The sequence below is a fragment of the Psychrobacter sp. H26 genome, from assembly GCF_059073035.1.
On sequence record NZ_JCACRW010000001.1, the window covers coordinates 1,614,802 to 1,672,472 of the forward strand.

General features: G+C 43.5%; 53 protein-coding genes (1 of these 53 running past the window's edge). 24 read left to right on the forward strand and 29 right to left on the reverse strand.

All coding sequences use genetic code 11. From position 1 onward, the window contains the following. Positions 1-1,206 carry the 3' portion of a tRNA pseudouridine(13) synthase TruD gene (truD, locus tag AC5JPT_RS06635; RefSeq protein WP_493857550.1) on the forward strand. 51 nt of this gene lie to the left of the window's left edge, so only the last 1,206 of its 1,257 coding nucleotides appear in the window; its start codon lies off the left edge, out of view; it ends in the stop codon at positions 1,204-1,206. Between the two features lie 99 nt (positions 1,207-1,305). Here truD and AC5JPT_RS06640 read toward each other — a convergent pair whose 3' ends face one another. Together AC5JPT_RS06640 and AC5JPT_RS06645 are read right to left on the reverse strand one after the other, a co-directional pair. Beyond that, entirely contained in the window at positions 1,306-2,763 is a 1,458-nt protein-coding gene (locus tag AC5JPT_RS06640) for a GGDEF domain-containing protein (protein ID WP_493857551.1), read from the reverse strand. A 290-nt stretch (positions 2,764-3,053) separates the two neighbouring features. Beyond that, a complete protein-coding gene (locus AC5JPT_RS06645; protein WP_493857552.1) occupies positions 3,054-3,935 on the reverse strand; it encodes a PHP domain-containing protein in 882 nt (293 codons plus the stop codon). A 381-nt stretch (positions 3,936-4,316) separates the two neighbouring features. Here AC5JPT_RS06645 and ispZ point away from each other — a divergent pair, with 381 nt between their 5' ends. The 6 genes from ispZ (at position 4,317) to AC5JPT_RS06675 (ending at position 9,219) form a co-directional block, all read left to right on the forward strand. Further along, entirely contained in the window at positions 4,317-4,868 is a 552-nt protein-coding gene (gene ispZ, locus AC5JPT_RS06650; protein ID WP_319051461.1) for a septation protein IspZ, read from the forward strand. A 120-nt stretch (positions 4,869-4,988) separates the two neighbouring features. Further along, complete coding sequence (locus AC5JPT_RS06655) at positions 4,989-5,306, forward strand: YciI family protein (protein WP_493844390.1); 318 nt, start codon at positions 4,989-4,991, stop codon at positions 5,304-5,306. Beyond that, entirely contained in the window at positions 5,303-5,740 is a 438-nt protein-coding gene (locus AC5JPT_RS06660) for an SH3 domain-containing protein (protein ID WP_493857553.1), read from the forward strand. Before AC5JPT_RS06655 ends, AC5JPT_RS06660 begins: the two co-directional genes overlap by 4 nt. A 153-nt stretch (positions 5,741-5,893) precedes the next feature. Further along, the gene (gene mnmC1, locus AC5JPT_RS06665; RefSeq protein ID WP_493857554.1) at positions 5,894-7,960 is read left to right on the forward strand and encodes an FAD-dependent 5-carboxymethylaminomethyl-2-thiouridine(34) oxidoreductase MnmC1; all 2,067 of its coding nucleotides are present in this window, start codon (positions 5,894-5,896) and stop codon (positions 7,958-7,960) included. Between the two features lie 103 nt (positions 7,961-8,063). After that, entirely contained in the window at positions 8,064-8,498 is a 435-nt protein-coding gene (locus AC5JPT_RS06670) for a secondary thiamine-phosphate synthase enzyme YjbQ (RefSeq protein WP_443525808.1), read from the forward strand. A gap of 79 nt (positions 8,499-8,577) precedes the next feature. Beyond that, positions 8,578-9,219 carry a hypothetical protein gene (locus tag AC5JPT_RS06675; RefSeq protein ID WP_493857555.1) on the forward strand — a complete coding sequence of 214 codons (642 nt, stop codon included), beginning with the start codon at positions 8,578-8,580 and terminating at the stop codon, positions 9,217-9,219. A gap of 244 nt (positions 9,220-9,463) precedes the next feature. Here the strand turns inward: AC5JPT_RS06675 and AC5JPT_RS06680 are convergent, their stop codons facing one another. From AC5JPT_RS06680 to ffh, 6 genes are all read right to left on the reverse strand, one after another. Next, positions 9,464-10,123 (reverse strand): DUF4112 domain-containing protein, encoded by a 660-nt coding sequence (locus tag AC5JPT_RS06680; RefSeq protein ID WP_493857556.1) that lies wholly within the window; start codon positions 10,121-10,123, stop codon positions 9,464-9,466. Continuing rightward, positions 10,116-11,033: a 4-hydroxybenzoate octaprenyltransferase gene (gene ubiA / locus AC5JPT_RS06685; protein WP_493858442.1), complete on the reverse strand. Its 918-nt coding sequence runs from the start codon at positions 11,031-11,033 to the stop codon at positions 10,116-10,118. Before ubiA ends, AC5JPT_RS06680 begins: the two co-directional genes overlap by 8 nt. 289 nt (positions 11,034-11,322) lie before the next feature. Continuing rightward, positions 11,323-12,222 carry a class I SAM-dependent methyltransferase gene (locus AC5JPT_RS06690; protein ID WP_493857557.1) on the reverse strand — a complete coding sequence of 300 codons (900 nt, stop codon included), beginning with the start codon at positions 12,220-12,222 and terminating at the stop codon, positions 11,323-11,325. A gap of 58 nt (positions 12,223-12,280) precedes the next feature. Beyond that, on the reverse strand, positions 12,281-13,123 hold the full coding sequence (locus AC5JPT_RS06695; protein WP_493857558.1) for an undecaprenyl-diphosphate phosphatase: 843 nt from the start codon (positions 13,121-13,123) through the stop codon (positions 12,281-12,283). Positions 13,124-13,238: 115 nt separating this feature from the next. Then, positions 13,239-13,940: a tRNA (adenosine(37)-N6)-threonylcarbamoyltransferase complex dimerization subunit type 1 TsaB gene (gene tsaB / locus AC5JPT_RS06700; RefSeq protein WP_493858443.1), complete on the reverse strand. Its 702-nt coding sequence runs from the start codon at positions 13,938-13,940 to the stop codon at positions 13,239-13,241. 300 nt (positions 13,941-14,240) lie between these two features. Continuing rightward, positions 14,241-15,785, reverse strand: coding sequence for a signal recognition particle protein (gene ffh / locus AC5JPT_RS06705; protein ID WP_493857559.1), 1,545 nt, complete (start codon positions 15,783-15,785; stop codon positions 14,241-14,243). Between the two features lie 516 nt (positions 15,786-16,301). Between ffh and AC5JPT_RS06710 the strand changes: the two genes are divergently transcribed. After that, positions 16,302-17,093: a cytochrome C assembly family protein gene (locus AC5JPT_RS06710; RefSeq protein ID WP_493857560.1), complete on the forward strand. Its 792-nt coding sequence runs from the start codon at positions 16,302-16,304 to the stop codon at positions 17,091-17,093. 86 nt (positions 17,094-17,179) lie between these two features. Here the strand turns inward: AC5JPT_RS06710 and purU are convergent, their stop codons facing one another. Together purU and AC5JPT_RS06720 are read right to left on the reverse strand one after the other, a co-directional pair. Further along, positions 17,180-18,109 (reverse strand): formyltetrahydrofolate deformylase, encoded by a 930-nt coding sequence (gene purU / locus AC5JPT_RS06715; RefSeq protein ID WP_493857561.1) that lies wholly within the window; start codon positions 18,107-18,109, stop codon positions 17,180-17,182. A 201-nt stretch (positions 18,110-18,310) separates the two neighbouring features. Continuing rightward, complete coding sequence (locus AC5JPT_RS06720) at positions 18,311-20,422, reverse strand: Ig-like domain-containing protein (RefSeq protein WP_493857562.1); 2,112 nt, start codon at positions 20,420-20,422, stop codon at positions 18,311-18,313. A 483-nt stretch (positions 20,423-20,905) separates the two neighbouring features. Here AC5JPT_RS06720 and rpmB point away from each other — a divergent pair, with 483 nt between their 5' ends. Together rpmB and rpmG are read left to right on the forward strand one after the other, a co-directional pair. Further along, a complete protein-coding gene (rpmB, locus tag AC5JPT_RS06725) occupies positions 20,906-21,142 on the forward strand; it encodes a 50S ribosomal protein L28 (RefSeq protein WP_057761372.1) in 237 nt (78 codons plus the stop codon). Between the two features lie 126 nt (positions 21,143-21,268). After that, positions 21,269-21,424, forward strand: a complete 156-nt coding sequence (gene rpmG, locus AC5JPT_RS06730; RefSeq protein WP_010201403.1) for a 50S ribosomal protein L33 — start codon at positions 21,269-21,271, stop codon at positions 21,422-21,424. A gap of 136 nt (positions 21,425-21,560) precedes the next feature. Here rpmG and AC5JPT_RS06735 read toward each other — a convergent pair whose 3' ends face one another. The 11 genes from AC5JPT_RS06735 to ispH all read right to left on the reverse strand — a co-directional run bounded on the left by AC5JPT_RS06735 (position 21,561) and on the right by ispH (position 31,725). Further along, the gene (locus AC5JPT_RS06735; RefSeq protein ID WP_443525793.1) at positions 21,561-21,872 is read right to left on the reverse strand and encodes a hypothetical protein; all 312 of its coding nucleotides are present in this window, start codon (positions 21,870-21,872) and stop codon (positions 21,561-21,563) included. Positions 21,873-22,122: 250 nt separating this feature from the next. Further along, positions 22,123-22,434: a hypothetical protein gene (locus tag AC5JPT_RS06740; protein WP_493857563.1), complete on the reverse strand. Its 312-nt coding sequence runs from the start codon at positions 22,432-22,434 to the stop codon at positions 22,123-22,125. A gap of 113 nt (positions 22,435-22,547) precedes the next feature. Then, entirely contained in the window at positions 22,548-22,925 is a 378-nt protein-coding gene (locus tag AC5JPT_RS06745) for a hypothetical protein (protein WP_493857564.1), read from the reverse strand. A gap of 63 nt (positions 22,926-22,988) precedes the next feature. Beyond that, positions 22,989-23,681, reverse strand: a complete 693-nt coding sequence (gene rpe / locus AC5JPT_RS06750; RefSeq protein WP_493857565.1) for a ribulose-phosphate 3-epimerase — start codon at positions 23,679-23,681, stop codon at positions 22,989-22,991. A gap of 101 nt (positions 23,682-23,782) precedes the next feature. Next, the gene (locus AC5JPT_RS06755; RefSeq protein ID WP_442967663.1) at positions 23,783-24,064 is read right to left on the reverse strand and encodes a TIGR03643 family protein; all 282 of its coding nucleotides are present in this window, start codon (positions 24,062-24,064) and stop codon (positions 23,783-23,785) included. A gap of 223 nt (positions 24,065-24,287) precedes the next feature. After that, the gene (gene fghA, locus AC5JPT_RS06760) at positions 24,288-25,178 is read right to left on the reverse strand and encodes an S-formylglutathione hydrolase (RefSeq protein ID WP_493857566.1); all 891 of its coding nucleotides are present in this window, start codon (positions 25,176-25,178) and stop codon (positions 24,288-24,290) included. Between the two features lie 139 nt (positions 25,179-25,317). Continuing rightward, positions 25,318-26,772: a C13 family peptidase gene (locus AC5JPT_RS06765; RefSeq protein WP_493857567.1), complete on the reverse strand. Its 1,455-nt coding sequence runs from the start codon at positions 26,770-26,772 to the stop codon at positions 25,318-25,320. Between the two features lie 335 nt (positions 26,773-27,107). After that, complete coding sequence (htpG, locus tag AC5JPT_RS06770) at positions 27,108-29,081, reverse strand: molecular chaperone HtpG (protein ID WP_493857568.1); 1,974 nt, start codon at positions 29,079-29,081, stop codon at positions 27,108-27,110. A gap of 531 nt (positions 29,082-29,612) precedes the next feature. After that, a complete protein-coding gene (locus AC5JPT_RS06775; protein ID WP_493857569.1) occupies positions 29,613-30,428 on the reverse strand; it encodes a thioesterase family protein in 816 nt (271 codons plus the stop codon). A 35-nt stretch (positions 30,429-30,463) separates the two neighbouring features. Continuing rightward, positions 30,464-30,712: a hypothetical protein gene (locus AC5JPT_RS06780; protein ID WP_493857570.1), complete on the reverse strand. Its 249-nt coding sequence runs from the start codon at positions 30,710-30,712 to the stop codon at positions 30,464-30,466. Positions 30,713-30,768: 56 nt separating this feature from the next. Continuing rightward, complete coding sequence (gene ispH / locus AC5JPT_RS06785; protein ID WP_493857571.1) at positions 30,769-31,725, reverse strand: 4-hydroxy-3-methylbut-2-enyl diphosphate reductase; 957 nt, start codon at positions 31,723-31,725, stop codon at positions 30,769-30,771. 375 nt (positions 31,726-32,100) lie between these two features. Here ispH and gmk point away from each other — a divergent pair, with 375 nt between their 5' ends. The 8 genes from gmk (at position 32,101) to AC5JPT_RS06825 (ending at position 43,147) form a co-directional block, all read left to right on the forward strand. Further along, positions 32,101-32,727, forward strand: a complete 627-nt coding sequence (gene gmk, locus AC5JPT_RS06790) for a guanylate kinase (RefSeq protein WP_443525778.1) — start codon at positions 32,101-32,103, stop codon at positions 32,725-32,727. Between the two features lie 173 nt (positions 32,728-32,900). Beyond that, entirely contained in the window at positions 32,901-33,161 is a 261-nt protein-coding gene (gene rpoZ / locus AC5JPT_RS06795) for a DNA-directed RNA polymerase subunit omega (RefSeq protein WP_319051436.1), read from the forward strand. Between the two features lie 318 nt (positions 33,162-33,479). Then, positions 33,480-35,678 (forward strand): RelA/SpoT family protein, encoded by a 2,199-nt coding sequence (locus AC5JPT_RS06800; RefSeq protein ID WP_493857572.1) that lies wholly within the window; start codon positions 33,480-33,482, stop codon positions 35,676-35,678. 151 nt (positions 35,679-35,829) lie between these two features. Further along, positions 35,830-36,210 (forward strand): RidA family protein, encoded by a 381-nt coding sequence (locus tag AC5JPT_RS06805; protein WP_493857573.1) that lies wholly within the window; start codon positions 35,830-35,832, stop codon positions 36,208-36,210. A 159-nt stretch (positions 36,211-36,369) separates the two neighbouring features. Further along, entirely contained in the window at positions 36,370-38,658 is a 2,289-nt protein-coding gene (locus AC5JPT_RS06810; protein WP_493857574.1) for a primosomal protein N', read from the forward strand. Positions 38,659-38,892: 234 nt separating this feature from the next. Continuing rightward, the gene (locus AC5JPT_RS06815; RefSeq protein WP_493857575.1) at positions 38,893-40,062 is read left to right on the forward strand and encodes a cation diffusion facilitator family transporter; all 1,170 of its coding nucleotides are present in this window, start codon (positions 38,893-38,895) and stop codon (positions 40,060-40,062) included. A gap of 413 nt (positions 40,063-40,475) precedes the next feature. Further along, positions 40,476-41,180, forward strand: coding sequence for a hypothetical protein (locus AC5JPT_RS06820; protein WP_319051431.1), 705 nt, complete (start codon positions 40,476-40,478; stop codon positions 41,178-41,180). Between the two features lie 83 nt (positions 41,181-41,263). Continuing rightward, a complete protein-coding gene (locus AC5JPT_RS06825) occupies positions 41,264-43,147 on the forward strand; it encodes a monovalent cation:proton antiporter-2 (CPA2) family protein (RefSeq protein WP_443525768.1) in 1,884 nt (627 codons plus the stop codon). Between the two features lie 16 nt (positions 43,148-43,163). Here AC5JPT_RS06825 and AC5JPT_RS06830 read toward each other — a convergent pair whose 3' ends face one another. Beyond that, the gene (locus AC5JPT_RS06830) at positions 43,164-44,093 is read right to left on the reverse strand and encodes a pilin (protein WP_493857576.1); all 930 of its coding nucleotides are present in this window, start codon (positions 44,091-44,093) and stop codon (positions 43,164-43,166) included. 195 nt (positions 44,094-44,288) lie between these two features. Between AC5JPT_RS06830 and trmB the strand changes: the two genes are divergently transcribed. From trmB to AC5JPT_RS06845, 3 genes are all read left to right on the forward strand, one after another. Continuing rightward, on the forward strand, positions 44,289-45,128 hold the full coding sequence (trmB, locus tag AC5JPT_RS06835) for a tRNA (guanosine(46)-N7)-methyltransferase TrmB (RefSeq protein WP_493857577.1): 840 nt from the start codon (positions 44,289-44,291) through the stop codon (positions 45,126-45,128). 1,042 nt (positions 45,129-46,170) lie between these two features. Continuing rightward, entirely contained in the window at positions 46,171-47,214 is a 1,044-nt protein-coding gene (gene recA, locus AC5JPT_RS06840; RefSeq protein WP_443525762.1) for a recombinase RecA, read from the forward strand. Between the two features lie 46 nt (positions 47,215-47,260). After that, entirely contained in the window at positions 47,261-48,346 is a 1,086-nt protein-coding gene (locus AC5JPT_RS06845) for a regulatory protein RecX (protein WP_493857578.1), read from the forward strand. A 149-nt stretch (positions 48,347-48,495) separates the two neighbouring features. Here the strand turns inward: AC5JPT_RS06845 and AC5JPT_RS06850 are convergent, their stop codons facing one another. The 6 genes from AC5JPT_RS06850 to AC5JPT_RS06875 form a co-directional block, all read right to left on the reverse strand. Then, complete coding sequence (locus AC5JPT_RS06850; protein ID WP_493857579.1) at positions 48,496-49,209, reverse strand: YidB family protein; 714 nt, start codon at positions 49,207-49,209, stop codon at positions 48,496-48,498. 246 nt (positions 49,210-49,455) lie between these two features. Further along, positions 49,456-49,905: a hypothetical protein gene (locus AC5JPT_RS06855; protein ID WP_493857580.1), complete on the reverse strand. Its 450-nt coding sequence runs from the start codon at positions 49,903-49,905 to the stop codon at positions 49,456-49,458. A 52-nt stretch (positions 49,906-49,957) separates the two neighbouring features. Beyond that, complete coding sequence (locus tag AC5JPT_RS06860) at positions 49,958-50,239, reverse strand: FAD assembly factor SdhE (RefSeq protein ID WP_443525756.1); 282 nt, start codon at positions 50,237-50,239, stop codon at positions 49,958-49,960. A gap of 133 nt (positions 50,240-50,372) precedes the next feature. Further along, on the reverse strand, positions 50,373-51,266 hold the full coding sequence (gene folP, locus AC5JPT_RS06865) for a dihydropteroate synthase (protein ID WP_493857581.1): 894 nt from the start codon (positions 51,264-51,266) through the stop codon (positions 50,373-50,375). A 166-nt stretch (positions 51,267-51,432) separates the two neighbouring features. Continuing rightward, positions 51,433-53,328: an ATP-dependent zinc metalloprotease FtsH gene (gene ftsH, locus AC5JPT_RS06870; protein ID WP_443525752.1), complete on the reverse strand. Its 1,896-nt coding sequence runs from the start codon at positions 53,326-53,328 to the stop codon at positions 51,433-51,435. Positions 53,329-53,746: 418 nt separating this feature from the next. Further along, positions 53,747-54,379 (reverse strand): RlmE family RNA methyltransferase, encoded by a 633-nt coding sequence (locus AC5JPT_RS06875; RefSeq protein ID WP_493857582.1) that lies wholly within the window; start codon positions 54,377-54,379, stop codon positions 53,747-53,749. Positions 54,380-54,719: 340 nt separating this feature from the next. Between AC5JPT_RS06875 and AC5JPT_RS06880 the strand changes: the two genes are divergently transcribed. Both AC5JPT_RS06880 and AC5JPT_RS06885 read left to right on the forward strand, forming a co-directional pair. Further along, a complete protein-coding gene (locus AC5JPT_RS06880; protein ID WP_319051418.1) occupies positions 54,720-55,031 on the forward strand; it encodes a YhbY family RNA-binding protein in 312 nt (103 codons plus the stop codon). A gap of 209 nt (positions 55,032-55,240) precedes the next feature. Next, positions 55,241-55,957 (forward strand): DOMON domain-containing protein, encoded by a 717-nt coding sequence (locus AC5JPT_RS06885; protein ID WP_493857583.1) that lies wholly within the window; start codon positions 55,241-55,243, stop codon positions 55,955-55,957. Positions 55,958-56,091: 134 nt separating this feature from the next. Here the strand turns inward: AC5JPT_RS06885 and AC5JPT_RS06890 are convergent, their stop codons facing one another. After that, complete coding sequence (locus AC5JPT_RS06890; protein ID WP_319051416.1) at positions 56,092-56,820, reverse strand: CHAP domain-containing protein; 729 nt, start codon at positions 56,818-56,820, stop codon at positions 56,092-56,094. Positions 56,821-57,061: 241 nt separating this feature from the next. Here AC5JPT_RS06890 and AC5JPT_RS06895 point away from each other — a divergent pair, with 241 nt between their 5' ends. Beyond that, positions 57,062-57,577 carry a hypothetical protein gene (locus AC5JPT_RS06895; RefSeq protein WP_493857584.1) on the forward strand — a complete coding sequence of 172 codons (516 nt, stop codon included), beginning with the start codon at positions 57,062-57,064 and terminating at the stop codon, positions 57,575-57,577. Positions 57,578-57,671 lie beyond the last annotated feature (94 nt).

Sequence of the window (57,671 nt, forward strand, 5' to 3'; positions counted from 1 at the left end):
ACTCAATCTGCTACAGTTAGCGATTCAATCGACCGTTTGGATCTCACGCTTATCGATATTGCAGCGATTACTGACACTGCGAGACTGCCGCAGCCTAATCGCCCGCCGATACAACAAGCCACTTATAAAGCAAGTCCTGCAGATTTTGTGGTCAATGAGATACTGCCGCTAGAGTTTACGGGTGAAGGCGAACACTTGTGGCTGCATGTAGAGAAGTCAGGTATGAACACCGCATATCTGGCAAAACTACTATCAGAGTGGGCAGACATCCCTCTGCGCGATGTGGGTTACTCAGGACTGAAAGACCGTCATGCGTTGACGACCCAGTGGTTTAGTCTGCGCATACCCAAAAAACAATTACCGCCTACCGAGTTTGCACCGATAGACGTTGGCGAGCACGAATCCGTCACTATCCTTGCTCAGCACTGGCATAACAAAAAGCTTAACCGCGGTACCCACCGTGCCAACCACTTTATTATTACCTTACGTGATGTTCAATTCGCAACGTCTAATGAGGTCGATACAGTAGCGCCTGAGCAAGTACAGTCTGCTAAGCAGCGTGTCGAGCAGTATTTGCAGTGCATCAATGACAGCGGTGTGCCCAATTACTTTGGTCCGCAGCGTTTTGGTTGGCAAGGCAATAACATCAAAGAAGCATTGTCTCTGTTTGCCCGCCCACCGCGCGAGCATCGTCCGCAACCAAAAAAGAGTAAGCGTAAGCGTGCGCCGAGAGAACAAAACACTATGGAGCTATCTGCAGCACGCAGCTTGATATTTAATGAGATACTGGCAGCGCGCGTACGTGATGAGAGCTGGAATAAAGGGCTAGCAGGTGAAGTGTTTAATCTGGACGGTTCAGGGTCTATATTTACCAGTGAGACCTTGGATGAGACGCTGCGTGCACGCCTTGATAGTGGCGATATACATCCCACTGCTGCCATGTGGGGCACCGACAATGATAAAGTCAGTAGTAGTGCCGCTGAGCAAGAAAAGAAAGTAATTCAGCACAGCGCATTACTCAAACAGCTAGCAACGGGATTAGAGCAGCGTGATATAAAAGCACAACGACGCGCGCTGAGACTACCTATTGAGCAGCTAAAATGGCAGTGGTCTGATGATCAGACGCTGGTATTGAATTTCACATTGACCACAGGTAGCTTTGCGACAAGTGTATTAGCAAGCGTGGTACAGCAGCTTGAGTCATGATTGACTGATGTGTAGCAAAATTTATCTGGCGGCTATTTACGTAGCCGCTATTTTTGTATAGTTGCTTTTTTATAGTAGCTACTAGCCATAACGTAACGACTAGCGTTTTCTATAGAGCGTGTGCGTCCCGCCAGTTGTGTCGTTGAGCATTTCATTGGCGCTGACGACTTGGTTGCGACCACGATGCTTGGCTTCATATAGGGCTTTATCCGCAGCACTGATAAGCCGCTGACAGATGTCGCTTGGCAGTTTTTGCATGGATGCCATATTTTCAGCTCGTTGGGTCGCAATTGGTTTGATGAGTGGCACTGTCTCTGTTTGAGGCAATATTCTTTTTTGCAAAATGGATTTGTATGTTTTGGCGATACACGCCCTTTCTTCATGAGTCAAGGTATACAGACCAAAGCTTGCCGTTACATTGAATTCAAACATATTATTGAGACTAATCGCCTTGTCAGCGATGCTCAATCGCAACTGCTCAGCAATCACCATAGCGTTATCATGCTGTGTGTTTGGTAGTACAATCAAGAACTCTTCACCACCATATCGGCTAATGATTGCTTCATCCGATAACGACTGGGATAGCGTCTGAGATACTTCAATCAAAACCTGATCGCCCACATCATGACCATAGTTGTCATTGATCCGTTTGAACCAATCCAAATCTAACAGCATGACGCTCAAATCTTGATGTTCTTGTACCGTTGCCAAGGTATACTTCATCTTTTTTAGGCCGTAGCGGCGGTTTTTTAGCTGGGTAAGTCCGTCTTGATTGGCATGTTGCAAGGTTTCTTGTCGGCTATCATCTAACACCAATAGCAAAGCCCGAAACATATATACAATAAAAATTGCTTTGGGTAGCGCCAGATACAAATGCGTTGAACGCCAGAAGAAAGCTGATGAGCGCTGCACCTCACTGATGCTTTCCCACTCTAATATATTGTTTTCAAAAGCCGAAGCAGCGATGGCATTTTCAATCGCCATGAGCTCGTTGTAAGTCAGGTAGTTATGTGTATCTATCAGAGGATGGATAACTGTCAACTGGCGCAAATTGGGTAAACTAATACCAAAGTAAGGTACGATAATAGCCATTAGCATTAGGCTTATTTGTAGCCAAAACATCCGCCAGGCATAGCGACGCTTTATCAGCATCATCCCTAGCATCGCACCGCCGACCACTGAGACACCCGCAAACAAGCTACTGTAGCCTATGACGACAATGACGGTGGCAATATAGAAGGTATAGATCAAAACCAAGGCAATCTGCCACTCATCCAGAGCGTCGTTTTTATTCTCCGTATGGGGCAGATATTTGTACATGCACAAAAAAAACAAGCCTGTCAAACTGATGCCAAACCACAACGGATACAGATAATGTATATTGACATAGCTCTCAACGGCGTCTTGTTGCAACCAAACCAACAAACACCACAGCCAATGTAGTGACACTTCCATGACAATAAATAGCGCCAACAATGACGTTCGATCCACCGCTTGCCACTCAAAAATCATTTGAGAGAGCTTTTTGTATCCAAGATGAGAGATCGATACAGCCATAAATGGGCTACCACAGAAAAATTAAACGCCTTGAATTTATAGGCGTTGAGACCAAACTAAAAGTTGTAATATCCTTGATAAATTCTATAACCAACGCTTCAAGTGTTACAAGTTCTGTCTGCATTATCAATCTGTTTTATGCATTTATTTATCAATAATTGTTTTATGGTTGTAATAATGCCTAATTATAAGTATTGAGTTTTGCCAGCTGCTTAATCAGTCACCTAAATAGCCAGCACCAGTATCTGACATTGTTCTAACAAGACGATAAAAATAGAATATTTTTTGGATCAAGACAGCGTTTTAAATGACTCCCAAACGCCTTGCTGATCTGTATTTAATACAGGCACATCTCCCAAGCGTCGCCATGGCATATTGCTGCCATGAAAGTCACTACCGATTGAGGTGACAAGATTATGCTCAGCAATGCTACGATCAACCATTCTACGCGTACTTACCGGCTCACTGGTCGCTGGTAGCTCACAGGCATCACCGCCAAGCTGTGCAAACTCCTGTATAAGCTTACGGACTCGTGTGGCTGATAACTGATAACGCGTGGGGTGGGCAAGTACTGCTTTACCCCCACAAGCATGGATCAGATCAATACCATGCTGCATCGTCAATGCCTCGATTGCCACATAGGCAGGCTTGTTATCTGCCAAATACTTATCAAAGGCTTTTTGGACGGTTTTTACCTCGCCTCGCTCAAATAGCACTTGCCCAATATGAGCCCGTCCAACAGCTTGCGGATTACCACCTACCTTATTGAGAATCGCTTGCCATAGCTCATCGAAGTCAATATCCAACAGCTCGCTGAGCTTTTCGGCAATACGCTGACCACGTGTCGCCCGACTGTCTTGTAATTGCTGCAAAGTTGCGTGCATTTTGTCGCGATCAGCGAAATCCAGCCCAAGCACATGAATGATCTTATTAGTGGATTTGTTTTTACCGTAGCCGCCGCTCAGCGTATGTTCACAGCTGATTTCAACCCCATTGATCAGTTGCATATCATGGGCAGTAGCAGCGGCTCTTGCTTCGTCAATTCCTGCCAGCGTGTCATGGTCAGTTAATGCCAGAATATTGACACCCGCGGCGTGAGCGCGACTGACCACTTCAGTTGGCGCATAAGTACCATCCGAGCAGGTACTGTGGCAATGTAAATCGTATTTCATAAGTTGAGCCTTAATTTTTCTGAGTACTATGATTTGTTTGAGTGCTATGTTTTTTTGAATGCTATAAAGTTCAAGGTAAGTTCAATAGCAAACGTCAATGCTGCTATCACTAATTATTATTGTTACAAATAACGCCTCGGACAGCTGCTAAACGTGAGAGTTATCATTGCCGTATTTAATCGTTATGTCTAACTTATGACGTTATATTTGCCCAGTCGCTTATTTCCTAGCTGCAAGTACTAATCACAAGTCACTAGCCACCATAAGAAAGGGGTACTCGATAGGTTGCTTATATCGCAGTATTATCGTGCTGATTGCTTTTTTTTGGTGCGGTAGACGTGTAAACTACCCCATACGTTTTTGTTGGACACCATCTTTGCTATGAAAGCATTATTAGACTTTATCCCCTTGATTGCCTTTTTTATCGCTGCTCGTTACAGTGGTATTCTGGCGGCGGCAGGGGCTTTGCTCATCGCCACTATCATCGTTTATGCCATTCACTTTATTCGCCAAAAAGGCAAATTTGATAAGCAGCAATGGGTCGTCCTATTATTAACGATTTTATTTTGCGGTGGTACGTTGCTGCTGCGTGACGACATCTATCTGCGTTGGAAGTCGCCCATTATCAACGGTATCTTTGCGTTAACGCTATTTGTTAGTGCTGCTATTAATAAGCCCTTGATGCAGCTTGCAATGAAAGAGGTATTTACCCTGACACTCAGCGGTTGGAAAAAGCTGACCGTCGCTTGGGCATTGTTTTTTGCGCTTATGGCTGTATTACATTATATCACAGCGTTCACAATGTCAGATGAAGCGTGGATTAACTTCAAAACTTATGGCTGGATTCCAATCATGCTGGTGTTCGTCGTGGCTCAGTTTGCTGTACTGAAAAAACACCTAAACCCTGCATTGACGGATAAAGCCACCAAATAACACAGGTTGTCTTATGATGACAATCAAGCTACCGCTAAATATCAATAGTAAAAGACCTTTAGCGTTGTAAAATGTCTTTTGCATTAATTATCATGCTCTATTACTCACTAAGGAAGTCTCATGTCTTTATTTGTCATTATTGGTCATGATGTGGCCAACAGCAGCGCGCAACGTCTGATTACTCGCACAGAGCATATTGAGCGGTTGCAGGCTTTGAGTCGTGAAGACCGACTGGTTATTGCAGGTCCAACGCCTATTGAACATGGAAAAAACGACATGTCAGGCAGCCTTATTATTGCTAATTTTGACTCTATCGAAGCGGCGCAGGCATGGGCAAATGATGAGCCCTACTTACGTGATGGCGTATATAGCCATGTGGATATCAAACCTTTTATCCAAGCATTGCCAGCGCCAACTGACAAAGTAGCTGCATCGTGAGTCGAAGAGTCCCTTATTTGAACAATCGATTCTCAAAAAACAGCGTGGCCAGCCTATTGCTATTGGCAGCTGCCTCAGCGCATGCCGCGCCAATAGTGACTGAAACTAATGTCACGGAACTAGGAGCGACGCCGATGACAACCCAACCTGCAGCGGGCACTGGCGTAACCAAAAACTCTGCGCTAGATATCAATGATACGTTGGCTGCACAACTGCAACCGTCCTCGAAAGCACTGTCAGCTGCCAATCAAGAGTTACTCAGCCGTAACGCGCAATTGCAGCGTCAAGTGAACGACTTACAGACCCAAGCGAACGTCTTAGTGTACGAGAGTAAAGGTCAGCTGTTTTTGTATGGTGCGTTTACGGTATTGATCAGCTTGTTGGTCGGTATTTTTATCTCGTGGTTGGTATTTGTGCGCCGTGAGCGCTGGTAGGCTAGTTGCTGCTGATAAGCTAGTTGCTATACGTGACTTTCATGACTTTAGCTTTTAATTATCTTTTTCTGCTACGCCATACTGTACTTTGAGATATCAGCTCTATCACCAATAATACCCTGACTATATAACCACTGCAGCTAAGAACCTCCCATGTCTATCGCTAACCACCAAAATGCTAAGTCCTCAAACGTTATCACGCCTGCCAAGATTGATTGGCAGATGGATGATACTGGCAATATGGTACCGGTATCTGGTGAGTTTGGGGATGTGTATTTTTCGCATGCGGATGGTCTAGCAGAGACACGTCATGTGTTTTTGGCACATAATCAGTTGTCAGAGCGTTTGACCCGCCTTGCACCAAAACAATGCTTTACGATTGCGGAATTGGGATTTGGTACTGGGCTAAACTTACTGGCAACTTGGCAGTTATGGCGACAGCTGCGCGATACTCATTCACACCTAGCAGATGCGCGTCTCCACTTTATTACCACTGAAAAATTCCCTATACCACATGCAGATCTGACTCATATACTTGCTTTGTGGCGTCAGCGTGCCCCTGAGCTCTCAAGATTTATTGAACCGCTTTTGGCAGCATACCCGCCACTTATTGCAGGTTGTCACCGCTTAAATTTTTCTTATGATAATTTAACTGTCGATATGTGGTTTGGGGATGCCGCGGATAGCCTTAACAAGCTGGCAGTCAGTCATCAGTATTCGTCTGTGCCTCATATCGATGCTTGGTTTTTGGATGGCTTTGCGCCTTCTTGCAATAGCACCTTGTGGGCTGACAGTATCTTTACACAGATGCAGCGTCTATCAGGCCCGCGCACTACTGCCGCCACTTATAGCTGTGCCGGCATCGTCAAACGCGGACTGAAAGAACACGGTTTTTACATCAAAAAAGTAAAAGGCTTTGGACGAAAACGTGAGATGCTCACGGCTGTGATGATAGATGCAGACGGTTTTGATGCTAGTCATGACAATGTTAATGTTGATCAAGATATTGATCGTGACGATAAATATCAAAAAACGACCCGCACTATATTCGATCACACCGTCGTCATTGGGGCTGGTGTCTCAGGGCTACTCACGGCTTGGTCTCTTGCCAATCGCGGCATTACTGTCACCTTATTAGATAGATCAGCACCTCTGGCAGGGGCATCAGGCAGTCCGCGCGCATTACTTGCGCCCAAAATGACACCGATTCATCACGTCGATGAACACCTGCACACTATCGGTTATCTGTATAGCAATAGACTCTATCGAGACTTCAACCAGAAAGCCTCGCAGATTGATACAGCGCCAGTACTGGAACCAACTGGTGCACTCGATTTATTGATAAAGTCTAATGTCGGTACCGAGCAGATTGCAGACTATCCTAATGAGATGGCAACTACCCTACCCGCTAAACAGGCGCAGGATCTTACTACGCTAAAAAATCAGAACTTATTAGATAATCTATATTTGCCTGAATCTGGGTTGGTCAACCCGCAAGCGTTAAAGAACATCATACTGACGCATCCACTCATCCGCTTTCAGCAGTTAGAAGTGAATAAAATTACCGAAACTGAGCAGCAAGTTCGTATCGAAGGCATTGATAAAAATCATGACACTATCACTGCTGATAATATCGTCATTTGCGCGGCGTTTGAGAGTCATCAATTGGATGAGCGGATATTTGATTGCCGTAAGATTCGTGGGCAACTGTCTTGGTTTATACCTACCGTAGAGCAAGTAGCAAACCTGCCCAAAATACCGCTGAAATATAGCGGTTACTGTGCGCTATTTAACGCACAATTAGGCGATGGTGAGCTGAACACTGTCATCGCTGGCGAGCCCTATCTATTACTAGGTGCAAGCTTTATACGTAACGATACGAATACTGAGGTAAGAGATGAAGAGCATCAGATTAGCCGAGACAAGCTGATCACTGCTATTCCCGAGATGGCGTCTATTGTCCCAGTAGATACTAGTAAGTGGCAAGGACGTGCTGGTATTCGCACTCAGACGCCTGACTATCATCCAATCGTAGGGCAGCTGGCAGACAGTCAGCGAATTTGGACCATGAGCGCGATGGGCGCAAAAGGCTATGCATTAGCACCTATATGCGCTGAAGCATTAGCAGATATGATGCTAGGATCATTTGTACCGCTATCTGAGGCGATGCTCGCACGCCTATCTCCCAATCGTACACGCTTACAAACACCGCTCGTTTGAGGTAACCTAACATAATATCTACTTAAAGACCGTACTATTCACGGTTCATACTGTCTTGTGGTATCTTTACTCAACGTTGGTTCAAACACTGAGACACTATCCTATGAGCTATCACCAAACGACCATCACGCTACCCGCCTATGCCCGTGGCATTCATATCATCACGCCTATTATCGAAGATGCAATTACTCAGCTGATACCTCGCACTGCCAAGGTAGGGCTGGTTCATTTATTTCTACCGCACACATCAGCCAGTCTCACTATCAATGAAAATGCTGATCCAGATGTCAGATTAGACACTGAAGAGTGGCTCAATAAAATTGCACCGGAGAATCAGCCACAGTATCGTCACACCTTGGAGGGCTCTGATGATCTACCAGCTCATCTCAAAAGCATGATGCTGGGCGTTAGTTTGACCATCCCGCTCATCGACGGTAGGTTAGGACTGGGTATGTGGCAAGGGATCTATCTATGTGAGCATAGGAACATGACTGGATATGGCGGACAGCGCAAGCTGGTTATTACCATCAATACGTAATAATATACGGTGAGTAGATAGCAGGTTAATGCTTGCATATTACCTCATTGACATCGCGCGCTAACGGATAAACCCGACTATGATAGCTTTTATATTAAGACCTCTAGGCTTTGCAAACGCTAAACCCAACTACTTTAAGACCACTGCTGTTGTTTTGAGTGTACTGCTATTGACTGCCTGCCAAGAAACGCCAGAACCTGATACATCAAATGAGCCTGCGGCTGAGACATCAACACAAACCACGCCTGTCACGACAAATATCAATGTAGATGAATCTGACGATAACAACGTGAACAAACCCCAAGACCAAGTACAGACTGACACTGATTCAGAGCGCGATATGAGTTTGGCTGAACTAGAACAAAACCTAGAAGGCACCGCCCCTGCTACGAACAGTGCTGCTGCACCTAATCCAGAGCAAGCCATTAAAGGCGCACAAATCACCGATGTCCGTTATAAAAATGACGCGGGCGATAGCTTATCGGTCGTCTTTGAGACCTCAGCTGCAGGACTACTCAACGCGATTGTCACCCGCCCTAACCAACCGAAAATCACGCTCAGCGCGCCAGAAGGTCAAGGGAATAATCCCACTTATCGCTCAACTGACGGCAGTATCCAACTAGTGAGTCATGCAGGTGGTGGCACCATTGATTTTATCCAAAACGATACCGTGACCAGTTTTGATGCTATCAGTGCTGAAGCCGAAGTCATCACTGAGTAACGCTTCATACTCTCTTTTGTTCAGTGCTTGATTCTTTTGTTCAACCCTTTATTTTGAACCAAAAAAAAGGCGGCAAACGCTACTATCGTTGCCGCCTTTTCTATGGTTACTTATTCATAACTGCTCATTAGTCTTTATTGATACGACTCAATTTTCTATTACGTGATTATAGTTAACCGAGCTTAGTCAGTTTAGTAAAAACAGTCAGTTGAATAAAAACAGTCAATCAACTAAGACCAGCCGCTTAACTAAACAGTCCGACTAGCCAACTTATTATCGTCCATACACCCCAGCCGATAAATACAAGCACGATTAGCCCCAGCATATCAGGGATATGCAAGTATAGCCAAGCCACGATAGGATTACGCCAAAAAGCGCCGAAGCGGCTATGATGCTGTTTGTCCTCTAGTGACTGATGCAAAAAAGGCCGATCCATATGCATGGTTTCAGTAATACCATACTCATGGTGTAAATGCTCGTGCACGATACCCAGCGTCTTGCGACTAGGACGAATAAAAACATCTAGCAGCGTACCGATACCTGGCACGATACCCACGACCATATCAATCAATGCCAATCTAACAGCGGGCGTCATTTTATGGGCAGGCACACCCAACTGGCGACCTAATATAAAAGCATAGCTGGTCAATGCCAGCCCCGCCAAATCACCTGCGAGAGGAATGGTTGAGAGCGCCGCATCGGCACCCATGCCCTGCTTAGTAAAAGGCACTCGTACTAGCGAATCCATAGTATTGGCAAACTTTGCTAATTTACGCTCAGTGGCAATCGCTTGCTCGCGCGTCAGTCCATGCTCAGCAAGTTTTTCCTGATAATCTATGACTGACTTGTTCGCCCCAGATGTTTTTTTTGCTTTAAATCTCGGCAATTTATTGAACTTATCCATTTAGCGTCGTCCATATACACGTCACTGCTACAAGCGCAAAAACATAGCGCCCTACCCAAATATTGGCTAAGAATGCCTGAAAACAAGCCTGTACATGACGACTGGCACACGCGCTATTCTGTTTGGCAAACATCATCGCCACCAGTGCCAATCCGAATATTGGCGTAATACCTAGCGTGGTTGGCGCAAAATAGTGCCACATCACCGTACCCATAATGAGTAAAAATAGCATTTGAAGTATTGAGATGATAATCACATCATAGCGACCGAATAATATTGCTGTTGATTTAACTCCTATCTTAAGATCATCTTCGCGATCTGCCATGGCGTACTGCGTGTCATACGCTACTGTCCAGCACATATATGCTAAAAATAACAACCAACACCATATATCAGGAGCACCTTGCACTGCCACATAAGTCATTGGTATTGCCCATCCAAAAGCCGCCGCCAAAAATACCTGCGGCAAATACGTATAGCGCTTCATAAATGGATAAATGAACGCCAATATGACCGCGCCAAGCGACCAATAAAATACAGCAATCGGTAAGAAAAATAGCAAACTGGCGCTCAGCAACACCAATACCAAAAACGCAGCAATGGCTTCTTTACCAGATAAGCGTCCATCTGCTAATGGACGACCTTTAGTACGGGTTACATGACCATCTACTTTGCGATCAGCAAAATCATTAATCGCACAGCCAGCGGCGCGCATAAAAATAGCCCCAAGCGCAAATATCGTAAATATCTTGAGGCTTGGCAAGCCTGCTGTCATTCCTTGCTGCTGCGCCTGCCCCATCGCTGCTAACATCACGCCCCATAACGTTGGCCACAGCAATAGCTCAATACCCACTGGCTTATCAAAGCGTGTCAGCTGCATATAAGCGTAAAGCTTGTCCTTGAGCGTCATGGAAGAGCTGGTTTGTGTCATAGTATGATGGTCTCTATGCTTGTCGCTTTGATTGGTCTACGTCGACTAAAGCTTGAATGGTAATAATGCTTCATTGATACGATATTTTTATTTCGAATGCTTTGATGTTCATGTTAAGTGCTTTTAGGTACTGTAATCCTAAGTATTTTAATTCTAAGCACTTGAATGCTAAGTACTTTGATGGTTACTGCTTTAATATTAAACCCTGTAACATTAAAGGCGGTGATGTTAAGTCATTCAGCAAATTGCCTATTGAATAAAGTCTTGGTTAAACGAAATACCCATCAAAGCGTACGGCTTCATTATGCCAACTTTCACTAGCAGGCTGTTCAGCAAGCAATGGTGCAAATTGAGGCCGTTTTACGACTACGCGACCCTGCCCTGACAAGTTTCGACTCACCACTGTCTGCGCACCATTTAGCAGTTGTCGCTCTTCATCGGGCGTTGGTGGATGAGCCAATCGATGTAGCACTTGCATGTGCTTGCCTACTTTTGCACCTTTGCCTGTTTTGGTATCTTGATAGCTATCCTCTGGAAACATAGGGTCTAGGTATACCACATCAATTGCAGTCGTATCATCTACTGCCAACTCAGTATCCAGTCTGACAAAATAACTGAGCGCATCGGTATTAATAATTTGTAGACGCCCCATAAGCTTCTGCCAATTGGGTGACGCACTCATACGCTGCTGCTCTGCAAGTAAAAGTAGCGCCATCAAAGGTTGCTGCTCGAGCATCGTCACGCGTGCACCCGTACTGCCCAATATCAAACTATCATGACCAAAGCCAGCCGTTGCATCGATAACCTGACTGTCTGCTGTGATTTTTGCTGCTTGTAATAGCAGTTCAGACTTCCGGCCAGCACTGACTACGCGGCGCTGCAACTTGTCCCATTCAGGTGCCACACTGAGCCCATCACTGAGCCATGACAGCTTGTTTTTCTCATCGAGCAATAACATAGACTTAGAGGTTGTTTCGCTCAATTGCTGCCGACGCTTTTGCGTGAGTTTCTCTGTGGAGAGTTGAGTGTCCAAGACAATTGGTAGTTCGTGTTCGTCTATTAATGACAGCAGATGCTCAATTTGTGCTTGCTGACTATCATTGACATAGAACAGTTGGCAATGTACCACAGCATACGTTTTACTGTGTGTTTGAGGCAGAGCTGTCATAACCATTATCCTTTTTGTTACTGATTTTATCTGTACTGCCTGACACCGTCATGCACCTCTAGCCTGCCATTTGATAACCAAAGCCCCAAGCCGCTACCAATACGATGACACCTGTGATGATGCGTAACCAAGCAAAAATAGTAAAATCACGACGGCTCACCCATGCTACCAGTAAGCGAATACAGAGTAATGCTACTACGAATGATACGATAGTTCCGATACCCAGTACCAACCAGTCTTCACGATTACTCAAAACATCGCCATGCTTGAGCAAATCTAATAATGCCGCGCCGACGATGACAGGGATACCCAAAAAGAAGGAAAACTCTGCAGAAGCCTTGCGCGAAACCCCAAGCCATAACGCACCAATAATCGTAGCGCCTGAGCGCGACGTCCCTGGTATAAGAGCTAAACATTGGAACAAACCAATCATCAACGCAGTTTTTATGCTGACATCTTCCGCTTCTTCTGCAATGACCGTTTTAGGACGCTTTTCCACGTAAAATATCAACAGACCACCGATTATAAGCATGATGGCCACAACAATAGGATTGAATAGATACGCTTTGATTTCATCGGCAAAGGTAAAGCCCACTATCATGACAGGGATGGTCGCAACGATCAGGCTCAGTCCCAGCTGTCTTGGATTGGTCATGCCGTCTGCTTTACCTGTTATGAGGCCCATTAGCGCTTGCCACAGTCTGCCCCAATAGTCATATATCACCGCCAAAATAGCGCCAAGCTGTACGACGACCACAAACAGATCAACTTTTTCTTTGGTCCAAAACCCCATGACATCTGCTGATAAAATCAAGTAGCCCGTGCTAGAGATGGGTAAAAACTCAGTGATACCCTCGACGATACCCATGATGACAGCTTGAATTAATAAAATGATATCCACGGTGACTTTCCTAAAAATAGAGGGGCCCAAAAACAGGCTGAGCTAAGAACAGACCGATTGGCTGTCCTATGTTGACGTTGGTCTTATAGTAATTGATATTTTTCCACAGTAAGATCTATGCTTTACCTTGCTCTTTTAGTGTTTTCCAAGCTTGATTACGTAGATATTTTGGTAGAGCCTGTGCAGCCTCAGTACCACCAGACTTTGCAAACTGGGCTATACCAAGCTGTCCGATAATGACCGCATCTGGCCAGACATCTTCATGGCAAACTTGCTGGTCATATAGCGCTAATAGCGTCGCACCATTACCCGCGATAGGCAGGTTGAGTGCGGTTTGGCGATCATAATCTAATAGCTGTTCTGTACTGTCGCTACTATCATCCAATACTGGCTGCATGATGCCCTGACCTGACTGCTCATTTACGGCTAACTTATACTGTCCAAAATAGACCTGCTGCATACGCGCATCGAGGGCGCTGTATATATGTGTTAGACCGTATTTCTGATACGCACATTGTGCAATCGCTTGTAGACTAGAGACGCCCACACAAGGCAAGTCATGTGCGACCGATAGTGCCTGCACAACTGCCGTATTGATACGGATACCACTGAACGCCCCTGGACCGCGATTGAATATCAATGCTTGTATATCAGCAAGACCTAGCTGCGCCTCAGATAGTGCAGCATCAATCATCGGTAAAATCTGCTGAGTCTGCTGGCGTTTACCTGTTTCGGTATGGCTCGACAGCACCTGCCCACTCGAATCTAAAATCGCGATCGAACACTGATCGAACACGGTATCCATTGCTAAAAACATCACAACCTCGGCTTATACTTTTGGCATTCTAGGGCATGTCAGATTTCGATGAGTAACAATAACCATTATGAATCGACACTGTTAATCAATGTACTGCAAAATTCCTGACAGGGTAAAACAGCGCCTATCATAGCATTTAGGCCACACAAATTTTATTACTTTCTACGTTTTCCACATTTTATTCATCGGTTATTATTCGTTGGTCATAATTTAAGGCTAGCAATGAAAAAGCCCCAAAGCTTAATTGGCTTTGAGGCTTTAGATTTTTGAACAAGCGACTTAAAAATAAAAAATGCTAATTTAGAAACGTGTTTTGAACTTTTTTGGCGCTTGGTTTTGCATGTCTTGCATTTGCTTTTGCATCTCTTCAGTGCTCGGCATATTGTTTGGGTCAAGCCCCATCTGTTTTGCCATCTGCTCTGGGTTCACGTCTTTAGCGCCGCCTTGCTGACCGCCGCCAAATAATGGACCACCGCCACCGCCAGCGTTGCCGCCACCCATAAGCCCTTGCATAGACTTCATCATTTTACTGATACCTTCAGGCTTTGAGATCATTTTCATCATTTTTGCCATTTGCTTATGTTGCTTGAGCAAACGGTTGACATCTTGGATTTCACGACCTGAACCTGCAGCAATACGACGCTTACGACTTGGGTTAATTTTGTCAGGGTTTTTGCGCTCAAATGGCGTCATTGAATTGATCAATGCTTCCATCTCGCGAACTTTCTCTTCTGGCTTGGCATCTTCGACGGCTTTTTGCATGTCTGAGCCACCCATACCAGGCATCTTATCTAAAAAGCCTGCCATGCCGCCCATGCTCTTCATTTGCTGGAACTGGGTCAATAGATCCTCAAGGTCAAAATCACCGCCCTTTTGCATCTTTTTCGCCATTTTTTCGGCTTTATCGCGGTCAATTTTTTGCTCAACTTCTTCGACCAAACTCAGTACATCACCCATACCAAGGATACGCTGCGCAATACGCTCAGGGTGGAACAGCTCTAGCTCATCTAGTTTTTCACCGCGACCCAAGAACTTGATTGGCTTACCTGTAATAGCACGTACAGATAGCGCTGCACCGCCACGAGCATCGCCGTCAGTCTTGGTTAAGATAACACCCGTCAGTGGCAACGCGTCGTTGAAGGCTTTTGCAGTATTGGCAGCATCTTGACCCGTCATTGCATCAACGACAAATAGTGTTTCAGATGGGTTGACCGCAGCAGTTAGCGCCTTAATCTCATCCATCATAGTATCGTCGATATGTAGACGACCTGCGGTATCGATGATAAGGATATCTTGATACTGGATCTTGGCTTCTTCAATCGCACGCTTTGCGATATCGATTGGATTCTCATCCGTGCTTGAGTTCACAAATTTAGCATTTACTTGACCGGCGACTTGCTCAAGCTGTTTGATCGCCGCTGGACGATAAACGTCGGCAGAGACCAGCATGACTTTTTTCTTTTGGCGTTCTTGTAGATACTTGGCCAATTTACCAGCTGTGGTTGTTTTACCAGCACCTTGCAAACCTGCTAGTAAATAAACAACAGGCGGTTTACCTGTCATCTCTAGCTGCTGGTTGGCACTACCCATCATTTCGGTCAGCTCGTCGTGTACGATTTTGACAAAGGCTTGACCGGGTGCTAGCTCTTTGAGCACTTCAGCACCTAGTGCTTGCTCTTTGACGCGTTTTACAAAATCACGAGTGACAGGCAGTGCCACGTCAGCTTCTAACAGCGCCATGCGTACTTCACGTAGGGTGTCTTTTATATTGTCTTCGGTCAATTGTCCCGTGCCTACGATATTACGTAGACTCGACGACAAGCGTTCTGTTAAGGTATCAAACATAAGTAACTCTCAATTAAAATAGTTTTCAATTAAATAAAACGTCATTAAAATAATGCTAAGTCAAACCAATCAAATGGTTCGTAAATACTATTAGGATAGATTATAAAATACTGGGACACTCTGTCATAATAAATCAGATAAAAATCATATTATCAATACTATAGCATCAACACGATGCAAAAATTATAGTCGTTTCGCAAAAGGCTCGACTCTTATTAGTTGTAAGTAACTGGTTTATATAGTCAGTTCAGTATAATTTGGATACAAGAAAAGCAAGTGAAAGTACTACAAGTCGTAGACTAAGCGAGCCTGACACCGTATCCGATTTATAGGGGATTGACTATACTTTGCTTAGGGTGTCTTATATGATGATGTATCAGGAATAAGAAAGATGGTGCTCAACTGGCACCCATTTTATGATAAATTGGACGATTATTCTAATCATTCTGATAATACCACTTTAGCAATACATTGAGCAGTCAGTTTACGCTCAGTTCAAGACGAGGCTTTTTATCTGTGCACCTTGCATTTTTACTTGCTAGCATGGCTTATGTCTTAGTCAGCCTTCACATTGGTTGGGCGCTGGTTCAGGACAAACCTATCCATAAAAGCGTCAGTTTGGGTCTATTACTGGTCGGCATGGCTGCACACGCAATATTGCTCTATCCGTATGTCGTGACCCTGTATGGTCTGAATTTTAATTTATTTAATATTATCAGCCTGACTAGTTTGTTCTTTTTATTCTTTTATCTGCTGTTCTGTTTGTACCGACCTATCCTTAGTCTTGGTATCTTGGCTGCACCCACAGCACTCATAGGCATGACTGTCGGCTATGTTGGCCGCGCGCCTTACCAACCATTAACTGATGTCAGCATCGGACTTGAGATTCATATTCTGTTGTCATTAGCGGCCTATTGTGTGCTGTTGATGGCTGCGGTTCAAGCGCTATTTTTGCGTCTGCAAATACGCGAGCTCAAGCATCATACTATTCACCGCTTTTGGGTCAATAAACTGCCCTCATTGCAGAGCATGGAGAGTTTATTGTTCGATATGCTTTTGGTCGGGTTTGTATTGCTCAGTATTGCGCTAGGAATTGGATTTATATACGTAGAAGATTTGATGGCACAGCACATCGTACACAAGACTGTCTTTAGCCTGCTGTCATGGTTATTATTTGGTACGTTGCTGTTTGGCAATTGGCGCGCAGGATGGCGAGGCAAACGTGCCGCCAACATCACCATTTACGCTTTTATTCTGTTAGCGATTGGCTTTGTGGGTAGCAAGTTTGTTTTGGAAATGCTGATATAACACTGACATAAAATGTCATGTTATAAAAGAGGCGGTCAGTCATTGTTGCGACTGACCGCCTCTTTTAATCGCTAATTTAGATATTTTTAGTTAAAAACCACTGTCTTGTTGCCTGCCACGATCACACGATTCTGCACATGCCAATTGACAGCGCGAGCCAATACGTTGCGCTCTATGTCGCGTCCAATAGCGCGTAGCTCTACCACACCTTGGCGATGCGTCACGCGGTGTACGTCTTGCTCAATGATCGGCCCTTGATCCAGTTCTGCGGTGACATAATGCGCCGTTGCACCGATGAGTTTGACGCCTTTATCGTAAGCTTGGCGGTAAGGATCTGCACCCACAAACGCAGGTAAGAACGAATGATGAATATTAATCACTTGCATTGGCCAGCGTTTGACAAAATCTGACGATAATATCTGCATATAACGCGCCAGCACTAATAAGTCATTACCTGCCATCAGCTTATGGATTTGCTCTTCTGCATCTACCTTATTGTCTTTGGTCACTGGTACATGATGAAAGCTGATGCTGAAGTTTTCGACCGCTTGCTGTAAATCAGGATGATTGCTGACTACGCAAGTGATCTCGCAGTCCAGCAAGCCGCGCTGATGTCGCCATAACAAATCTAACAACGCATGATCGAACTTTGAGACCAAGATACCGACTTTGGTTTTAGTGGCATTGTTATGTAAACGCCAATCCATATCGTGGCGCTTGGCGACAGTATGGGCAAAGCTGGCTTCAAAATTATCGATGATATCGCTCAAGCCTGCTAAAGCGAACTCCAAACGCATAAAGTACTGACCACCTTCATGTGCGGTTGAATACTGATCCAATGTAATGATGTTGGCACCATAACGATGAATAAATTCTGATACTGCTTGGACGATACCCGCCTGATCTTTGCATTTGATGAGTAGCGTTGCTGTATCGATAGCGCTAGGAATCTGCTTACTCTGAGAAGCGATGTTCGTTGTATGTGATGGTAAAACTGTTTTGGTGTTGTCCGACATAATACGCTCAATATAAAAAATGATGACTGATCGCTGAGAATGGCTGTCAGCGTAGTAAACCGGTTATTTTAATCTTTTTTGTGATATTTTGCTGAGCGAGTTGGTTGTTTTTGGTTATTTAGGATGATTTAATTGTTTAGAAGAATAAAGCAAAAACCCCCAACGTAGGGTTGGGGGTTTTATTTTATTACTTTAGTAATTTTACTCGACGATAGTATAGGTCACTGTAGTCGTAACATTGTTAGGGCTGGTGACAGACACTCTAAAGAAATCTCCAGCCTCACATTGGTTTAAGGCATAAGTATTGATTGTGCCTGTATTATCTCCAGGACTACCAGGGGATACTATTGCTGGCACTTCTGCAGGTCCTCCAATCACCTCTACTTCACAACTCCCACTAAATTCTCCGTCAGTTTTGTCAACCACAGAGCCAGAAATCGTTGTACCAGATGGCATTGGATTTAAATCATAAAAACCGCCGCTGTTGATGCGTATAACCACTCTCTTGTTTGCTACAGTTATAATTTGAGTACTTGGAGACAACAATGTGAAAGTTGGGTTGCTACCATCTGATAGTAACTGAATACGCTCAGAGCGAACAATAGCATCAAGCTCTGTATTACAAGTCATCGGTTTGTTTGGAGACACAAAGTTGTTAATAAAATTGTTTTCGAACGCTTCTTTCACTTGCTCACTAGAGGACGGGAATTTTAACTGTATGAACTGACCAACATTGTTTTCACAGGTTTGATCGGCTTGTGTCGTTAACGGATAAGTAAACTCACCGATTTCAAAAGTACCATTCTCGTTATCATCACGGAAGGTATCACCGATATTATGCACAAAAATATCACCTTCATCCCATGCATTATTTTCATTTTGATCGATGTAAGCTTTCTCTCCTTCAGCTACCGCTAATAGACTCACACGACCATCGCCAGGACGCGGATTCTGTGTTGAAAATGTGACCTCACACTCTCCGTCAGCAGTGTTACAGCTCGCAGGTGACACTTTGCCACCCTCAGCGGTGAAATTCACTACGGTACCATCTGGCACGGCATTACCGTTGCGGTCAACCAGTCTTGCTACTACTGGCGTACTGTCACCGTCTAAGCTCCAATCTAATACGTTCTTGCCAAACGATAAACTAATACCATCTTGAGTCACTCTAGAGCTGGCAATAGAAATACCCTTCGATAACGCATTGATGCGAGTATCACTGGCTAAGGTGGCTTTTATTTCTACTGGACCTGGTGTTGTACCCGGGTAGATGTTGACTGAGACTTGACCGTTCTCATCAGTTCTAGCTCTAAACTGTTGATTATTACCTAACACACCAAACGTTAAGCCTAACGGTGATTTTTCTAGCGATAAGATAACTTCTGAATTAGCCAGTGGTGTCGTATTTGAAAATACTGTGAACTCAACTGCGCCTGTTGCCGAAGACCCACTACCTTGTATGCCTAGTGTTAGATCATTGGCCGTATAGACAATAGAGGTTGCTTCAGGAGCCTGTATAGAAACACTAGCCGACTGAGTGACGCTACCAGTACTGGCTGATATTCGCACAGCACCACTGCACAAAGTATTATCGACGTTAATGGCTTTGTACACAAAATCAATCATACCATTTTCATTGGAAGTAACTTGCTCAGGTAGCTGACCGCAAGCAGCATTTAGGTTGACCAGTACACCACTAATGGCATTACCACTTGTATCAGTGGTTTTCAAAGATACCGCCGTCTGTCCACCTGCCGTCAGCTGTAAGTCAGTAATCTGTAATGCACTTAGATTAACATTGGTAGCTTGTACCAAAAAAGTTAAATTGCTAATAGCGGTATTGTCATCATTACTAGCATTTGCAGTAATGACGTAAGCGCCAGATACATCAGGTGCATTAGGCTTCAAAAATATACGGGCTTCGCCATCGCTGTTGGTCAAAGTAGCACCCGATGTCGTCTGTGATAAATCAACGCCTGGTGCATCAATTGAGAAAGTTACTTTTGTATTGGCAAGAGGTTGACCATTGTCATCAGTGACTACCACTTCATAGTAAGCACCTTCTAGCCCGATAGAGGTTATCGTATTATCGTCTACATCGACTAATTGACTGCTACTGATATTTAAAGCACCTATTGGCTCTTCAGTACCACCGTCATCTCCATTATCTACATCAGGCTGTTCTACACCCAAATCAGGCGTTGGTGCAATCGTATCATTGCCATCACCGCCGCCACAACCTGCCAGGGCTAATGATAATGTGAGCGCTGTCAGTTGAAATAGCTTAGAAGTAGGTAGCGAGTGGTATGACATGGTTTTAACTCCGCATGAGCAGTGATTTATCAAACAAATAGGCAAAAATCATTACACAGAATCAAGAGAGACTGTTGATGATACATGGTTTTACAGTAATGCCAGTGTATTAACAGATTGTATTAAATATATAACAGCAACTTTACTGACTTTTGTTATAACTTACAACTAAAAATTAATCTTTGCTATTAGATAATCAACAACATAGCGCGCTCATTTCAGGGTATAATAGCCATCCTTTAAACCAACGTTTATCATAAAAATATTTGAGTATTCATCTATTTTATGGTATAAATGTCGGCTTTAAAATTTTCTGAATTGGTCAGCCTGTTATTTGCCTTTAGATAACAGCAAAACCAGCTCAACCTTCATATAGTTTTGTTTGGTGCAAAGCTGCCGCTTGCTGTGTCCATGCCGCAAAAACGTGCAACTTGCCCAGACTGGTATGAGAAAAACTCATACCTCATAGATTAGGAGTTCGCCATGTCTCGAGTTTGCCAAGTGACTGGAAAGCGCCCTATGGTGGGTAATAATGTTTCGCATGCAAACAACAAAACCCGTCGTCGCTTTCTACCAAACCTTCACAACCATCGTTTTTGGGTAGAGTCTGAAAACCGCTTTGTACGTCTACGTGTGTCTACCAAAGGTATGCGCATCATTGACAAACTTGGTATCGATAAAGTGTTAGCGGATCTACGCGCACAAGGTCAAAAAGTTTAAGTTAGAAATAGCAGTTAATTGATGACTCTCATCACTTGACTGCCATTTTGCTACATTATAGTTAGCGACTTGCCTTTTCGACACGTACCTATCGTTTGAAGACCCCTCATTTACAGGAAAGCTATCATGAGAGATAAAATTAAATTAGTATCAACCGCTGGTACTGGCTATTACTACACCACTACCAAAAACAAGCGCACTATGCCTGGCAAAATGGAAATCAAAAAGTTTGATCCAAAAGTACGCCAGCACGTGATCTTTAAAGAAGCTAAAATCAAATAATATCCATTTTATAAATGGTATTATTTGAACAAAAAAAGGGTTTATCAATTGATAAACCCTTTTTTTATGGCTGCTGCTTGATGTATTATTTGATAACATCTAAAAGCCTCAATCAGTATCGAGAGATAACTAAAGATCAGCTATAGTGTGTTGGTTCTTTATCATACACGTGAGCATGCCACTTACTCATCTGCTTTTGCATAATCACCTGAATCGCTGCATGAATCATATGCTGACCAACAGCCTGAGTATCGCTACCAAGTAATTCTTTGAGTTTATCAGAAAAATCAATAGTCATTAATGGTTCTTCGTCTTGTTCTGCATCACGTAACAACAATCTACCATCTTCAGATTCCACCAGCTCTAATGTGGTCTCCTTAGCAAACCCTGTAAATTGATCGCTACCATCGTTGTCTACTTCTATATCATTATCGATATCATATGTCATTAACTGCTTCCTTATTATCCCGCTTATGATTTGCAAAAATTAAAACTTGCAAACGAATTATTCATTGCAAACAAGCTACTCACTATAGACATAGCACTTGAGAAATGGTACTCGGCAAATCTATTTTCTTACAGTAACGCGGGTAAATCTGTCTTACTTATACAATGGACGCTTTGGTAGGTAAATTCAAGGGTTGTCATACAAGTCTTTGACATCAGTACCGTTTTGATATGGAATGGCTTGCACCCAGTTAACGCCAGTAGCGCAGCTTTGCTAGCGTAAATAAGAAAGCCACAAACATACCTAAGTAGTAGACGAGCTTGAGCTCAAGCGTGGGATCACGATATTTGAAAGGTAGTGCAACGGTGGCCGTCGCGGTGGGCAGTATCAGTAGCATAAGTAGCCAGTTTTCAATAACATTTAGCCAGCCCTGTAGATCTGTTCCATTACGCAATGACGCTAGCCCCATCAAGAGGCAAGCTAGGATCAAGCTGGTAAACAATCCATTTGGTAAGTCTTTAGGATAGATAATATTAGCAATACTGGCTGGTACGATTCGCATATAAAATTCCAGCCACACTTATAGAATATGGCTTAATAATTAAAAAAGTATAAAAGACAGCTTATAAGGGTTTTGTAACGCAATATCTAGAGGCAATCGCTACTGTAGCCTGTTCAGCTATAAGTACTCATCAACCATAGCATCGACACACAAGCCGTCAACCAGCCAAGTGTTAATGCGTTTCTGGTCTCAATATGCATACCTTTGACTTTGTTCAATACCCGCGAGCCAACCCAAAAAAATAGCGGTATGCCCAGTACAAAGGTAGGTACAATCACAGCAGCATGACGTAGTACTGTACCTACATCATCACCAATCATCAGACGAAAACCATAACCTGCCAGACTTAAGACAAGTGAAAACGTAGCCAAGCCAATGGTAATGCCTTTTGGCACTAAGCTACGTCTCGGAAGATCATTTTGAACTGGCAGCTCACTGCCTGTTGCTGGATTAGGCGATGTTGATGACTTAACGGGTCTTTGCGTGTCCATATCTCACCTTTGCATGGTTTGTCGTTACCATTATACAGCCTATCTTAGGCTACTTAACTGACTTTATTCGTTGCCGTTGGCCAGTGCTAGCTCTGCGCGCATGGCATCAATCGCTTCTTTATAATCTGGCTGATTAAATATCGCAGAACCCGCGACAAACATGTCTGCACCTGCTTCAGCAACCGCACGGATGTTGTTGGCTTTGATACCGCCGTCCACTTCTAGTCGGATATCGCGACCACTGGTGATGATACGTTGACGTACCTGACGTATCTTATCTAGGGTGCTATCGATAAATGACTGTCCACCATATCCAGGATTCACGCTCATCAATAAAATCTGATCTACTTTATCCATGACATAATCAAGATAATGTAGCGGTGTTGCTGGGTTCAATACCAGACCACACTCAGCACCGCCGTCTTTGATCAGTTGCAGCGATCGATCGATATGAGCGCTGGCTTCTGGATGAAAGGTGATGATACTAGCACCTGCCTCCAAAAACTGCTCAATCATGCTATCAACAGGCGAGACCATCAGATGCACATCAATTGGCGCTTCCACACCATAGTCTCGTAGCGCTTTACAAATCATGCTGCCAAACGTCAAGTTGGGTACGTAATGATTGTCCATCACATCAAAATGAATCACATCGGCACCCGACTCTAATACACGCTCGACCTCTTCACCCAAACGTGCAAAGTCAGCTGAGAGTATCGATGGGGCAATAAGATAAGGTTTAGCAGGACTGATCATAGTAGGGCTACCTAATTTGTGTTTATATCAAATGTAAATCAATTAAAAAAATCGTATTAATGGGCTTGTTGTTACTCTATACCTTTCACATATTCAGTTAATCAGCGCGGCTTGTATTGTGTCTTGCAATAGGCACGGCCCACGTCAAAAGATCGCTTTGCCTCATGCTTGGTAGCGCGATTACTTACTCGCTGACGCCATAGACGAAAAGACGATGGCTTGAGCTCTTGACGCATAAGCTTGATAACGCCTGTTTCATCGAGACCGTAGCTATGCTCTATCGCACCGAATGGTGTTCTATCTTCCCACGCCATCTCTATCACACGCGATATTTGTGTCTCATCAAGTACTCTATCGCCTGCATCATTGAGCGTTTTTGCGATCAGCTCGTCTGACTTATCTTGAGTCACTTGATCATCATTACTGCGCTGTTTATGTTTTAGGGCAGCATCCATATCGGCCTGCATTATTACCTTTGTAGCATCAGTATCTACTGACTTTTCTTGTCCATTGGAAGCTGTCAAATCTTGATAACTTGCCATAAAAATCACCTTTTGAGCATAAATGAGAGAGCAAAAAACGTATCACGTTAGTTGGTATGGCACTTTAGCTCAGTTGCGCCATATGCCAATGATGTTCGATATGATCATTGATCACTGTCTGAATAAAATAATAGCTGTGGTCATGCCCCGCCTGATAACGCAATGTTAAGGGCTGTTTGGCTTTTGCACAAGCCTCTTGTAGTTTGGAAGTCTGCAGCTGTCCTTCCTTTAAAAAATTATCAGCCGCGCCCTGGTCAACCAAAATACTTGCATATTGCTGACCGACCTTTTCGATCATCTGTGCTGCATCTGCTTGAGACCATAGAGCCTTATCATCACCAAAATACTCTGTATAAGCAGCCTGTCCCCATGCAGACTCGCTAGCGGCACATACTGGCGATAAGGCAGATACACTGACAAACTTGCTCGGATACTTAAATCCTAATAGCAGCGCGCCATGACCACCCATAGAGTGCCCTGTGACACCAATGCTGTCTATTGGGAACTCTGAGCGTAATAAGTCATATAGCTCATCAACAATGTAGCTCTGCATATTGAAATTGTCTGACCACGGCGCTTGGGTCGCATCAACATAGTAGCTTGCGCCCTGCCCAACAAAATAGCGCTCGTCGTTTGGCACTTCAATGTCGTCACTACTGCGAGGTGAGGTGTCGGGTGCAATCAGTATCATACCAAGCTCACTGCATTTCTGCTGAAAGTGCGCTTTGTGAGTGACGTTATCAGCATTGCACGTCAGTCCTGATAAGTACAGTATGGCAGGGCAACGTCGCCCAGCCAATGCTTCATCAGGTAGATAAATACTAAACGTCATCGCCGTTTTGGTCGATGTCGACTCGTGGCTATAATAATGCTGCTCACCGTTAAAGCAACGATTCACACTTTTTTGGGTCATCTGCTTGTTGTTGGACAAACTACGACTATAAGCATTGTGCATGAGTGATATCCTTTTTATTCAAAATAAAACCAACGGTGATAGATAGCGATGATAAATAATAAACGCTCGTGATTTGATATTATATTCACAAGATTTTGAGTTGCGCTGTATCTGTATTTAATCGCTCTATTAACTTCATTTACGGACTGGTTGGCACACTATCAGGTACAGTATCAATAGTAGCAGAAGCCGCGTTACTCGTGATACTAGCAACTGATGGACGTGCTTTATCAAACAATACTTGCTCAAACGCTGGTAGTGCCGTCTCCATCAAACTACCAATCACTATTTGTGGTTCTGATGGCTCAAATCCCATATAAAGCTCACGCTCTTGTACACGGTATGCTGCATCCTTAAAAGCAGATTCAAAACTGCTGTTTTCACGTAGACTCTCAGCAAAAAAAGCTTGACCAAAATAAGTCATCTCAGCCGTATTGGTACAGCCAAACGATGCCTTATCAGTGGCTGAAGCCGTAATCACTACGGTAGTCGGCGATGCCAACTCGTCAATGAACGACCCTGAATAGCACGCAGATACCACAATCACACGCCAGCGAATACCTGATGCATCCAGTGTCTCGCGTAACCATGTGGCATCTAGATTGTCCATCGCAAGTGGCGGATTTTCTAATTGAACAATATCTTCGTTGCCATGTGACGACAGCGTCAAAAACAATACATCTTCATCAGCGTTCATTTGCTGACCAATCTTCTTTAATCCACGTGCAATACTGGTTCTGGTAGCAATTGGCTCGTCCAGCCAACTGTACGTATTGTTGATCAAGGACAGTGAGTGTCCGCTGGTACCAAAACGCACATCGAATAGCTCACGCACTTTATTAATTTCAGAACGAAAGACGTTCTGACCAGAGAACCCAGCCACACCCATAAAGTACCAGTCCGTTTTGCCATCAATACTCGGGTCAATGCTGTTTAGTGCTTGCTGCAATAGACGCGGCTGCTCATATAATGCCGCCTCTTCTAATACAGGCTCTACTGGAATCTGCTTAAAAATAGGCTGGTCAGCAACATTACGTTGCCATATAGTCAGCAACGCTACCGCACCTACTAGTATGATAATGCGCTCCCACCACGGTATACGCAAACGACGGGAAAAAATCCATAATAAAGCAAGCGTCTGCCATAGAAACAATACCAAAAACAGTACAGGTAAAAACGAATAACTCCATTTAGGCAACCAACCATAGCTACCAGAAAACTGTACTAAGCTTTGTAATAAAGCGGACAACGTATCGGCTACCAACCATAATACAACTGGTACAAATACCAACGATTGGTTGCTCGCGCGCCTTGCTAAAATAATACCGCTGAGCAAAATAATCATTGGCCAAATCAGATAACTGACCAGTCCTTGCTCATTAAATATGCTACCACTTTCAGCAGCCAACCACGAAAACAAAACATTACTGCTGAGTGCCAATATAGCGAATACAGTAAACTGTATAAACGTAGGTTTGACCCAAGAAAATGCTCGCGTTGAGCCCACTAGCATCCACAAGGTTGCAATAATATTGGCAGCAAAGTTGAGCGAAAAACGTTGGAGCGATACGGTTTTTAACGACGTAAGTGACAAAGACGTAGACCTCTAGCCAGCCGAGAAAAATAAAATGACCCAATGATAACGGTTCTAGTGTAGCTGCCGCCTTACGCAATCGTCTTACGATTCTGTTACGGCTCTAGACATCGATTTATATTGAATTCACGATGGAATATTTATAGAAGATGACTAGCACTGCCTAATAGTCTAGCTCGCTAATCTATCGCGATTGTAACGGATTGTCGGTCAAGACGATAAGCATGATTTGTAAAACTCGCTTAAATCTAGATATTACCTAAACATGACTATAAATACTGATAAAAAAGGGAGACCTTGCAAACAAGGCCTCCCTTTACACTAACGACCAGATACTATCTCATCAACAGCTCGTTAACGCGCTTTAGATAAGCAGCTGGATCTTCTAACTGACCGCCATCTGCTAACAAGGCTTGATCAAAGATCACTTGCGCCAAATCATCAAACTGCTCGCTACCCTCTAACTTCTTAATGAGCGGATGATCGGGGTTGACCTCAAGGGTTGGCTTGCTCGCTGGTACGTCTTGACCCATTTGCTGTAGCATCTGAATCATTTGTGGTGACAGCTCACCTTCTCCAACGACTAAGCATGCTGGGCTATCAACCAAACGCGTTGATACTTTAACGTCTTTAGCACGCTCACCTAGCGCAGTTTTAAGCTTATCAACAACAGGCTTTAACGTTTCTTCTGCTTTCTCTGCTTCAGCTTTTTCGGCTTCGTCCTGCAAGTCACCCAAATCTACTGCACCTTTGGCGATGTTTTGTAGCGGTGTCTCGTCAAATGACGTCAAGAAGTTCATCGCCCATTCATCGACACGGCCAGTCATCAAGATAACTTCGATGCCTTTTTTCTTAAACAGCTCAAGTTGCGGGCTGTTTTTTGCTGCTGCTAAATTATCAGCGGTGAGATAGTAGATCGCTTTTTGCCCATCTTTCATGCGAGCTTTGTAATCTTCAAAGCTGGTCTCAAGGCCATCTTGCGTGCTAGTTGCATAACGCAATAGCTTGGCAATACGTTCTTGATTGCCTGCGTCCTCGCCTAGACCTTCTTTGATCACATCACCGAACTCTGCATAGAACTTGGCAAACTTTTCTTGCTTGTCGCTGTCTTCACTGTTGGCAAGGCTAGCGAGCAAGGTCAAGATACGACGTGCGTTACCATCACGGATAGATTTTACATCGCGTGACTCTTGTAGTAGCTCACGGCTCACGTTTAGTGGTAGGTCTGCTGAATCAATGACCCCTTTCACAAAACGCAAGTACATCGGTAGCAGCTGCTCAGCTTCATCCATGATAAAGACGCGCTTCACATAAAGCTTGAGACCGTGCTGCTGCTCACGAGTATATAAATCTGCTGGCGCTTTTTCAGGGATATACAGTAGCTGCGTATACTGTACTCGACCCTCTACACGGTTATGCGTCCAAGCAAGTGGATCAGTCATGTCATAAGAGATATTTTTATAAAAGTCGACATACTCATCGTCTTCGATCTCAGAGCTTGAGCGCGTCCATAATGCACTGGCCTTGTTGATGGTTTCCCACTCATCAGTAAGTACCATCTCGCCGCCGGCAGGCACCTGATCATCAGAGCTGTCATTTTCGTCTTCTTTTACATCTTCTTGCCAGATTTCTTTGCGCATCTGAATCGGTAGACTGATATGGTCAGAGTATTTATTCACGAGACGCTTAATCTTACCGCGGTCTAGGTAGTTGTCTTCGCCCTCGCTATATTCTTCTTTTAGATGCAAGGTAATCGCCGTACCACGCGTGTCCTTGGTAATAGGCTCAACCGTGAAGCTACCTGTACCGTCAGATACCCAGCGCACGCCTTTATCCGCAGGCTCGCCCGCTTTGCGTGACTCCACACTGATAGTGTCTGCAACGATAAACCCTGAATAAAAACCAACACCGAACTGACCAATCAATTGACCATCTTGTTTTTGCGATTCAGACAATTTGTCCAAAAATGCTTTGGTGCCTGATTTGGCAATCGTACCTAAATTTTCGATAGCATCTGTTTCGTTCATACCAATACCATTATCGGTAAAGGTAATGGTTTTAGCAGCTTCATCAACAGCAATACGGATTTTTAGCTCGCCATCATCTTCATAAAGACTGTCATCATTGGTCGCTTCAAAACGCAATTTGTCACAAGCGTCCGATGCGTTAGAGACGAGCTCACGGACAAAAATATCTGCATTAGAATATAATGAATGTGTTACCAAGTGCAGTAGTTGCGCCACTTCTGCTTCAAACGTATGTTTTTTTAATTCTGGATTGAGACCTTCAGCTTGGGTTGCTTCACTCATAAAAACTCCTTTAAATTCTATGAAAGACCTATTATCAAATAACTGACTATAGCTGTTCTAACAATGCTCACAGTTTACCGTGTGCATTACCGTTAGACTGTCTATACTAATAGGGGCAGCAAAAAAAAATTCAAGCACAGAAGTCTTATTCAATAAAAAACACCGCCTATATTTATCAAGGCGGTGTTCTGCTTATTTATCAAAACGCTGTTTAAGAACTATCTGCTCACACAAATGTCCAAGTGTAGATACAAGTCACTATTCTGAATAAGCTTCTATCAATAAGTCCCAAATCGTCGTTAGTTTTTTTGAAAACTGAATATGCGTGTTCATAGCACCCTCCCTGTCGATTAATATCGTTCTCTTTGGTACTATTAAAACGGGTTTTCAACTATTTGTATAATTAATTGATTGTATATTATCGTTTCGTTTTACAAATTATATGACCTATATCTTTGACAAGAGATGAGTTTGTACTGATGCTCTTATTTATAGATCGGTTGCACAGTTATCTAAAAAATTATCTAACGGTTAGCGCGGTATCGGACGGATAGTGAGTATTTGCTCACTGCGACCAAAAGGTCCATACACATCGTGCAATACTGCACTAGTTAGACCAATACCATCATCACCGTATTGCTGTACTGCCTCGATACCCAACCAGCGTCCTTTGGGTTCGCGATGCATGTGTATTTGCAAGTCAGTATTGGGGAACATCCATTCTAGTTTAGACAGTCCCAGCCCCAACCTAGGGACAACACCATTCGCAGTATCCACCATACCCAATAGATGTACCACATCATCGGTTGGCGTATCTTCTACCATTTGCACATCATTAGTGATCCATACCATCCCGCGCCCAGGACGACGATCTTCTGTAGTCACTAGCCGTACGCTTTCGATAAAGCCGCCTGGCCAGCCTTTCATCTCGTCCCAAACGGGCAAATCCTCAGGCTGATGCACTGAAGCTTGATCCTCTAGTCCTGCTATTTCACTGGTGTCTTGAGTCAGGAGTCGCCACGCTCGTGCGATGATAGCATCACGACCACGACTGCTCATTACCGCCTCTATCAGCTCAATGGTTTTGCCCGGTCGAATACAGCGAGTGGTAATGGTAAAGTCATCAAGCGGTATCAAGCCCAATATATCCAGACTTACGCGAGCTATGCGAGTATTGGGCTGCGGTGCAAAACCTTTGAGCTCAGCAGTCAGGAGACCTGTCGCTGGCGCCATGTGCTGCTCACGCTCATTCCAGGCACCTTGTGCATGCTCGGTTGGCTGATAGTGCGCCACACTGGTACCATTTTCTTGTTGTTCACGTTTGATAAATTTGTAATAAGCAGTCATAGCTATCCTATATTTAACACTTTCTTGTAAAACTTTTATTTATGGGTCAGCTCTTGTTTTCTTAACAAGAGAATACCGCGAGCTTTTTGTATAAAGAACAATAAACAGATCATGACGACTGCAAGTGCCGCATAAAAAAAGCTCTTTTCTGCCATGAATTTTATAATATTCATGAATAGTACAAACACCACCGCAACCGTCACGAGCATGTTGAGCTTTAATTGCTTATTGACGTCAGCGAGCGTGGCTTCTGCCAACACAAATCTGCCTTTAGGTTCTTTCATGCGGCCTTATCCATATCAATAATATTTCATACAAATACTTGTTGTTTACCGACTGATTATTTACCAACTTGGGTAACAGGAATGCGCAAGGCTTTTGGCAAACTAAACGTTACGTTCTCCTCAATACCGGATAACTCACTAGGAAGATCGCCACCCCAGTCTTGCAGCTGCTGTAGCACTTCTTGAATGAGCACCTCTGGCGCTGATGCACCAGCAGTAACACCGACACTCTGCACACCATCTAACCAACTGCGATTCATCTCGCTGGCATTATCGATTAAGTAAGCACGGCAATTCATACGCTCAGCCAGCTCACGCAAACGATTAGAATTTGAAGAATTTGGTGAGCCAACCACGAGTACAACCTCGCAGCGACTGGCAAGATCTTTTACCGCATCTTGGCGGTTTTGAGTGGCATAACATATATCGTCTTTTCGAGGTCCTTGGATACTCGGAAATTTGTCACGCAGCGCATCAATAACGCGAGCAGTGTCATCCATCGATAGCGTCGTTTGAGTTACAAATGCCAAGCGTTTGGCATCTTGTACGGTTAAAGCTGCAACGTCGCTTTCATCTTCGACAAGATGGATCTGCCCGCCGTTTTTTGCATTGAACCTACCCATAGTGCCTTCTACTTCAGGGTGTCCAGCGTGTCCTATCAAGACCGCATCCATACCATCTTGGGCAAACTTGGCCACTTCAATATGCACCTTTGTCACCAAAGGGCAAGTCGCGTCAAATACAGTGATATCGCGGCGACCTGCTTCATCTTCCACCGCTTTAGAGACCCCATGTGCAGAGAAAATAACCACCGAACCATCTGGCACTTCGTGAAGCTCTTCGACGAATACTGCGCCCCGATTGGCTAAATCTGATACGACAAATTTATTATGTACGACTTCATGACGGACATAGATGGGCGGCTCAAAACGGGTCAACGCTTCGTTAACAATCGCGATCGCACGGTCTACACCAGCACAAAACCCACGAGGATTGGCAAGATAAATTTGCATAAGAAGGCCTATCATTGGATAATTTATATGTAAAGCTTATGCATCAAAGCTTTCATTCAAAAGTTGGGGCAATTTCAATGCTCTACTTTAGCATAATTTGCTTTTATTGCCCTCAAAAATAGCAGTACACTCATTGCAATATTTTAGTTATAAATATCGACATACTGATTGCATATTGCAAAACTCGCTTTCACTCACACAAAAGCCGTTTATAATGAGACAACTATTATGATTTATATCGCCATACATGATGGCGGTTTTTCTTTTTTCCAGCCTTTTCTGCTGACTGGAATATTTTTAGTCTGTGATTAGCACACTTTTTTATTTTATTAACACATTCCATTTGTTAGCACATATTTTATTGGGACAAATTGTATGACAGGTTCATTATTTATTATTACTGCCGCTTCGGGTACAGGCAAAACCTCACTGGTGAAGCAACTACTGGCAACCACTAACGACTTAACCGTCAGTATCTCGCACACGACTCGCAGCCCGCGCCCAGGCGAGATTGATGGACATCACTATCACTTCACAGATGTGGATAGCTTCGTAAAAGCTATTGGCGAAAACAAATTTTTAGAGCATGCAGAAGTATTCGGAAACTACTATGGCACCTCAGAGCAGAGCGTACGCTCCCAGCTTGCGGCAGGTATCGATGTGGTTTTGGAGATTGACTGGCAAGGCGCCACCCAAGTCAAAAAAATATTCCCTGATGCAACGACCGTTTTTATCTTGCCGCCTAGTATTGATACCTTGCGTCAACGCCTATCAACCCGAGCACAAGATACCAGCGAAGTTATAGAACGACGTCTGGCTGGTGCTGTTCATGAAATGGCACAGTACGTCAATTCTGATTTTGTGATTATTAATGATAATTTTGAAGTGGCTTTGGCTGAGCTAAAAGCACTTATTATCGCTGATAGGCAAACGCTTGCTCGTCAGCAGCAGCGTTATCATCGTACGATTAGCAACTTGCTAAACAAGTCAGCAGCGGAGTAAACTTAGCATCAGCGACTAAAGCTGCTTGTCCAATAAGATGATATAAAAAGCAACTACGCAGCTTAGCAAAAAATGCTATAATATGTAGCTATCCCCCTTTATGTATTTGATATTATTTTTATTGAGTGGCGGTCAAAGTCCGTGACTAATAAAAACAACCGAGGTAGCTATTTATGGCACGAGTAACGATTGAAGATTGTTTGGATAATGTTGATAATCGCTTTGAGCTAATTTTGGTCGCAAGCAAGCGTGCCCGTCAATTGGCAAAGGGTATTTCTGAGCCATTGGTAGATGTTGACAATGACAAGCCTACCGTACTGGCGCTACGTGAAATTGCCGCTGGCAAAATCACCCGTGATATTCTAAATCAGCCAGAGCATAACTTTGCTACTAGCTCATTAGATTTAGCGTTGTCAGGTGATCATAGCTTTTAGGATTGTAGCTTCTAAATAAGACAGCTATATATCTTGATCAGCAATAGAGACCACAGCATAGGCTGTGGTTTTTTGGTTGTGACTCTATTGTATTCGCGATTTTGATAACCATTTATCTTCTAAAATAGACCACTAAGTGAAAATTTTTGGATTTTTATCTTGCCTACTCGCTTATCAGTTGACATTGAATGCAATTTGCGATTAATTAAAGAATGACCTACTCTTATTTACGATTCATACGGTAGGTCGATATTTCATCATCATTTGCTTCGAGAAATGGTCAAATAAGTAGGTAATGGAAAATAGGATTGTTATTTTATGAGTCAAACCCTACCCAAACTCAGTCATCATCTCGTTGATGATGCTCAATATAACCTGCTACGTTCAGTAGGTTATCTCACTGCCGCTGAGCGCCGTGACATTATTGATGCCTGTGAGTTCGGTGATATTGCGCACATCAAAGACAAGCGTAAATCAGGGGAACCTTATATCACTCACCCCATCGCAGTGGCTGAGATATTGGCAGGCTTTCGCTTAGATAGAGATACCATCATCGCCGCGATCTTGCATGACACGGTCGAAGATACTGACGTGAGTGACGAACAAATCGAGCAGCGCTACGGCAAGATAGTAGCTAGACTGGTCGATGGCGTGACCAAGCTCAAATCATCCTCTCACAACAAGCAACAAAATAAAGCGGCCACTTTTCACAAAATTTTGACCGCGACGCTTGCTGACCCACGTGTACTGATTATCAAGCTTGCTGATCGCTTACATAATATGTCTACACTTGATGCGGTACGCCCTGAAAAGCAGCGCACAACCGCACAAGAAACCTTGGACTTTTATGTCCCATTTGCACGATTAATGGGTCTTAATGATATTGCCGACTATATCGAGGTGTTGTGTTACCGTAATCTTGATTCTGGTATGTATAACAAACTGTCTGATAAGCTCTTACAGCATGGACTTGGACGTAATTTTCAAAGAGAAGCCATTCACCGCTATTTAAGTATCGTCCTCAACAACTTAGACCTTAACGGGCTGGTCAAAGTTTTGGACAATCGTGTGGTGATATATCGTCAGTTTTTCCGCAACCGCGGTGAGATCAATACCCTACTGCGTCACTATGCGTTTGAGATTGTCCTCGATAATATCGAAGCCTGTGACAAGCTGGCTTATTATTTGATTAAAAAGTATCAAATCGACGATACGCACATTGCTGATAATATTCGTAGGCCGCTACCGGGTGGTAATCAATCGCTTACGCTTATCTATGAGCGCGATAACGATGTCGTCAAGGTCACTATCTTGACCAAGCAAATGCAAAGCGCAGCAAGGCTTGGTGTTATTGGTGCAGAGCACGCCTCTGACGTCAGCCAGTCGGTTATCCAAGCTTCTTTACGTAATATGAAAGACTTGGTCGATGAAGACAGCTTGAACGAAAACAGTCCCAATTTCTCAGCAGCAGTCTCCACTATCAATGACTTAATGGACTATCTACATTCTAGTAAGATCATTTGTTATAGCCCAAAAGGCCGAGCTTACGAGCTATCACAAGGTGCAACCGCACTTGATTTTGCTTATGCCGTCGGGCCTATGATCGGTAACGTCGCTGTTGGTGCAAACATCGACGGTAAACCTGCAAAACTCGGTACAGTGGTGAAAAACGGACAAGCGGTTGAAATCGAAGTCAACAGCCATTCTGAACCAAAAGCAGAGTGGCTAGGGTTTGTGGTCACCAATAAAGCACGTGAAGAGATTTTACGTTGGTTCAAAGACTTGTCTGCCGCTGACAAACAGCACCACGGTCGTCAAGCGTTAGATCGTGCCCTCAAAACCTATCAAAAAACACTCGATGATTTGACAGACAATGACTGGAAAGATTTGACGGAATGGCGCGGACTAGCCGAAAAGGACGCTCTATTTGAACAAATCAGCTCTGGCACACTACTGCCGCAACTGGTCGTTACTCGTCTGTTTAGCGACGAAGTGAGCAGCCTGCAAGCTCAAGCGCACAACGATGATATGACTCAGCCACAGCAGTTGATTGCCAATGCATCTGGGGTTGAACTTGATTTTGCTAACTGCTGCCATCCGATTTATGGTGACCCGATCGTTGGGCATTTATCACGCCACGGTTTGGTGGTTCATAGACACAAGTGCTTCTCACTTGATGACATTCGTAAAGACAACCCCTATCAGGTTATCCAGCTACGGTGGCGCAATGACACCACTATAATGCAGGGTGATACGGATGATAACGATATACAAAATAGCGGCAAAATCCGTTTTCCTGCTTACCTAAAACTCTCTATCGCGCTTAGTGATGAGCAAATCAGTGAAGTCATTTACCATTTACGTCAATTGAATATGGGTGTTGAAACCGTTGACGTACGTAATAGCGATACTATTGTCCATATCATTGTACGCAGTCGCAACCACTTGGCTCAAGGCATTCGCGAGCTGCGCTCATTACTCGGCTTCCCTAACATCATGCGCTTATATCAATTATAATAGTCATGTCTATTTATCGATACTATCTGTTAGATACTCGTTAGAGAGACATGAAAACCTAACATTGAGACTTTAGCATTTTCTAAAATAATCATACGTAATGCTACTGAGCTTTTAGCAGCAAACCCATAAAATATTCAAAGGACATCATATGACTCGTCAAACCATCCAAACAGACAACGCACCTGCAGCGGTAGGTACTTATTCACAAGCGGTCAAAGTCGGTAACACTGTTTATATCTCAGGTCAGCTTGGTTTTGACCCTGAAACTATGGAATTGAGAGAAGGCTTTAGGGCACAGGCGGAGCAAGTATTTGAGAACATCAAAGCGATCTGTGAAGCGGCTGGCGGTAGTTTAAATGACGTGGTTAAATTCAACGTCTCTTTGACTGACTTAAGTGATTTTGCGGTTTTGAATGACGTGTTTGTTGCCAACTTAAGCGAGCCTTACCCTGCCCGCGCTGCTGTACAGGTCGCTGCCCTACCAAAAGGTGGTGTGGTCGAAATCGAGTCTATCCTATATATTGACTAATACTGGATATCAAACCGTACTCAATATTAAACAGTGCTGATGCAGATTCTACCTAATTAGCACGCTATAAATCGTTCCATAATAAGCTTAGCATCATGCTAAGCTTATTAGTCTCTGCCTTTTATTCCCCATTAACCTGACAATATTGCGAAGCCGTTTATGTTGGTCCAAGTTGCTCTACCCGTACCCCTTTATCGGGTGTTTGACTACAGCCTGCCAGCAGATATGTTTGCGTCACCAGACAGTTCGTTACCGCAAATCGGTAGCCGCGTTGAAGTGTCATTTGGTCGTCAGACCTTGATTGGTATCGTCATTGCCCATGTCTCTGAGGACAAAAGCAGTGTGCCGGTTAGCAAAATCAAGGCTATCAATAAGTGTTTAGATACGGAGTCTATTTTAGATCCCAGTATGCTCAAGCTGGCCTATTGGCTTGCACGCTACTATCACTATCCACTTGGTGATGTCTTAGCCGTTATTTTGCCAAGTCTCGTTCGTCAGGGTAAGCCACTAGATTTACTGATTACCCATTGGCGCATTTTGCTGCATATTACTGATGATGACTTTCATGCCAATGCAAAAAAACAAAAACAGCAGTTTGATATGCTCAAGCTACATGGTCAGCATGGGGCAAGTGAAGACGTATTGCTATTAGAAGGTATGCAGCGGACATTTTTAAAAACGCTGGAAGATAAAGGGCTTATCGAGCGCTATATTCAGCCAAAAAAGCCCCCCTCTCCTGTCAAGTTAGCCAAGATGCCACTTGACCTCAATGACGAGCAAAAACTTGCCGTCGATGCCATTATTGCTGCCCATGAGTCTGAGACTTATACTGGGTTTTTGCTAAATGGCATTACCGGTAGCGGTAAAACTGAAGTTTATCTACAAGCAATGCAAGCGGTATTAGAAGCAGGCAAGCAAGTGCTTATTTTGGTACCCGAGATTGGACTCACACCGCAGACACGTGCACGGTTTGCCAGTCGCTTTGCCGCTCATATTGTTTTATTACATTCAGGTATGACCAATACGCATCGTCTCCAAGGCTGGCAAGATTGCCGCACAGGTCATGCACAAATCATTATCGGTACGCGATCAGCGGTGCTATATCCATTTGCAGCGCTGGGGCTTATTGTTGTTGATGAAGCACATGATGGATCGTACAAGCAGCAAGACACTTTGCGCTATCATGCTGCTGATGTTGCCCTCTATCGCGGCCTACAAAACAGAATTCCAGTCATACTCGGTACAGCGACGCCCTCTCTTGAGCATCTGAAACTAGTTGATGATGGTAAGCTGACAGAGTATCAATTACTCACTCGTCCTGGTAGTGCCAAGCCTGCAACCATGCAACTGATCGATGCACGCCTACAAAGCACGCATCAGCAAGCCCAAGATGATGGTGCGCGCTATGATACAGGACTGACAGACGCCATGATTGGGGCTATCAAGCAAACGCTAGAAGCGGGCGATCAGGTACTGATATTTTTGAATCGCCGCGGCTATGCTCCTGTGTTGTTATGTGAGGCTTGTGGTTGGCAGGCAGACTGCCCTCGCTGCGATGCGCACCTAACCGTCCATTATAATAGTCAGTCTCAGCACAGTAGCTATGCAGCTAGCTCTTATCTAAAGTGCCACCACTGTGATTGGCAAGCTTATATCCCAACGACATGCCCTGATTGCGGCAGTCAAAACCTAGATGCTAAAGGTATGGGTACGACAAGGCTGAGCGAAAACCTACATGCCATCTTTGCCAATCCTCAAACCAGTAAAGAGCTCTATCCGATTATCCAAATCGACCGTGATACCACAAGGCGCAAAGACAGCTGGGAGAATATCTACGAGCAAATAAACCAAGGTAACCCTGCCATATTGGTAGGGACACAGATGGTCGCCAAAGGTCATCATTTTCCCAATGTCACCCTAGTTTGCTTACCGAATGCTGATCGCGGATTTCTATCAGCAGACTTTCGCTCACCAGAACATACCGCACAGCTCATGATACAAGTGGCAGGGCGTGCTGGTCGTGGTGACAAAGCTGGTCGCGTCTTGATTCAGACCTTGCAACCTGACAATGAGCTTTTATTAAAGCTTGTAAAAGATGGTTATCTATCATTTGCTCGTGAGCTATTACAAGAGCGCAAAATGATGGGGCTACCTCCTCACAGTCATGCTGCACTGATACGCTGTGAGGGCAAAACTCTGGCAGCCACTACTCAAGCCCTCAAAGATGCCATTGCGCATCTGCCCAGTGCGCACAATCTCGCTGTTCTTGGTCCTATTGATGCGCCAATGAGTAAAAAAAACAGTCGCTATCATGCACAGCTATTGCTCTTGGCTAAAGACCGGCAACAGTTGCACCACGTATTGAACCAGTGGTGGCAGCCTGTACTTACGCTACCGAGTGTGAAATACCTCAAATTAACGTTAGATATCGATCCCGTCGGCTGGTAACCTCAAACATTATGGTGTTGTCTATTTATCAAGCAGCATCGTAGTGCTTCCCCTTTATCGACATTGTTTTTCTACCTTTTCCACTGTGTTTACGTCGTCGTAACAGCTTATGATAGGTAGCTATGTTAAATTTATAATAGTTGTTAAACGGTCTGCGATAGAAATCCCACACCTGCTTGATCTACAGTTAATACTGTTCACTTAACCTAAATTCTAGTTAATTTGAGTGTTGCTATGAGTCAGAATAGTCCTGAAGTGCATAATCACAATGACGATGAAAATCACGACAATAATGACAACCATCAACACCGTCACGACCATGATGCCCGCTTAGAGCAAAAACCAACACCGCGAGATACCAAGGGCTATCAACGCACCTTACTGTTTAGCTTTGTTATCATTACTGGCTATATGTTCATCGAAGCTATTGGTGGCTGGCTCACTGGGAGCTTGGCGCTACTGTCTGATGCAGGTCATATGCTGAGTGACGCGATAGCACTTGGCGCGACTCTTATAGCATTCAAAATCGGTGAAAAAGCAGCCACCCATCAAAAAACTTTTGGCTATAAACGTTTTGAGATATTGGTCGCTACCTTTAATGGCGCCACCCTCGTTATTATTGCCTTGATGATTTTTTACGAGGCAATCAAACGCTTTAACTCACCACCAGAAATTGCAACCCAAGGCATGCTGATCATAGCTACCATAGGGATGTTGATTAATATTTTAGTTGCATGGCTGATGCATCGCGGTAGCCATGGTGAAGCGTCACATGGGCACAGCCACAAGAGCAATGATGCCAATATTACAGATGCCACAGATACCAAAATTACAGATACCAAGGCAAAACCAGCTGATCATAAAAAACCAGTCAATCTCAATATGCAAAGTGCGTATCTGCATGTATTGAGCGATTTATTAGGTTCTGTCGCTGCCATTATTGCAGCGCTACTAATGATGGGTTTTGGATGGGTGTGGGCAGATGCCGCAGCATCCATAATCGTCGCTCTCCTTATATTAGTTAGTGGTTACCGCGTCGTACGTGACTCTGTACATATATTGATGGAGGGCACTCCTGCCAATATCTCACTAATCGATGTCGAACAAAAACTACTCGCACATCCTCAAGTACAAAAAGTACATGATCTACACGTCTGGAGCATTACTAGTGGCTTAAATGCTTTATCTTGCCATGTCGTGGTCGATGGAGAAATGAGCATTCACGAGTCGAGCATCTTGATTGCTAGTCTTGAGACAAGCTTGTCGACACTTGGTATTCATCATGCGACCATTCAAGTAGAGAGCTCGTCACATCCGCAAAACAGCTCACATAGTGAAGCACTCGTCTGCGATATATCGGGACGATCACCTACTGGTAACAGTCATATTGGTCATAATCACTAATGACATAACCTATTAATTTGAACCCAATCCCTATACTTCTATCTGAACAATCATTTTATGTCCTAGACAAATAGTTCGACCCCATATTTGACGTCATAAGCAGCCTAAACTCATTAGGAGTCTTAATCCGGTACAAAAGACTCAGTCCTAATCATGTGCTTGGCTAGGAATGTTTATTGTTTTATATGATATTAAAAATAGAAACATATGAATCAACAAAAAGCATGTCTCACTTAAATTTCCAACCAGCCTACGTTTCTATTAAGCTTACGTTTCTATCAAATTTGTCTCTATGATTGTAATGGCATGTTAAAAGCGACGAAAAACTCTGCCTTGCAACCATATTTTTGATATAAATTCTGTATACTTAAGACTGAAAAACCTTATTCACGGTCAATTGATGATACAACACTATGTCTAGACGCTCAGCACCCTTTGTCGCCCCAGACTATATCGATGATCCCACGTCAAAAGACGGCAAAAAACACGCCAAAGTTTTGTTATCGACGTTGCAAGAAGACATTGCCAACTTTCGTCATGAGCAGTTTCCACCTGATATTCTGCGGCAGATTCGTGACATGCCTATCTATGAAGGTAATTTAGCCGAGGTACAGGCTTATCAGCAGCGCTGGCAAAACCTACTTGAACGCGCCAAGGATTTTTATCCCGCAGCCAATATGCCACCTGATTATCTACCGCTGCCAGCCAGCCTTGAGATACCGCAGTTTATCTATCATGTTCAGCGCCTTCATTTAACCAAAACGCGTGCCAAAGAGTCCAAAAGCTTTGGCTCAGTCGGTGCACTTACAGATAAGTGTGGACCCTATACTGATGATGAAGTTGCCCGCATGACAGCGGTGCTAGATAACGACGATGAAGCACGTTTAGTCGCTCATCGTGAGTTTATCGATCTGCGTGCTTATGTTTTTTGTCGCGACAGTAAAGGTGAGATGTTAGAGCCTGAACGCGTACGTTTTTATCGTACTGGTCTTATCGTCCATGCCCTGCCTGATTTTAAGATTGTCGATAGTAGGCAAACACCACGTAAACGTCGCAATGATGCTTATAACAACCCGCTTGCAGACAATGGTGTGTGGAAAATTTACCGTAAAAAATAATAGTGTCGATAGTGTTTCGCGACTTATTGCCAACTACGCCCGTTTTAAATTGCTTATTTTGTCCTAATTTCTGAGGATTCCAGATGTTCGCTGCCGCCGCCGGCTCACCAAACTTAATGTTACAAGCCACTATCTTCTTAGGAGCAGCGCTGCTCTTTGTCCCCCTTGGTAAACGCTTTGGTATAGCTACGGTCTTAGGTTACCTCATCACAGGACTCATATTGGGTCCCAGTGGATTGGATGTGGCGGGTGATGCTGAGAGCTTGTTGCACTTTTCAGAGTTTGGCGTGGTCATGCTGTTGTTCATTATCGGACTCGAGCTGCAACCTTCACGGCTTTGGGCACTACGCCGCTCTATATTTGTCCTTGGTGGTCTACAGGTTGGGCTGACTGGTACGTTGTTGATGGGACTGTTGCATCACTTTTTCTCATTACAGCTAGATACTGCCTTTATCGTTGGTTTTGGTTTGGCGCTCTCTTCTACTGCATTTGTACTCCAAATATTGACCGAAAAACAGCAGCTATCAAGCACCCATGGCCGAGAAGCCTTTACTATTCTATTGTTCCAAGATATCGCCGTTATCCCTTTATTGGCAGTGATTCCGTTTTTGTCAGGGGTGCGTGAGCAGAGCTACGATTTACTTTATTTTGGCAAAGTATTTGCGGTGTTTGCTGGTCTCATTTTTGCCAGTCGCTATGTCGTTCGACCTTTCTTTAAATTTGTGGCGTCAAGTGGTGCAACAGAGTTACTCACAGCGGTCGCACTATTTATTGTTATGGGTGTGTCTATCTTGATGGGGCAGATTGGTCTATCGATGGCGTTAGGTGCATTTTTGACAGGTGTATTGCTGGCTGACTCTGAATATCGTCACGAGTTAGAAGCCAGTATCGAGCCTTTTAAAGGTCTACTATTGGGTCTATTTTTCATGTCGGTCGGTATGTTGACTGACGTCAAACTTATTTTGGCCAAGCCCATATTTATCATTGGCTGTGCGCTTGCCTTGATGTTTATCAAATTTGCCGTGATTGCAGCTATCGCAAAAATATCAGGCAACCGCTGGCCCACCAGTATCAGATTGGGTGTGACTCTCGCCCAAGGCGGTGAATTTGCTTTTGTACTATTCAGCGTTGCCACGGCCCAAAATGTCTTACGTCCTGAGCTGGCCAATACCTTAAATCTTGTAGTAACCATCTCGATGGCACTCACTCCGCTGGCGTTTTTGTTATTAGAAAAAATAGGTGAGCCATTATTTGCTAAAAGCAAACCTAGCCGCGAATACGACACCATCCCTGATCATGAGCACCAAGTGATTATTGCAGGCTTTGGCCGAGTCGGTCAGATTATTGGTCGCGTACTTCGTATGCACAATATTGAATTTACCGCCATTGAACGCTCTGCAAACCGAGTCGATTTTGTACGAAAATTCGGTAACCAGGTCTATTATGGTGATCCAAAAAACCCTGAGATTCTACGAGCGGCAGGTATTCAAAAAGCGCGTGTATTTATTTTGGCGATCGATGATTTGGAGCGCTCTATCACCACCGCCCAATATTTACGCAAGAACTACCCTGAGCTGATTATATTGGCAAGAGCGCGCGATCGTCAGCACTACTACCGCTTACGCGAAGTGGGTGTGCGTCACATTTGGCGTGAGACTTATCTGTCATCTCTTGACATGTCACGCGAGTCACTGCAGTTGCTTGGAATTTCTCCCGAAAAAGCACGAGAAACCGTAAGAACGTTCCGTGATTATGATGATGACTTGATTGAGCGTCAGCAAGCGATCTATGATGACGAAGCCAGTATGATTGAGTCAGCACAATCGGCGATGGCAGAACTTGAGAGCTTGTTTGATGAAGATATTGGCAAAGCGCGTAAAATGGATCTGACAGATTTTTATGAGGCATTAAAGAGTCAAGCGACACCAGTTGATAAATCAGACGATATCGCAACTGACTCTAAATAGTAGCGATGTTCAGTTCCTAGTCAGACGTACAGCTTTTGGGGGCTTGTTTCTTGTTCAGTGAACTTGTGCAGCCCCAATTATCGCTGTCTGGGATATGATAAAAGACCAATGTCTGCTCGTTCAGGTAACGTATAGGAAACCTAACGTTTTGAATCGTCGCCGTCACTGCACAGTCGGTATCCAGCACACCAGCAGCCCGATTATCGACACTCATGCGCACTTGTTGATCTTCAGTACTTAGCGGCAAACCTATTGGACATTGCCCTGTCTGCTGATAAATCAGTGCCACGCGGTTTTGAGCAGTTTTGGCAATGTCGTAAGCCTCAAATAGCACCTCATTCTCTTTTGGCTTGGCAATAATAGGCAAAAACTGTACTTTGATTACCAGCAATGCAAAGGCGAAAAAACCGAACCCCAATGCTAAGCCAAATAAACTAACCCCGCCCTCTTTTTTTAAATGCGCTTTTTGTGCAGCGTCGTCTCGCGGATGGTAATTAATCGCATCAGCGATCTCGCGCCGCGCCATTCGGTAATAATATGCATCTGTCCAGCGCGCCACCATTGCAGACCAGAACAGCCAGATAACGACTGCAATGCCAATACGGGTAACCATTTGATAAGCATCTGGTACATAAGACATCGCTACAAATTCGAATGCAACGAGCACAATAGCCACATTAAGCTGAATGAACGACCACCCTGCCACACTATAGACAATCGCATCCATGTAGCGCTTACGATATAACAACCAAGGAAAAGTGATAAAGAACGCAGCCCAATGCCATTTTGGTGATAGGTACCCTTGCTGATCGAACTGCTCAAAACGTTTGAGATAATAGCGCTGAGTGCGACTGCCGATGTACCATTTGTCTAACTGCTTACGTTTAGCAGGTGTCAATGAATCTTGGTAAAACGGTGGCGGTGAATCCGTCTCAATAAATAGCATAACGATACGCTCTACTTATTCTAAAAAATTATCTATCAACGATAGCTCTATAATAACGCCAAAACCCACGTACAAGATAGGAAAACTGGTTAACCAAACAGTGAATGCGCTAAAGTCGCATTGCACATTCACAGTTGTATAGATTTAACTTATAATAAGCAGACACTACCCACCTAATTAAGCCCTAGTAACCCTATGAGTCAACATTCTGATATCAACGACACCATCAATAGTACCGATACTACTGATGAGCACACTCTGAATAGCACCAGCGATTCTATCAATACTGATACAAGTGCTCACCAAGAGGCAGAGCCTACTTCTGACAAACATATCCGTATCGTCAATACATTTATGAAGCGTCGCACGCACATGAATAAAAATGCCGAGCTGGCTCTGACTGCACCAGAATTTTCTAAATATCTGGTCAATAACAGTTTTGGTGATGGCGACCTTACTGGTATTGATGACTTGCGAGCGCTGTTCGCTGATAGCCCAAACGGTACTGACGCACCGCTTACTTTAGAAATTGGTTTTGGCTTGGGTGATTCATTTATTGAAATGGCAGCAGCAGAACCTACTCGCAATTTTGTCGGTATCGAAGTGCATGAGCCTGGTATTGGTAAATGTGCCTACATGGCAGGCACACAAGACTTGAGCAATGTCAAAATCATCAATGGCGATGCTATTCAACTGCTCAAACAACTGCCAGAAAACCATATTGATCGTATTCAGCTTTATTTCCCAGATCCATGGCAAAAGAAACGCCATTACAAACGCCGTTTTGTCAGTCCTGAGCGCATGACTATTCTGACACGCAGTCTAAAGCAAGGCGGTTGGTTCCATACGGCAACTGATTGGGAGCATTATGCCTTTTGGATGGTTGAGGTGCTAGATGGTTTTTCAGGGTTAACCAACAAAGCAGGCGTCGGCAGTTTCACCGACCGTCCTGACTTTCGCCCAATGACCAAATTCGAGCGACGTGGTCTCGAGCGCGGTCATGGTGTTTGGGATTTGATCTATATCAAAGACTAATACAAATCATTTGATCTAGTGATGTCCAAAAAAGCGGCTACGTTATTTAGCCGCTTTTTTATGTCTGTTTATAAGCTTGCCATCATACCTATAAGTATGCTTAATAGTTTATTAATCGGCTTTACCGAGTCACACCGCTGACTTTAAAAGCCTATAGTATAATAGTACGTGAAAAAAGATAAATTATTATTATGTGAAACATATCACTTAAAACATAGGCTACTACTGAAAAACAGTCTTTGTTGATTCTTAATAGATATGATTGAGCGCTTTTAAAATATTGTCTATTCACGCAAGCATAGATACTATAAGGGCTTGGAGAGTTCTCCCCATAAGCTGTGGATAACCCTGTGTATAAGTCACCACTTGACAAGTTTATAGCTAGATAACTTAAAGGATAAGATAAAATCGTTCACTTTTTGTACAATTTTAAAATCATTTAAAATCAACAACTTAAATTAAATATAAAGGTATAAAAAATTATTTTAAATATTTTTAAAAAAATTTTAGTTATTTATAATGTTTCACAATCAATAAAAATAAGCGCATTATTTGTTGTGGACAACTCGTTGGTCTATTGACAAGTATGGCTTTTATCAGGTTCAAAATCATTTTACATCAGGAACTGTTTTTATAAATCTTTATCTCTACTCACACGACATATAGTGTCGTATAGCATCGCTCACGCCTCAATATACTGCTTAAACTTTGTTATAATTACTCTATCAAATCAGTAGCACTACAGCGCCCTCTACAATGGCTAATAGCTAAGATACAGCTTAAAAATTACTGTAGCGCTCGTAATTACAAACTTATTTTTACTTCTCTCGTTATTTAATTTTACTGTATAGTAGAGCGATATCTTCGATATTACTACTCATACCATGCGTGTGACAACCTCTTTATTTTGCTAGATACCAAAACACTGATGACTGTGTATACCCATCATTAGTGACATAGAATGCACACTGATTATAGTGCTCAACCCTATAAGTGTTTTATCTATAGCGTCAAATCAATTATCGAAAACAAGGAATCCAATATGGACGACAATAAAGCCAAAGCCCTCAAAGCGGCATTAGGTCAAATTGAAAAGCAATTTGGTAAAAATACTATCATGCATCTGGGTGATGAATCAGCCATTCTTGATGCTGATGTGGTATCGACAGGTTCTCTTGGTTTAGATATCGCGCTTGGTATAGGTGGATTACCAAAAGGTCGTATCGTTGAAATTTATGGTCCTGAAAGCTCAGGTAAGACCACGATGACCCTACAGGCTATTGCAGAGTGTCAAAAACAAGGTGGCACTTGTGCTTTTATCGATGCTGAGCATGCGCTTGACCCTGTCTATGCACGTAAGCTTGGGGTAAATACTGACGACCTACTACTATCGCAACCTGACAATGGTGAGCAGGCGCTTGAAATTACTGACATGTTGGTACGTTCAGGGGCGATCGATATGATCGTTATTGACTCAGTTGCTGCTTTGACTCCGCGCGCCGAGATTGAAGGCGAGATGGGTGACTCACATATGGGTCTACAAGCGCGTCTGATGAGCCAAGCACTGCGCAAAATTACGGGTAATGCTAAACGCTCTAATTGCATGGTAGTATTTATTAACCAGATTCGTATGAAAATTGGTGTGATGTTTGGTAGTCCAGAAACCACAACTGGCGGTAATGCCCTTAAGTTCTACGCTTCTGTCCGTATGGATATTCGCCGTATTGGTGCGGTCAAGAACGGTGATGAAATCATCGGTAACCAAACCCGTGTCAAAGTTATCAAAAACAAAATGGCACCGCCGTTCCGCCAAGCAGAATTTGAGATTACTTATGGCGAGGGTACCAATCATTTGGCCGAAGTCATTGATTTGGGTGTCGAGATTGGTGCTGTTGGCAAAGCAGGCTCATGGTATAGCTACGGCGATGAAAAAATCGGTCAAGGTAAAGCCAATTCTGTACTGTTCTTGAAAGAAAACCCTGCTATCGCCGAAGAAATCGAAGATAAGATTCGTGATGAAAAACTCGGTAAGAAAAAAGGCAGTGAAGCAAAGGATGCAGAGCCAGCTCCTGAACCGGTACAATAATCCTCTAACCATTATCAGTAGCCGCTATAAATAGTTATGATTGATTATGAAAATTAAAACATTGGCTGATATTCTAGCTGAGTCGGACTCCGACTCAGTTGGCTCTACCGAGAGCAAACAAAAAAAACCAATCAAGTCTACTGCTGAAAACTTACCTAAAAAGCCAAGCAAATCTAGCAAGCGCTCTACCTATTCAAAGATAGACAGCTCATCTCTCGATGACTCTACTATCGATAACGCTTTTTTCGAAGTACCCTCCTCTAGTACAACAAAAATCTCCAAATCTAAAAAACGTAAAAAGCGTTTCCATCCAGCAGCTAATTTTACTGCTGAGCCAAGTAATGCCTCCGCTTATCAACCGCCTGAAGCGCAAACGATTAAGGAGATGCTAGCAGAAGTTAAGTATAGCGTTCATAATGATGAAACCAATAACCGCTCTGCTATAGATAACAGCGTTGAGCTATCCTCAAACGTTTTAGAGGATAAGAACGAATTATACCCTTCAAACAATAGCGAAACGGATAGTCAAAACGACAATATACCAGCTGCACTTAAGGCTTATTTACGTACACCTGAACAAAAACAAGCAGAAATCGATGCGATCAAAGCGGAAAGCCGATTGCGTTGGCTGGCATTTTATTATTTATCACGCCGCGAATATGGCAAAGCTGAACTCAAGCAAAAACTAATCGATAAGGAGCAAGATCCAGAAGAAGTTTATGCCCTACTCGATGAGTTTGAAGAGAAAGGCTATCAGAGTGATTACCGCACCACCCTTATGCTCATACGTGAAAATATCCGCAAAGGTCGAGGGCGCGGACGCATCAAGCAAGAATTCTACCGCAAGAAAATCGCTATGCCAGGCAATATCGATGAGCTGATCGATATGGCAAATGCAGAATCGGATGAGTTTAGCGAGTTTGTAGAGGACAGTGAAGACAATATAGTCGATGGCGTAGATTGGCTCAAACTGGCTGTCATCGCACGTACCAAAAAATACGGTGACAACGTCCCTACTGAGCAAAAGGAAAAAGCAAAACAACTGCGATTTTTGCAATATAGAGGGTTCAATACCGATGTCTGTTTCGCAGCACTCAACTACACAATAGATACTTTGGCTGAACGCTTTTGATTAATTCTCTATGACCTATCGTTAATTATCATATTGGTAATACGCGCTAAATAAAAAAAAGAGCACATCATTAGATGTGCTCTATAGTCGTGGTTTAATAATACCACTACTTTAAAAATTTACCGCTTAAGTAGTTCTACTGTCGTTAATTACTTCAGCGTACCAAGACGGTTAGACAGTTGACCTATGATTTGATCGATTTCTTCATTTGCTTCCGCTTCATTGTCTAGGTTGCCATTAGGGGTTAGCTGGTTCATGACTTCAGGTAATAATTCAGCAAGTCCTTGACGTACTTCTGTTTCGTTGGCACCTGTACGAGCGGCCACTTGCTGGATTTCGCTTTCGTCAAACAAGCGATTGATTTCATTTGGGTCTAGATTGTCATTGGCCTCGTTCGTACTCATCCAAGAGCGTGCTTGAGCGCCGTGTCCCATACCAGTGATTTTTGTTAGTGCACCGCCTATACCACCATTACGCTTGATCCAGCTTAGTACCATCGGCATAAGAACAGCGATAAGCATTCCTTTACCACCAAACCCGCTGCTACTACGTTGACCACCTAATACACTACCCAAGATGTCTCCTAACCCACCAGCGCCTGAGCTCACACTACCACGTTGGTTACCGCCTGCCAAACCACCTATAATGTCGTCTAAACCAAAACCATTATCTGGCTTGCGGTCATATTGCTGCGGATTATAACCACCAGTCTGGCTACTACCGCCAAGCACACTGCCTAATATATCACCTAAGCCACCTGTACGACGTGGTTCGACACGCTGGTTTACCGGATTACGCTGAGCGTCATCTGGGTTCATCGCGCTACGGGCAACTTGACTCACTAAATTCCCTAATAAACTCATTTTCTATTCCTCTTTGTCATATTAATTATAATAAAAAACCACCATCTAAGCCGACAGATACGTGCTTTTTACATGTATAAAATCTGCGACATCGAGTGGTTGGTTTATATGCTTTATGCTTGTTTATTAATATAGCAAATGTCTTGGAACAGCAAGATAGGTGTTTTGTTATGACATGTAGGTGTTCGTAAGTTCATGGATATGAGGGTCAAGTTGACATAAAAATTTGATAAAGCCCTATGAAGGTTACTCCATAACGGTATTGGCTAGAACATTGAGCGCCCTCCAGTTCTCACTATTTACTTGGTCACGGAAGACTGTTATCGATAAAGGCTTTCGATAAGGCGCTGTTATTTTAAAATTAATAATAATTACCCATGGGTAGCGATGTACAGTGAGTAATTGAGCATGCCACAACTCATCACCTCGACCCGTGCGAACCAACAGCTGCCACTGTTTATCAAGACGTTGCCTTAGCGGCGGCTGGCTGATGCGTAACGGTGTCGGACGGGACATAATGAGATAACTAGCAACGGCTACTGAGACTACCAAAATAAGTACATACTGCCACAATACCAAAGATGCCAGCCATGCCAATACCATCATTAAGACGATTAGGCTGGCATAAAGTAACCACCGTAAACGGCTGGCAGTTTGAATAGCGGTATCAATGCGTAGTGAGGTTACCAGCGTCATATGAGTATGCTATGTAAAACGTCAAATATTGGAGTCATCAGTTGCGCTACTTCTACACCAAATCTTTGGTATGGCGCCAAGTTTTTATTTTATTCACTAACGCCCAGATATCATCCTCTTCTGGTCGATTCTGATTGGTAAAATAATCGAGCAAGTCAGGATCTTCATGCGTGAGCATCTGAGCGAAGGTCTCTTGCTCAGTAGCGTCTGCTGTTAGGTACAGCTCTTTAACATAAGGATCAATATAAAAATCTAATTCTTTTAAACCGCGGCGAGCCTGGTAGATAATACGGCGCTGCTCATTGGTTGGTTCTGGTTGGATAATATTGGTCATACAGATACTCTCATTTTTTAAGTGGTTTTTAATAATCGGTTCAATAGTCAGTAAGAGATAGATTTTAGATATAGCATATAAATATTTCTCACAGTAGCACACCTTATCCATCGTCTCGGCTTATCAAGTGACGCTAGTGAGGATATTCTGATAGTTGACTCCACAATGCCACTGCTTGCTGCATCATTCCTACATTATGCGTACGGATGATACTTGCTCCCTGTTGTAACGCAAATATCCCAGCAGCCGTACCGATTGCATCTCGCTCTATGGCTTGTGTACTTTGCATTGCTTGAGCGCTACTGTTAGTCAACACTTCTGCTAAGAAGCGTTTACGTGAAATGCCAAACATCATGGGTAACTGTAACGCCTGTAGTTTGCTTAATTGACTCAATAATGCACAGTGGTGCTCGTAATTTTTAGCAAAACCAAAGCCTGGGTCTATAATAATTTTATCTTTGTTGACACCAGAGCTTATCACTTCGTGAATGCGAGCAGTCAATTCTGTACTCACCTCACCTATCACATCGTCATACTGTGCCAGATTATTCATCGTGGTTGGCTCACCGCGCATATGCATTAGCATAACAGGTATATCAAGAGTCGCTGCCAACTCTGCTGCACCAGTACGTTTTAGTGCTCTGACGTCATTCCAAATATCAGCACCAGCATCAAAGGCTGCCTGCATGACCTTTGGATTACTGGTATCTATAGATAGCCAGATACTATCACCGCAGTGCTGCCGAATTGCGTGAACCACTGGCACGACTCGCTGTAGCTCCTCAGTAGTCGCGACAGTGTCTGCATGGGGACGAGTAGACTCACCGCCGATATCAATAATAGTCGCGCCCTCTTCTATCATCTGCTGACAATGCGCAACAGCCTTATCTACACCGTTAAATTGCCCACCATCTGAAAATGAGTCTGGTGTGACGTTGAGGATACCCATGATATGAGGCTGCGACAAATTCAGTGTTTTGTCGCGACTGGTGATTTTATAGTTGGGTAAAGGCTGAAATAATGACATGACCGATCTCTAATTAATAATCGTTTTGAAATAGTATTAGCTGCTTTCGTCTATGCTTATGATACCAGTAAATCTTATGCTGTCCTAAAACCTGTATAAAATGATGACAATAAAAAAAGCCCTTTATCATAAAGGGCTTTTTTGTCAAATACAGAGTAGCTTACATTTACATCGCTGGTAGTGGTGGCGGTGTAGTCCCAGTAGTTTTGATATCGTTCTTCGACAAGTTCACTTCGTTATGCTGATACACTCTAGGTGGACGTGGATCTTCTCCTGCTAAAATGTCCTGCAGTTGATCACGATCAATAGTTTCCCAGTTCATCAATGCATCAACCATCGCATGCATTTTATCTTGGTTACCTTCAATCAATTCACGAGCAATGTCATATTGCTCTTCTAGCATACGGCGTACTTCGTCATCAACCTTTTGCTGCGTGGCTTCTGAGATCGTACGGCCACCGCCACCAAAGTATCCTTGTGAATTGTCATCATCTTCATAAACCATGATACCAAGTGCATCAGACATACCGTACTTCGTTACCATTGCACGCGCCATTTTGGTTGCACGTTCAAAGTCATTTGAAGCGCCCGTTGACATCTGGTTGATAAAGACTTCCTCGGCGATACGACCACCGAACAAAATAGCAATATCACTTAGCATCTTTGACTTATACATGCTGGTTTGGTCATGTTCAGGCAGCTGCCAAGTCACACCAAGGGCAAAACCACGCGGCATAATAGTAACTTTATGCACAGGATCTGTACCTGGCAATAGCTCCGCAACCAAAGCATGACCCGCTTCATGATAAGCCGTGGCACGGCGCTCTTCTTCGCGTATCACCATAGATTTGCGTTCAGGGCCCATGTATAGCTTATCTTTGGCATCTTCAAAGTCATTCATGTCGACGCTGGTCTTGTTACGACGTGCGGCAAATAATGCTGCTTCGTTTACAAGGTTGGCAAGCTGTGCACCACTGAATCCCGGTGTACCACGAGCAAGAGAACTGGCGTCTACACTGATAGTGTTCGGTAGTTTCTTCAAATGTACTTTTAGGATTTGCTCACGACCTTTGATGTCTGGCAAGCCTACTTGTACCTGACGGTCAAAACGACCTGGACGCAATAACGCTTTATCAAGTACGTCAGCACGGTTAGTTGCAGCAATAACGATAACGCCTTCATTACCTTCAAAACCATCCATCTCAACCAATAGCTGGTTCAATGTCTGCTCACGCTCGTCGTTACCACCGCCCATGCCAGAGCCACGATGACGACCGACTGCATCAATCTCATCGATAAAGATGATACAAGGTGCGCTTTTCTTTGCTTGTTCGAACATATCGCGGACACGTGATGCACCAACACCTACGAACATCTCTACAAAGTCAGACCCTGAGATTGAAAAGAACGGTACTTTAGCTTCACCAGCGATAGCTCTTGCTAGCAACGTTTTACCCGTACCTGGTGGACCCACCATCAAGATACCACGAGGAATCGTCGCACCAAGTTTGGTAAATTTATCTGGATCGCGCAAAAAGTCGACAACTTCAACGACTTCTTCTTTGGCCTCTTCACAACCAGCCACGTCTTCGAAGTTCACGTTGATTTGATCTTCAGTCAGCATTTTCGCTTTTGATTTACCAAAGCTCATCGGGCCACCGCCTTTACCACCAGCGCCGCCTTGCATATTACGCATAAAGAATAAGAACAGACCAATAATCAGTAAAATTGGGAAACTGGCTATCAGTAGCTGCATCAGTACGCTTTGGCGCTTTGGTGCCGTTCCTTGAACTTCGACTTGGTTCTCACGTAGCATTGGCATTAGCTGGTCATCTGACACAGCTGGTCTAATGGTCTCAAAAGATGAACCATTTTTCTTTTCGCCGGTGATCTGTTCGCCATCGATCTCGACACTGGCTACTTGATTCTCTGACACAGCGGTCACAAACTCAGAGTAATTAAGGTTATCCGGCTCAGAAGACTGATCAAAGCCGCTAAACACCAGTACCAAAACGCCGATTACCACCAGCCACAATAAGGTATTTTTTACCATGTCGCTCACTAGTTATTCCCATCCCTTACTTATTGGTGTGTTTACTAAACACGTGACGTCTATAAACGTGTTACTCATTTTTGATAAATATTTCAATACTAAAAACACTTGCTCAAAATAGCGTGATCCAAAAATAGCACAAAGGCTGTTTTTGTGAGCAATCAGTATAGAAAAACATAGATATATCGTTAATGAGCTTATAAAACGCTTGTCATCAGACGACTTTGCCTAAAACGTATGCTAAAAACAAAGGTAATATACCATGATATATGGTGCTAACCTGCATAATTCAAGCAGGTTTTGCGATTATTCGTTGAACGATTGTCACAGTTTTAATACTGCGATAGCACTACTTTATGGTGCCTTACTATCTTGCTTACAAGAACCGCAACTTATTGATGTTAAAACTATTTAATTGATGTTAAAACTATTTAATCGCTATCCAAAACATCTCTTTTGATCGCGGTCGCGAAGCACCTGGCTTTATACTACGAATCTTACTAAAATCCTGCTGCATCTGCTTGCGTAATTCTTGGGTACCTTCGCCTTGAAACACTTTCATAATAAGTGCGCCACCTTCTGGTAAGGTTGATAAAGCAAAGTCAACTGCCAGCTCGCACAGATACATCATACGTGGCTGATCAATCGCGCTATTTCCTGCGGTGTTAGGGGCCATATCAGACAGCACCACATCGACTTGCCTGTCGCCTACTTCTGCCATAATGGCATCAAATACTTCAGCTTCACGAAAATCACCCTGAATAAAGGTGACATCAGGTAAAGTATCCATCGGTAAAATATCAGACGCAATCAAAATGCCATTGTCTCCGACCAGTTGACCAGCTACTTGAGACCAACTACCAGGAGCACTTCCCAAATCTACGACCGTCATGCCTTTTTTAATCAAACTCGTTTTTTCATTAATCTCTAATAACTTATAAGCCGCACGGGCACGGTAGCCATCTTTTTGCGCTTTCTGTACATAATGATCGTCGATATGTTCTTTCATCCAAGCACTGCTGCTCTTTGACAGTTTTTTGTTTTCGATACGCGTGGCCAAAATACCTGCTCCTATGACTTGGCAAACTCAAATATACTCTTTTCAATTACGTTATGACTAGCAATCTAAACTCAATAAGACGTTGATTATTTTAAATGTATCATCGATTAAGCCATTTATTCGTGATTGGTCACAAACTGACTAAATTCTATTGGTTAAAACACTGTTTTATAGGGCAGTAGCGTTTATAATATAACCAAACATTCAGTTTAACATTTCCGTCACGTAAAATCGTGCAAAATCCTGCGGATCTCATGCAAGACGGTCTCATATTATCTATAATGATCAATAACTGTTTTTGACAGTACCCTTTTTATTTTTACCAACACCTAGGAATTCTATGCAACTCGATAACGCTACTATCAAACGCTTAAAAGGCATCGGTCACGAGCTAAAGCCTATCGTTATGATTGGCAACAAAGGTATCACACCGACCATTACTGAAGAGATTGATCGCGCTTTATCAGATCATGAACTTATCAAAGTAAAACTGCCTGCTGGTACCAAAGAAGAACGTGACGTCGTTGGTGCTCAGCTCGCCAAAGCAGCCAATGCGTCTTTGGTTCACTCTATTGGCCGTATGGCACTACTGCTACGTCAAAACCCAAATGCAAACCCAAAACTGTCTAACTTAGCACGTCATGCGCAATAAGATGATGAGCTGATAACTAGGGTGTGTTCTCATTTTGAAAATATCAAAATACGCTCTAAATAATGACAGCAAATATAAAAGCCGCGATGCATCTTGCTCGCGGCTTTTATATTGCCTGGTAGCTGAAGACTTAGTTGGCACCTGATATTAATGCTTAGTAGCTGTTATTTTCATTACTTTTTTATAATTACTATCGAGTTTTATAGACAATGAATCAATCTTTTACTCTCTATATAGCGACAGAGTCATTAGAGCACGATGCGCAGCTGCTAGGCGTAACTACTGATGATCTGCAGCGTATCGATATCAAAGTAATCGCTGATATTATTAATCAGCCCGTACTACAATTACGCTTAACTTATCAAATCACTTTACCCAGTCACGTATTAGCGGGTCAATTGGCGTGGCCAGTTTGGCAGCAAGCCCGGGTAAAATTTACTGACTACCTATGGGAAGAGACCTGCCTTGAGTGTTTTATCACTGGCCGCCCCATCAGTGGTAAAGAGTCAACGATACGTCAGCAAACAGCGCCTTATATTGAAGTCAATGCCAGTCCTGATGGTCGCTATGCACTCTATAAGTTTAAAGGCTATCGTAACCCTGCTACCTTACCACCAACACCGCTATACGATACTGACGGACTCACACGCGTAGCTATCAACTGGTCTGATAGTGTCAGTCAGCCAGAAACATCTATAAAGAGCGAGCTATCACGAGTAAATTCGTCTTATCAATATGAACGTCGCTTTTCTATTCCTATAACTGAATTACCTAACCATAAATACAGCGTTGCCAATATAACCGTTGAGCAGATACATCCTTGTGTTATTTTGCAGTTTGGTGAGCGCAGTTTATATTTTGCCTCTCAGCACGCCTCTCCACCTGATTTTCATAACCATGACTATTGGTCAAAATTTAAACTTTAATGTGATGCTATGGGTTGTACTCACTCAAATACCCTTATTCTTAATATCTTTGTTTAAAGCACAAAAAAAACTCAGCAATGTCATAAAGAGCATTACTGAGTTTGGAGAAAACTTTAGATCTGTTTAACCGATATTTATTTATCAGCCATTGCAAGGTAGATACCACGGTTAGATGCGTCATCGACATACTGCGAATCACGCCATGTCGTGTAGCTATAATTACCGCTGTATGGGCTGATGCTGTTTTGACGGAAGTCAGATACCCAGTCGTTACCATCAAAAATCTGAATATGACCATGTGGACGACTTGACGTACGGTTGTAGACAACCACATCGCCAACTTGAGGTGCCATATCATTACTGATTTTGGTAAATCCTGCTTGGGCTAGCGTGCCACGAGAGGCATACTGATATGCTGAAGGATTCGGCGTAAACTCATAGCCTGCTGACTGTAATGCTTTACGTACATAGCGAGCACAATAGCCAGAGCTTCTAGATAGGGCTACTCTTGACGCATTTGCCGCTGCGATAGCAGGCGCAGAGTTGCGATCAGGAACGCGACTCGCTTGCTGCTGACGCTGCTCGTAAGACAAACGACTCGTCAATGAGGCAAGCTGATATTCTTTTTGTTTAGCATGAGCGCTTAGGTTGTCAATGGCTTGACTGATCTCATCGTTGCTATATACATGAGCACCGCTATTAGTGCTATAGATGTTGCGACTAGAACCGTAGTTCGCAGAAGTAGAGATATTTGTGATGGTATGACTCAAGGTATTATTTGGTTGAAAGGTTGTTTCGGCAGCACCACTCGTCTGTGCTATGCCCATTCCCAATACTGACAAAATTAATAAAGCTTGTTTCATAAATTTACTACCTATTGTTAATACAAGTCTGCTCGTCATCCGTGACAAAGCATCGATTAATTTAGAGGATATAGTTATCAGATAAACGTGATAAAATCCTGATCACAACAGCTCGTTCTTTTATAGTGACTAATACCAGTACCTTGCTTAGTCAACTGTTTCATAAACCCTATGCTATATACTGCTTCTAGCATGTCTGTTCTGAATATCGAATTTGTCACCTAATAGATGAGTCATTACGATGTCAAAAAAACAGCCTAATCGGCTTGCCCAGCTTATAGATCATCAAGCTTTTGCTGGTAGCGCACTACCTCAAACTCTTGCTGATAACATGCGGCTGTATATAGAGGCGACCAATGAGGTAAAAGAGCTGCTGGTAGACTGTCTACCTGAGGAAATCCTCAATACCTGTTGGGTCGTAGGCTTAACCTCTGAGCAATTAATACTCAGTGTAGGCTCAATGACAGCGGCCAATCATATTCGCTATTTACAAAACGCTTATTTGCAAGTGTTAACAGAGCAGTCAATTACATTTAAACAACTCAAGCAAATCCGCGTTGTAGTAGCTAAAATATCTACTGATAATCGTTCCTCTAAACAAGCATCAGTGTTATCAGCAACTTTGCCAAAACCTTGTAAAGCCAATGAAAATCAGGCTCTTAGCCAAAACACAAGAAGGACTATATCACAGGCTGCGGAGCATGTCACCACTGATAAAAACCTCAAAAAAGCGCTTTTGCGTTTGATAAATGAGTAAAAATATAAATATTACAATGTAAAGTTATGTAAATAAAAACGTATAATGGCATGGATAACGCTGGGTTTTTGTAATCTATTACACAAAAAAAATC

What these genes read in the sequence shown, in the direction of transcription:
- AC5JPT_RS06640 (WP_493857551.1), bottom strand. Translation starts at nt 2,763, where the DNA reads ATGGCTGTATCGATCTCTCATCTTGGATACAAAAAGCTCTCTCAAATG.
- AC5JPT_RS06645 (WP_493857552.1), bottom strand. Translation starts at nt 3,935, where the DNA reads ATGAAATACGATTTACATTGCCACAGTACCTGCTCGGATGGTACTTAT.
- ispZ (WP_319051461.1), top strand. Translation starts at nt 4,317, where the DNA reads ATGAAAGCATTATTAGACTTTATCCCCTTGATTGCCTTTTTTATCGCT.
- AC5JPT_RS06655 (WP_493844390.1), top strand. Translation starts at nt 4,989, where the DNA reads ATGTCTTTATTTGTCATTATTGGTCATGATGTGGCCAACAGCAGCGCG.
- mnmC1 (WP_493857554.1), top strand. Translation starts at nt 5,894, where the DNA reads ATGTCTATCGCTAACCACCAAAATGCTAAGTCCTCAAACGTTATCACG.
- AC5JPT_RS06670 (WP_443525808.1), top strand. Translation starts at nt 8,064, where the DNA reads ATGAGCTATCACCAAACGACCATCACGCTACCCGCCTATGCCCGTGGC.
- AC5JPT_RS06675 (WP_493857555.1), top strand. Translation starts at nt 8,578, where the DNA reads ATGATAGCTTTTATATTAAGACCTCTAGGCTTTGCAAACGCTAAACCC.
- AC5JPT_RS06680 (WP_493857556.1), bottom strand. Translation starts at nt 10,123, where the DNA reads ATGGATAAGTTCAATAAATTGCCGAGATTTAAAGCAAAAAAAACATCT.
- ubiA (WP_493858442.1), bottom strand. Translation starts at nt 11,033, where the DNA reads ATGACGCTCAAGGACAAGCTTTACGCTTATATGCAGCTGACACGCTTT.
- AC5JPT_RS06690 (WP_493857557.1), bottom strand. Translation starts at nt 12,222, where the DNA reads ATGACAGCTCTGCCTCAAACACACAGTAAAACGTATGCTGTGGTACAT.
- tsaB (WP_493858443.1), bottom strand. Translation starts at nt 13,940, where the DNA reads ATGTTTTTAGCAATGGATACCGTGTTCGATCAGTGTTCGATCGCGATT.
- ffh (WP_493857559.1), bottom strand. Translation starts at nt 15,785, where the DNA reads ATGTTTGATACCTTAACAGAACGCTTGTCGTCGAGTCTACGTAATATC.
- purU (WP_493857561.1), bottom strand. Translation starts at nt 18,109, where the DNA reads ATGTCGGACAACACCAAAACAGTTTTACCATCACATACAACGAACATC.
- AC5JPT_RS06720 (WP_493857562.1), bottom strand. Translation starts at nt 20,422, where the DNA reads ATGTCATACCACTCGCTACCTACTTCTAAGCTATTTCAACTGACAGCG.
- rpmB (WP_057761372.1), top strand. Translation starts at nt 20,906, where the DNA reads ATGTCTCGAGTTTGCCAAGTGACTGGAAAGCGCCCTATGGTGGGTAAT.
- rpmG (WP_010201403.1), top strand. Translation starts at nt 21,269, where the DNA reads ATGAGAGATAAAATTAAATTAGTATCAACCGCTGGTACTGGCTATTAC.
- AC5JPT_RS06735 (WP_443525793.1), bottom strand. Translation starts at nt 21,872, where the DNA reads ATGACATATGATATCGATAATGATATAGAAGTAGACAACGATGGTAGC.
- AC5JPT_RS06740 (WP_493857563.1), bottom strand. Translation starts at nt 22,434, where the DNA reads ATGCGAATCGTACCAGCCAGTATTGCTAATATTATCTATCCTAAAGAC.
- AC5JPT_RS06745 (WP_493857564.1), bottom strand. Translation starts at nt 22,925, where the DNA reads ATGGACACGCAAAGACCCGTTAAGTCATCAACATCGCCTAATCCAGCA.
- rpe (WP_493857565.1), bottom strand. Translation starts at nt 23,681, where the DNA reads ATGATCAGTCCTGCTAAACCTTATCTTATTGCCCCATCGATACTCTCA.
- fghA (WP_493857566.1), bottom strand. Translation starts at nt 25,178, where the DNA reads ATGCACAATGCTTATAGTCGTAGTTTGTCCAACAACAAGCAGATGACC.
- htpG (WP_493857568.1), bottom strand. Translation starts at nt 29,081, where the DNA reads ATGAGTGAAGCAACCCAAGCTGAAGGTCTCAATCCAGAATTAAAAAAA.
- AC5JPT_RS06775 (WP_493857569.1), bottom strand. Translation starts at nt 30,428, where the DNA reads ATGACTGCTTATTACAAATTTATCAAACGTGAACAACAAGAAAATGGT.
- AC5JPT_RS06780 (WP_493857570.1), bottom strand. Translation starts at nt 30,712, where the DNA reads ATGAAAGAACCTAAAGGCAGATTTGTGTTGGCAGAAGCCACGCTCGCT.
- ispH (WP_493857571.1), bottom strand. Translation starts at nt 31,725, where the DNA reads ATGCAAATTTATCTTGCCAATCCTCGTGGGTTTTGTGCTGGTGTAGAC.
- gmk (WP_443525778.1), top strand. Translation starts at nt 32,101, where the DNA reads ATGACAGGTTCATTATTTATTATTACTGCCGCTTCGGGTACAGGCAAA.
- rpoZ (WP_319051436.1), top strand. Translation starts at nt 32,901, where the DNA reads ATGGCACGAGTAACGATTGAAGATTGTTTGGATAATGTTGATAATCGC.
- AC5JPT_RS06800 (WP_493857572.1), top strand. Translation starts at nt 33,480, where the DNA reads ATGAGTCAAACCCTACCCAAACTCAGTCATCATCTCGTTGATGATGCT.
- AC5JPT_RS06805 (WP_493857573.1), top strand. Translation starts at nt 35,830, where the DNA reads ATGACTCGTCAAACCATCCAAACAGACAACGCACCTGCAGCGGTAGGT.
- AC5JPT_RS06810 (WP_493857574.1), top strand. Translation starts at nt 36,370, where the DNA reads ATGTTGGTCCAAGTTGCTCTACCCGTACCCCTTTATCGGGTGTTTGAC.
- AC5JPT_RS06815 (WP_493857575.1), top strand. Translation starts at nt 38,893, where the DNA reads ATGAGTCAGAATAGTCCTGAAGTGCATAATCACAATGACGATGAAAAT.
- AC5JPT_RS06820 (WP_319051431.1), top strand. Translation starts at nt 40,476, where the DNA reads ATGTCTAGACGCTCAGCACCCTTTGTCGCCCCAGACTATATCGATGAT.
- AC5JPT_RS06825 (WP_443525768.1), top strand. Translation starts at nt 41,264, where the DNA reads ATGTTCGCTGCCGCCGCCGGCTCACCAAACTTAATGTTACAAGCCACT.
- AC5JPT_RS06830 (WP_493857576.1), bottom strand. Translation starts at nt 44,093, where the DNA reads ATGCTATTTATTGAGACGGATTCACCGCCACCGTTTTACCAAGATTCA.
- trmB (WP_493857577.1), top strand. Translation starts at nt 44,289, where the DNA reads ATGAGTCAACATTCTGATATCAACGACACCATCAATAGTACCGATACT.
- recA (WP_443525762.1), top strand. Translation starts at nt 46,171, where the DNA reads ATGGACGACAATAAAGCCAAAGCCCTCAAAGCGGCATTAGGTCAAATT.
- AC5JPT_RS06845 (WP_493857578.1), top strand. Translation starts at nt 47,261, where the DNA reads ATGAAAATTAAAACATTGGCTGATATTCTAGCTGAGTCGGACTCCGAC.
- AC5JPT_RS06850 (WP_493857579.1), bottom strand. Translation starts at nt 49,209, where the DNA reads ATGAGTTTATTAGGGAATTTAGTGAGTCAAGTTGCCCGTAGCGCGATG.
- AC5JPT_RS06855 (WP_493857580.1), bottom strand. Translation starts at nt 49,905, where the DNA reads ATGACGCTGGTAACCTCACTACGCATTGATACCGCTATTCAAACTGCC.
- AC5JPT_RS06860 (WP_443525756.1), bottom strand. Translation starts at nt 50,239, where the DNA reads ATGACCAATATTATCCAACCAGAACCAACCAATGAGCAGCGCCGTATT.
- folP (WP_493857581.1), bottom strand. Translation starts at nt 51,266, where the DNA reads ATGTCATTATTTCAGCCTTTACCCAACTATAAAATCACCAGTCGCGAC.
- AC5JPT_RS06880 (WP_319051418.1), top strand. Translation starts at nt 54,720, where the DNA reads ATGCAACTCGATAACGCTACTATCAAACGCTTAAAAGGCATCGGTCAC.
- AC5JPT_RS06885 (WP_493857583.1), top strand. Translation starts at nt 55,241, where the DNA reads ATGAATCAATCTTTTACTCTCTATATAGCGACAGAGTCATTAGAGCAC.
- AC5JPT_RS06890 (WP_319051416.1), bottom strand. Translation starts at nt 56,820, where the DNA reads ATGAAACAAGCTTTATTAATTTTGTCAGTATTGGGAATGGGCATAGCA.
- AC5JPT_RS06895 (WP_493857584.1), top strand. Translation starts at nt 57,062, where the DNA reads ATGTCAAAAAAACAGCCTAATCGGCTTGCCCAGCTTATAGATCATCAA.